This window comes from Trinickia diaoshuihuensis (assembly GCF_003390925.1).
In the GTDB taxonomy this organism is placed as follows: Bacteria; Pseudomonadota; Gammaproteobacteria; order Burkholderiales; family Burkholderiaceae; genus Trinickia; species Trinickia diaoshuihuensis.
In genome coordinates, this window is the sequence record NZ_QUBS01000088.1 from 114,821 (window position 1) to 172,491 (window position 57,671).

Below are 57,671 nucleotides of genomic sequence, written 5' to 3' on the forward strand. Positions count from 1 at the left end.
GTCTACCAGGGCTGCGCTTCGACTGTGCGCTCGTTCCCGGCGAGTTCGCGTTCGGCCTGGCGGGCGGTTGAGCCGCTTGTGGCGAGGCGCCCTCCCGGGACGATGCGGGCTTTTTCCTCGAGGGCTCCTTAGCTGTGGCGGCCTTTTTCGTCGTGGCTTTGGCCGTCGGCGTCTTCGTCGCCCTGTGCTTTTGTGTAGCTGCCATGTTTGATTAAATGAAGGTTTGAGTAAATCAAGTCCCGAGTGCACATCGTACGTGCACTCGGGACCGCGAGGCAAGGGAAGCTTCCACCTATTGAAAGACGTTCTCCCTTGCGACTAAAGGCGATACCTCACTCAAAACCGTAAATCAAGCTGACAGAACAGGGGATGCAAAAGACGCCCCGGCCTGGGGCGACGTTAACAAAGGTTAAGAATTTACGCGTGAATGACGGTATCGATGAGCGCGCGAATCACTTCGGAAACGGATAGACCGTTCTCCACCGCGTACATCTTGAGCTTGCGATGTCGAACATGATCGATATCCAGGTTGAGCCTGATTGGCTTCGGGGGGCGTTGGCTTTGCGATTGCTCGAGCGTCGTGGCAGTCACAAAGTCCATTGCGGTGTTTTGCGCAACCGGTTGCTTCTCATCGGCAGGAAGACGGGACGTCAAATGAAACTTGCTCATTGGAAATATCTCTATACACAAACATTTGTAACTCAATTGAGTGACGAATCCGACACTCAAGCCATGCCGCAAGCCACCTATCCCCTGAATACCTAGCACGCAAAGCCACCGACCCTCCAGCAGCTTAGGGACACTGAACACAGCGAGCGGCGGTCGCTGGTGTGCCTCTTTACTCAAAACTACGGTGCAACCGATGCACTATCGGCGTGCAACGCCGTATTCTCGATTGACGTGCTCGGCATGACGGCACTTTCACATCGATCTCCAAGACCGATCATATCCCGTTCTCGCGACGGATGATATTCATACTCAATGCGTCACTTGAGTAAAGTATCAATTGAACGCGACGAAAGCGTCAAGGCAACCATAGACGCAGGAACCGCAACAGTTGTCTCGGACGAACGAAACGATCTTCGCGATAGCACAACGTTGCTCGCGTCAACGCAGCCCCTTCAACACACCAGCGCCGAAAGCCGACACGACGTGTTGGAGCAGAGCCCCCCACACACCTCGTCTGACAACCGACACCAGCCAGACGGTCTGAACGCTGGCGGCAATCGACGTTGCGAAGTTTTCGTTAGACAAAATGGGGGCGACACTTTGTGCGCAAAATTGACAATCTTTAACAGTTAAACACCTTGTTTTCCTGGGGTCTTAGCCTGACCAGGATCATAAACTCAACTGAGTGGCTTGAGTAATTTGTCGTAAAAAATTTGTGGTTGTCCGTAGTCGTATGACAACACGTTGCCAGCAGCGCCCCGCGCTGCGCCGTCCGGCACCTACACACTTGCCGTGGGCGCGGATGGCGCGTTCCGGCGCTAGCGACCTCCCTACCCATGCTTGCGCAAACCAAAAGGGCTGCGAAACTCAAGCGGGCGATTTAACCTTCACAATCATTAACATTCCGTTGCGTCGAACATACGTCATATCAAAAAAATCGTTAACTCGACTGGCAATCGAACATTCGGCTCTGCGCCAGTTGCCGCAACTCCCTCCCAACGCCTCGCCCGCCGCGCTCCGCCTCCAACAGAAGTTTTCTGGCACTTCCACAGGAGTGGGCGCGCGATTTCAATCAACAACGGATTAGTCTCATATTTTACTCACTTACACATTAAATCAACTTATAAACTCATTCACTCAACTACTTGAAATCTAGTTTTTGCGATAGGATCAACTCAAATGGTCCCATCAACAAGCAGGAACTTCCGGTATGTATCGTACTAGCCGTCGCCGGAGAGAGAACTTGGCACGCTGTTCTTCCCGGAAGAAGAACAGACGACTCACCCAGAAACACGGAACGCTTGGCAAGCCTCTTCTTCGGATGAAACCGCTACGCATCGTCTGCGCGACACAACATAAACAGCGCGACTTTCTCACGCACACGCCGTTGGGCCAGTCGCTTGTGACCCACCAATTTCTCAATCCTCTGAGCACTGCCATCTGCTCGGACCACAAACTAACGCGGGCAATGGCATACAACCGCGCGATTGAGGCGGCCCGCACTGATCCGGCCATTCTCGTATTCGTCCATGACGATGTTCACCTGCTCGATTTCAATTGGCAGGACAAGATTCGCGAAGGCGTCCACGCATACGACGTGATGGGCGTGGTCGGCAATGTGCGCGTTCCGCCACGTCATACGGGTTGGTCGTTCGTGGACGAGCAGTTCATGCAGGACGACCCGCAGAACCTAAGCGGGATCGTCGGGCACGGACGGGGGTTTCCCTGCGCGGTTACGCGCTACGGCGCTCCAGGCAAGCGCGTCAAACTTCTTGACGGCTTCTTGATTGCAGTCGACAGCGAGACGCTGATTGAAAGCGATCTGCGCTTCGATGAACGGCTACGGACCCACTTCTACGATCTCGACTTCTGCCTTCAGGCCGACGCACGCGGACTAGCCCTGGGCACGTGGCCGCTTTCTGTCGTGCAGGAGAGCCCCGGCGCATTCGATTCCACCGCGTGGCGGGAAGACTTCGACCGCTACCGCAGCAAATACGCACGCCGCCCTATCAAGACACACCAGCTCCATCAGCAGTAGAGCTACGCAGTCACCAAATCGCAATTCAGGGAAACACAAATGAAAGACATGCGGCAAGCTGTGACCAAACGTCTGCCCATCATCCTCGCAATCGCCGCGGCAGCTATCGCAGCCACCTCCGATGCGACTAGCACTGCCGGTGCGAATACCTCGGACACCATAAGCTCAGGCAATCCCTCAAGCACGGCCATCGCGACGGACTAAAGCCACTTAAACATTCTTAACCATCTGTAGCGAGAAATACACAGTCACATATTTTTGGAATTCGAAAAACCCGTATCGACGCCGGAATTTTCGTCTTTACCTCCAGCTAATGATTTCGTAGCAACACGCCGCACCGCCTCGACGCGTAAGGACGACGCGAATTTCATTCATGTATAGCACCTGACTTCAAACTTCAATTTAAGTAACTCAAATCAATTCCTGATTAACTCATTTACTCTCTCACTCATATACGTTTTTTATGCAGTTTACGCTAGGATCATTTCGGAGATTTTGAGTAACCAGGAGTGAATCGAATTACACGCACAAACCTCCCTGTGCGTGAACGCGGTGGCTGTCGCGGGAGAGAACGGGGCGCATTGCTGTAGGCGCGCAAACCTTCGTCAACAGGAATCAGAGAATGAATAAGAACTATCGATCCATATGGAACGATGCTCTCGGCGCGTGGGTCGCTGTCTCCGAACTGGATACAGCGCGCGGCAAAAGCGCCAGCAGTGTCGTCACCAGTTCACCGGGTACGGGTGCCAACGTCATAGGCGGCATCGTGGATGGCTTGATGGACGGCATGCCTGCACTTAGTGTGCTGACTGTCGCAGCAGTCGCGGTTGCGGCTGGTTTGACCGCGCCGGATCGGGCATACGCACAGAATGCCGTTTATCAGGGCACGGGGTGCACGGCTGCAAACACATCGTTCGGCGCGAACCTGAATGATGTTGCACTCGGCTGTAACGTCACAGCTTCGGGTACCAATGCGAGCGCCGTAGGTTTTAGTAGCCTCGCCTCGGGCGGCGGATCAATTGCGGTCGGTGCTGGCTCTACCGCATCAGGCATTAATTCTGCCGCAATGCTGGGAACTGCATCGGGCGGAAATACCGTGGCGGTCGGTATCGCGTCCGTAGCGACAGGCTCTTCTGGTTCCGCTGCCTTCGGTGCGCATGCTAGCTCCACTGCTGCAAACGCGGTTGCGATCGGCATCTATTCCACTGCCGCAGGCGGCGCAGCATCCGTCGTTGGTGCGGGTGCATCAGCAAGCGCCGACTACGCGACCGCCGTAGGTGCAAATGCGTACGGTAACGGTTTAAGGAGTACATCGGTAGGCCGACTTGCGAACACGCTCGGCGATGACTCAACCGCCGTAGGCGGACAGGCTACCGCTTCGGGCAGCGCTTCTATGGCTGTCGGTTTTGGTGCAGTCAGCAACAGCTTGAATTCGCTCGCCGTGGGCAGTAGCTCACTTGCGGGGGCGCAGAACGCAACCGTGCTCGGCATGAATTCGACAGCCGGGGCCGTGAACGCCGTGGCAGTAGGCGTGTCGGCGCGCGCGGCAGGTCTGCGGTCCCTTGCGGAAGGTTCGGGCACCCAAGCCTATGGTAGCGACTCTTTCGCGGGCGGCACGAACGCCGTTGCCGGTGTAGCCGGTAGCACTACGATTGTTGATGACGTTGCACTCGGTCACGGCACGACGGCTATCGGCGGCAGTTCGACGGCTCTCGGTTCTGGCGCAACGGCCACTGGGTTCTCGAGTATTGCCCTCGGCGATTCGATAGCTTCCGGCCAAAATGCGTCAGCCTTTGCAAACGGTGCTACTGCGTCGAATTCTAATACGACAGCTATCGGTTCATTTTCCAAGGCGACCGGCGATGGCGCGATGGCAATCGGCAGTTCGGCAGTTGCTAGCAACACTAGCTCGCTTGCCCTTGGTAATGGCTCGAATTCATCGGGGGTCAACTCTGTCGTTGTCGGTACGTACGGTAGCGCGGCAGGCGACTTCAGTACGGCAATCGGTAACGGTTCCAAAGCGCTTGGCGATAAATCGCTCACGACGGGCCTGAATTCGACAGCCTACGGCACAGGTGACTATGCAGCCGGTCGCGGTTCCGTTGCTGGCGTCAGCGGTAGTACGACGATTGCGGACGACATTGTGATCGGTAGTCTTGCGTCCAGCGTCGGCGGACAGTCCGTCGCGATTGGTATGCAATCTACTAGCAGCGGCGCGAATGCGATTGCAGTCGGCACGACTTCCACGGCATCGCAGGCCGATTCGGTTGCAATGGGAAATACTGCCGCAGCAACGGGAGTCGGAAGCATGGCGCTGGGCGCCACTGCGGGAGCAACAGGAGCAAACGCAATTGGAATTGGAACTACAGCGATTGCTTCAGGAAATCGGGCCGTTGCCCTCGGTTATGGCTCGACAGCATCAGGCGTCAATTCGTTCGCGTTTCTCGGAAATGCATCGGGCACGGGTGCAATTGCTATGGGCAACACGTCTTTAGCATCGGGGGCAAACGCATCTTTGGCAGTAGGTAACTTCTCGACCTCTTCCAATACGAACGCATCCGCTTTTGGTGTGTTCGCGACTGCATCAGGTGCAGCGGCAACCGTCGTCGGATCAGGTGCCAATGCAACCGGCGATTTTTCGACCTCGATGGGCGCAAATGCAGCAGCGGGCGGCGCAAATAGTACAGCGGTAGGCAAAAAGGCAACAACTACGGGAGCGGATTCAACGGCGCTGGGCGAAAACGCTACTGCTTCAGGCGCTGGTTCAATGGCGTCGGGTTTCGGCGCGTTGGCGAACGGTGCGAATTCTTTTGCTGGCGGTACGAATGCCGTCGCAGGTGCGGCTGGCAGCGCCTCAACCATCAACGACGTTGCACTCGGAAATGGCGCATCGGCGGTCGGCGGGAATTCCGTTTCGGTTGGTACCGGCGCTATCGCGTCAGCCGCAAATGCGATGGCGTTCGGTCAAGGTGCCACGGCAGCGAACGCTGGCAGCGTCGCGATCGGAAATGGTTCGATTACGGGCGCTGCCAATCCGACGCCGAACGGTGTAATCGGCGGCAAGACGTACACGTATGCTGGGGGCGCGCCGACGAGTGTGGTGAGCGTGGGCAAACCCGGCGCAGAGCGTCAGATCACGAATGTCGCCGCAGGTCGCGTCACCGGCACGAGCACCGACGCGATCAACGGCTCGCAGCTCTTCGCAACGAATACGGCCATCGAGACGCTTTCGACCTCGACTTCGACTGCGGTATCAAGTTTGAGTACGGGCCTGTCCACGACGAATAGCAATCTCGATTCGCTGAGCACGTCTGCTTCGACCGGAATTTCCAGCCTTTCCACATCGGCATCGTCCCTTTCGACCGGCCTTTCCACGACAAACAGCAATCTCGATTCGCTGTCCACTTCTGCATCGACGGGAATTTCGAGCTTGAGCACGGGCATCAGCTCCCTTTCGACTGGCGTGTCGTCGCTTTCGACGGGCCTTTCGACCACGAACAGCAACGTCGCTTCGCTGTCCACTTCGGCATCGACTGCTGTTAGCTCACTCTCGACGGGCGTTTCCAGTTTGTCCACGGGCGTTAGCTCGCTTTCGACGGGCGTGTCGTCCCTCAGCACCGGCGTGTCCAGCCTGAGCACCGGCCTTTCGACTGTCGCGAGCGGTGTAAATTCCCTGAGCACAGGCGTGTCGTCTCTTTCGACCGGTCTGTCCACGACGAATAGCAATGTGTCGTCGCTCAGCACGCTCGTTTCCACGATTGCCCCGCATTACGTGAGCATCAACGACAACGGCACGCAGCAAGGCAACTACGACAACAAGGGTGCGACGGGCGTAAATGCGATTGCCGTCGGTACGAACGCGACTTCGGCAGGCGCAAGCGCTGTTGCTCTCGGTGACGGTGCAACGGGCGCAGCAGCAAACTCAGTTGCAATCGGGCAGAACGCAGCAACGACGAATGCAGGCGATGTGGCTTTGGGCTCTGGTTCCGTTACGGCAGCAGCAAACCCGACTTCGGGCGCAACCATCGGCGGCAACGCATACACGTTCGCAGGCGCGAAACCGGCAAGCGTTGTCAGCGTCGGTGCGAAAGGCACGGAACGGCAAATTACCAACGTCGCGGCCGGTCAACTGAACGCGAACAGCACGGACGCTGTGAACGGTTCGCAGCTTAATGCGACGAACCTGGCCGTCGATTCGCTCTCGACTTCGACCAGCACCGGCATTTCTTCGCTGTCCACGGGCGTATCGTCACTTTCGACTGGCGTTTCTTCCCTGTCCACGGTTGCCAGCTCCTTGAGCACGGGTGTGTCGTCACTCTCTACCGGTGTGTCGTCCCTCAGCACTTCCACTTCCACGGCGGTATCGAGCCTGAGCACAGGTGTTTCGTCGCTCAGTACTGGTGTGTCGTCGCTTTCGACAGTTGCCAGCTCGTTGAGCACGGGTGTTTCGAGCCTGAGCACAGGTGTGTCGTCACTCAGTACCGGTTTGTCGTCGTTGAGTACTTCCGCATCCACCGGAATTTCGTCGCTCAGCACCGGAATTTCGGGCGTGACGAGTGCAATCGGGTCGCTCTCGACTTCCGCTTCAACCGGCACCAGCAGCCTGTCCACGGGCCTGTCCACGACGAACAGCAACGTGGCTTCCCTTTCGACCGTCGTTGATGCGAGCAAGACGCACTACTACGACGTAAATGACAACGGCACTCACGGCGGCAACTACAACAACGATGGTGCAACCGGTGTCAACGCAATTGCGGCAGGCGTAGGCGCATCAGCAGGCGGCGCGAGTGCGGCAGCTGTCGGCTACAGTTCGCAAGCGCTGGCAGCTTCCAGCGTGGCTGTAGGCGACAGCAACACGGTTGCCGCAACGGCAGGCCCCGGCTCGGTCGCGATCGGTTCGAAATCGGCGGTGCTCAGCGGCAGCGCCGTTGCAATTGGCAATCAGCAAACCGCCAGCGGTAACGGCGCGGTCGCAATTGGTGATCCGGGCGTAGCAACGGGTACGGGTGCGGTGCAGATCGGCGCGAACAACACGGCAAACGGTGACGGTGCAGTCGCATTGGGCAATTCGAACACCGCCACGGGCACGGGTTCGATCGCGCTAGGCAGCGCATCGACCGCAGCAGCAAACGGCGGTGTCGCCTTCGGTTCGGCTGCTGTCGCGACGAACGCTGGTGACGTTGCACTCGGTAGCGGTTCGGTGACGGCAGCTCCGAATCCGACGCCGAATGCAACGATTGGTGGCACGCAATACGCATTTGCCGGTGCGAACCCGCAAAGTGTCGTGAGCGTCGGCGCGAGGGGTTCCGAACGGCAAATCACGAACGTTGCAGCCGGCCAGCTCAGCACGGATAGCACCGACGCGGTAAATGGTTCGCAACTGAACGCAACCAACCTCGCCGTTGATTCGCTGAGCACGTCCACGAGCACGGGAATTTCCAGCCTGAGCACGGGTGTTTCATCGCTCAGCACGGGCGTTTCTTCCCTTTCGACTGGCGTTAGCTCGCTCTCGACCGGTTTGTCGTCGTTGTCCACTTCCGCAAGCACGGCAGTGTCGTCGCTTAGCACGGGTGCGTCGCAATTGTCGGGCTCGATTTCGACCGTCGCAAGCGGCCTGAATTCGCTGAGCACTTCGACTTCCACGACGGCAAGCTCGCTTTCGACCGGTGTGTCGTCCCTTAGCACTGGCGTGTCGTCGTTGAGCACGGGTGTTTCTTCGCTCTCGACTTCGACCAGTACGGCAATTTCGAGCCTCAGCACGTCCACATCGACTACCGCAAGTTCGCTTTCGACGGGCGTAAGTTCCCTGAGTACCGGCGTTTCGTCGCTGTCCACGGTCGCAAGTTCTCTCAGCACGGGCGTTAGCAGTTTGAGCACGGGCCTTTCGTCGCTGTCCACCAGCACGAGCACGACGGCCAGCTCGTTGTCTACGGGTCTGTCGGGCGCAATCAGCAACATTTCGTCGCTGTCTACGACCGCAAGCACGGGCATCAGTTCGCTCAGCACTGGTGTTTCGTCGTTGAGCACTTCGACTTCCACGATTGCAAGCTCGCTTTCAACAGCAATTTCCGCCAGCAAGACGCACTACTACTCCGTGAACGACAATGGCGTTCAAGGCGGAAACTACAACAACGACGGTGCGACGGGCGTAAATGCCCTTGCGGCTGGCGTCGGCGCAACGGCAGCGGGAGCGAGCGCAACGGCAATCGGTAATTCCGCGAATGCAGCCGGACAAAGCGGCGTCGCGGTTGGTGATAGCGCGCAGGCAACAGCAACGAATGCCGTCGCAATTGGTCAGGGCGCAACTGCATCGATCGCAAATTCCGTTGCGCTCGGCAATGGCTCCGTGACATCTGCGGCTGTTCCGACTTCGAGCGGCACGGTCGGCGGCAAAACGTACCAATACGCAGGCACGAACCCCACGGGCGTCGTCAGCGTTGGGGCTAACGGTTCAGAACGCCAGATCACGAACGTTGCAGCGGGCCAAGTCACGCAAAACAGCACGGACGCTATCAACGGTTCGCAGCTTTTTGCCACGAACAGCGCAATCGACACGCTTTCGACTTCCACGAGCACCGGAATTTCGAGCCTGAGTACGGGCGTTTCGTCGCTGTCCACCAGCACAAGCACGGCGGTTTCGAGCTTGAGCACTGGCGTGTCTTCGCTGTCTACCGGTGTTTCCTCGCTCAGCACTGGCTTGTCGTCGCTTTCCACGTCGGCATCGACGGGCATTTCTTCGTTGAGCACGGGCGTGTCTTCGCTCAGCACGTCGGCGTCCACGGGTATTTCTTCGTTGAGCGCTTCGACCAGTACCGGCCTGTCCACCGTCACGAGCGGGATTAATTCGCTTTCGACGGGTCTTTCGACAACCGACAGCAACGTCGCATCGCTGTCCACGTCGGCAAGCACCGGGCTTTCTTCGTTGAGCACGTCCGCATCGACTGGAATTTCGAGCCTCAGCACGGGCGTTTCGAGCCTGAGCACTTCGACTTCCACGGCGGTTTCTAGCCTCAGCACTGGCGTGTCGTCGCTTTCGACGGGTGTTTCCAGCCTGAGCACTGGCGTGTCTTCGCTGTCTACCGGCTTGTCGTCGCTCTCGACTTCGGCATCGACTGGTATTTCGTCGTTGAGCACTTCGACCAGCACTGCCCTTTCGACGGTCACGAGCAATATCGGTTCTCTGTCCACGGGCGTGTCCTCGTTGAGCACTGGTGTTTCGTCGTTGTCTACCGGCGTATCGTCGCTGAGCACGGGGATTTCTTCGCTTTCGACGGGTGTGTCTTCACTCAGCACCGCAACGTCGGCCAGCCTGTCCACGATCGCAAGCGGCATCAGCTCGGTTTCGTCTTCGACTTCCACGGGTCTTTCTACCGTGACGAGCGGAATCGGTTCGTTGAGCACGGGCCTGTCCAGCGCAACGAGTTCGCTGTCTACCGCGATTTCGGCCAGCAAGACGCATTACTACTCGGTCAACGACAACAACGTCCAAGGCGCGAATTACAACAACGACGGTGCGACCGGGCTTAATGCAATCGCTGCTGGTGTCGGTGCAACGGCGGCAGGCGCGGCAGGTGTTGCAGTTGGCAATAATGCGAACGCCACGGGTGGAAATTCGGTTGCTGTCGGTTCGGGTGCTGTCGCCACGAATGCCGGCGATGTGGCCTTGGGTTCGGGCTCCATTACCGCTGCTCCGAATCCGACTGCGGGTGCCACGATCGGCGGAAATGCCTACACGTTCGCGGGTGCGAATCCGCAAAGCGTTGTGAGCGTGGGTGCGCCGGGTGCAGAGCGCCAGATTACCAACGTCGCCGCAGGCCAGATCACGAAGGACAGCACCGACGCGATCAACGGCTCGCAACTGTACGCGACCAACACGGCAATCGAAACGCTGTCCACGAGCACGAGCACGGGAATTTCCTCGCTCTCGACCGGCATTTCGTCCCTTTCGACTTCCACGAGCACCGGACTGTCGACGGTAACAAGCGGTATCGGCTCACTCAGCACGGGTATTTCTTCGCTGAGCACGTCCACTTCGACGGGGCTGTCCACGGTCACAAGCGGAATTAATTCGCTCTCGACTTCGACTTCCATGGCGGTGTCGTCGTTGAGCACCGGCATTTCCGGCGTTACCAGTGCAATCGGCTCGCTGTCCACGTCGGCAAGCACCGGCATTTCCTCGTTGAGCACGGGCGTGTCGTCGCTCTCGACTTCGGCTTCGACCGGAATTTCGAGCGTCAGCGCAAGCGTCTCCACGGTCGCGAGCAGCGTTAATTCGCTGTCCACGTCCACGAGCACCGGTATGTCGTCGCTGTCTACCGGCGTTTCGAGCCTGAGCACGGGTATTTCGTCGCTTTCGACCTCGACTTCGACGGGTATTTCCTCGCTCAGCACGGGCGTGTCGTCACTCAGTACCGGAATTTCGTCGTTGAGCACTTCCGCATCGACGGGTATTTCTTCGCTGAGCACTTCGACTTCCACGGTCGCGAGTTCTCTGAGCACGGGCATTTCGTCGCTCAGCACTAGCGCATCGACTGGAATTTCGTCGCTGTCCACGAGCACGAGCACGGCCCTTTCCGCGGTCACGAGCGGGATCGATTCGCTTTCGACCGGTGTGTCGTCGCTCAGCACTGGCGTTAGCTCGCTCTCGACTTCGACCAGCACCGGCATTTCTTCGTTGTCCACGGCCATTTCTGCAAGCAAGACGCATTATTACAGCGTCAACGATAACGGCGTGCAGCAAGGCAACTACAACAACGACGGCGCGACGGGTCTGAACGCGTTGGCAGCAGGTACCAACGCCACGGCAAGCGGTGCGGGCGCAGTTGCGATCGGCGACGGTGCAAACGCGAAGGATGACAATTCCGTCGCGCTGGGTGCCAACTCGATCACGGACGTAGCACATCCGACGCCGAGCGCAGTTATCGGCGGCACGACGTATCAATTCGCGGGTGCTAATCCGGTCGGCGTGGCGAGCGTCGGCGCACCGGGATCGGAACGCCAGATCACGAACGTGGCGGCAGGTCAGATTTCGAAGGACAGCACGGACGCGATTAATGGTTCGCAGCTTTATGCAACGAACACGGCAATCGAAACGCTGTCCACCAGCACCAGCACGGGCATCAGCTCGCTTTCGACTTCGACTTCCACTGCTGTTTCGAGCCTGAGCACGGGTGTTTCTTCGCTGTCCACTTCGACTTCGACGGGCATTTCCAGCCTCAGCACCGGCCTGTCAACGGTCACTAGCAGCGTGGATTCGCTCAGCACTTCGACTTCGACTGCGGTCAGCTCGCTTTCGACTTCGACCAGCACCGGAATTTCGTCGCTCTCGACAAGCATTTCGTCGCTGTCCACGGGTGTTAGTTCGCTTTCGACCGGGCTGTCGTCGTTGAGCACCAGCACGAGCACGGGCATTTCTTCTCTCAGCACGGGCGTGTCGTCGTTGAGCACTTCGACTTCGACCGGCATCAGCAGCTTGAGCACCGGTATGTCGTCGCTTTCGACTTCCACGAGCACAGCGGTTTCTTCGCTGAGTACGGGTGTTAGCTCGCTTTCGACGGGTCTTTCCACGGTCACGAGCAGCGTCGATTCGTTGAGCACTTCGACTTCCACCGCTGTTTCGAGCCTCAGCACTGGCGTGTCGTCGCTGAGCACTTCGACCAGCACCGGCATTTCGTCGTTGTCCACGGGCATGTCTTCGCTGTCTACGTCCACATCGACGGCAGTTTCCAGCCTGAGCACCGGCCTTTCGACTGTGACGAGCAACGTCGATTCGCTTTCGACTTCGACCAGCACGGCGGTGTCTTCGCTGAGCACGGGTGTGTCGTCATTGTCCACGGGCGTAAGCAGCCTGAGCACCGGCCTGTCTTCCCTCTCGACGTCGACTTCCACGGGCATTTCGTCGCTCAGTACCGGTATGTCGTCGCTTTCGACTTCGACCTCGACGGCGGTATCGAGCCTGAGCACCGGCCTGTCCACCGTCACGAGTTCGGTTGATTCGTTGAGCACTTCGACTTCGACGGGTATTTCGTCGCTTTCGACCGGTGTTTCTTCGCTGTCTACCGGCTTGTCGTCGCTGAGCACGTCCACGTCCACCGCTGTTTCGAGCCTCAGCACGGGTATTTCGTCGCTTTCGACTTCGACCAGCACGGCCGTTTCGTCGCTCAGCACTGGTGTGTCGTCGCTTTCGACGGGCATTTCTTCGTTGAGCACTTCGACCAGCACAGCGGTGTCCAGCTTGAGCACGGGTGTTTCGTCGCTGTCCACGAGCACGAGCACCGGTATTTCCAGCTTGAGCACCGGCATTTCGTCGCTGAGCACGTCGGTCAGCACGGGCCTGTCTACGGTGACGAGTTCGGTCGATTCGCTGTCCACGTCCACGAGCACGGGTATTTCTTCGCTCTCGACGGGTATTGGTTCGCTTTCCACCGGGCTTTCGACGGTGACGAGTGGAATCGATTCGCTCTCGACTTCGACCAGCACGGGTATTTCGTCACTCAGCACTGGTATGTCGTCGTTGTCCACGGGCGTTAGCTCGCTCAGCACGGGTGTTTCGAGCCTGAGCACCGGGATTTCGTCGCTCTCGACTTCGACTTCGACCAGCGTTTCCAGCCTGAGCACCGGGATTTCTTCGCTGTCCACTTCGACCAGCACCGGAATTTCCTCGCTCAGCACCGGTATGTCGTCGTTGAGCACGGGCGTGTCGTCGCTGTCCACCGGCCTTTCGACCGTGACGAGTTCGGTCACGTCGTTGAGCACTTCGACTTCGACGGCGATCGGCTCGCTTTCGACTTCGACTTCGACGGCGGTATCGAGCCTGAGCACTGGCGTTTCGTCGCTCAGCACGAGCACGAGCACCGGACTGTCCACGGTGACGAGCGGTATCGGTTCGCTTTCGACGGGGCTGTCCACCGTCACGAGCGGCCTTGACTCGCTCAGCACGAGCACGAGCACCGGTATCACGTCGTTGTCCACGGCGATTTCCACGATCGGCGTGGGTGCCAAGCCGCACTACATCAGCACCAACGACAACGGTGTGCAGGGCGGCAACTACAACAACGACGGTGCGACGGGTGTAGACGCTATTGCGGTCGGTGTGAATACGACGGCTGGCGGCGTCAATGCTGCGGCGTTTGGCAACAAGGCAAACGCCGCAGGAAATGCCGCAACGGCGATCGGTTACAACGCCAATGCAACCGGCGTGAATTCGAGCGCGATGGGTGTGGGTTCGACTGCATCGGGCGACAACGCAACGGCACTCGGTTCGGGCGCTATTGCGAGCGGTCGCAATTCCGTTTCGCTTGGTAAGGATTCGGTCGCCGATCAGGACAACACCGTTTCGATCGGTTCGGCCGGCAACGAGCGTCGTTTGACCAACGTTGCGCCGGGTATCAACGCAACTGATGGCGTGAACATGTCGCAACTGCAAAACGTGCAGAACGACCTGAATAACTCCATCAATTCGGTTGCTCGGAAGGCATACGGCGGTGTCGCTGCCGCTACTGCCCTGACGATGATCCCCGACGTTGACCAAGGCAAGACGATTTCAGTCGGCATCGGCGGCGCGAGCTTCCAGGGTTACGGCGCGACGGCCATTGGCTTCACCGCGCGCATCACCAATAACCTGAAAGTTCGCGGCGGTGTCGGTATCAGTAGCGGCGGGCAGTCCTACGGCGTCGGTGCGTCCTACCAGTGGTAAGCGTGCATCGCAACGCAAGGCCGTAATTCGATGACGCTGTAACTCGCGCAGCGGGCGCTAAGACAGGCCCGCCGCGCAACCGAATATCCGACTAAGCAGACCAACAAGGAAATCAAAAATGTCAGCGAAATCCATCCTGGCTCTCGGAGCGACCATACTGCTGGCGGCGTGTGCTTCCCAAGGCCCAACGTGGAACGCGTATCGCGTCAGCATGCCGAACGGGCAACAGGCTTACCGCGTCGATTGCCATGGGCTCTTCGAAGGACAGGAAGCGTGCTTCTCCCAAGCGGTAGAAATTTGCGGCAACAAGCAGGTACGGCCGCTCGAAGCGGTCGCCCCATTGGGTGACGAACAAAACCCGCGAGACGTTCGCATCCTCACCTTCCAATGCGCAACGCCGGCACAGCCCGCACCGCCCGTTGCGGCAAAACCCGCCCCGGCCCCTTTGGTGGTCCCGGCTGCGCCACCAAAGCGCATCACGCTCGACAGCGATGCGAATTTCGACACCGACAAATCGACGCTCAAAGCCGATGCTCTCGACAAGCTCGATGTGTTGATCGAAGCGGCCCACGGTACGACCTTTAAAGCGGTGACGATTAGCGGCTACACCGACTCGACAGGAACCGCTGAACACAACCGGCAATTGTCGGAACGACGTGCACAGGCCGTTGCGCAATACCTGCGTGAGCATGGCCTGAATGCGCAGAAATTCGAGGTGCGCGGCTACGGTGAAAGCAATCCCATAGCAAGCAACGTCACTGCCGCTGGACGCGCGAGGAATCGCCGAGTCGATATTGCACTCGAATAATGACTCGATTAATGAGTGCTTGATTAACTCAAACTCATGAGTTGAGTATTTAAGTGTATGACCTAGCTCAATAAATTTTCATATTCTGCCATTTAGCCAATCTGTATAATTAGTGCTGTTGAGTTGTTGAGTAACCGCAACAAAAGAAACCCTGAGAACTAAAACATGAAAATTGGAATTTCTGTACTCACGCACGAGGGGCAATCCATATGGGAAAACGGGCTAGGTCAGAACATCTTCTACTTTGTGCAACTGCTGCGCGAGTTGCCTTTCGTGACAGGCATCGTTCTTCTGAACTGCGGCGATCAGCCATCTTTGCCGCCGGAAGCCGTCACGCTGGCCGGCGACGTTCCGCTCGTCGCCCCGCGTGATCTCCCGGAACCGCCCGATGTAATTTTCGAAATGGGCGGCGGGCTCGATGTGGAATGGCTCGACTATGCACGAGCACAAGGCAAAAAAGTCGTCTTCTTCTGCTGCGGTCAACCCTACGTCGGTTTGATCGAACCAAGCGTGTTTCAACGCAGCGGCTATTTCTCGCGCGCAACGCGTTGCGATGAAATCTGGATGCTCGGCAAGGATCGCGCGCTGATGCCGATGCTGCGCACGCTGCACCGCTGCCCCGTATATGAGGTCCCGTTTCTGTGGGACAACACATTTATCGAACAACGCGTTCAAGCCGTCGAACAGGCCGGCTTGCGCTTCGGGTATGAACCCCGCTCAGCTCGCGGTGAAACCGGTCCGCGCGGGCTTCGTTTCGCCGTATTCGAGCCTAATATCTCCGTCGTGAAATGCTGCGTGGTCCCGATGCTGATCGGCGAGGCGGCGTTTCGCGCGGACAAGCACGCGGTTCGAGGATTGCACGTGCTGAACAGCGTTCAGATGCGCGAGCATCCATCTTTCTCGTTCCTGCTCAATTCGATGGATTTGAACCGGGCCGAGCGTGTACGGCTAGACGGCCGGCACGATTTCGCAGGGTTTATGAGCCAGAACGCGGACGCGGTGATCGCGCATCAGTGGCAGAACGACCAGAACATCCTGTACCTCGATGCGCTGTACGGCGGCTATCCGCTCATCCACAATTCGCCGTGGCTGTCTAACCTCGGATACTTCTATCCTGGGAGCGATATGGAAGCAGGCGCGGCGCAACTGCTTCGCGCCGTCCAAAATCACGACACCGAGCACAAGTACTACACGCAACGTGCGCGCAGCTTCCTGCTGTCGCTGGCCCCCCGCGCAAGCGAGAACTGCTCGATCTATTCTCGCCGCTTGTTGGCGCTGACGGCCAAGAACGCGGGGGTCGTCGCATGAAAGCCCAAAAGCTTCACGTCGGCGTGACGATCTACCTGCGTAACGGGCAGCAGTCGATCTGGGAGAACGGCATCTTCCAGAACTGCTATTTCCTCGCGATGCTGCTCAAGAACGCGCCGAACATTGAATCCGTCTACCTTGTGAACGGGGGCGACGGTGACCCCGCATCCGCTGCTCAATTTCTCGAATTCGCCCCTGTTCCGGTCATCGACCTTGACACAGCACGGCAAAAGCTCGACGTGGTTGTCGAACTTAGTGCGCAGCTCAACCCCGAATGGGCGCGCGCCTTCCGCGAGAAAGGCGGCCGTGTGATCGGCATGCGCGTCGCGAACGATTACGTCATCGACATCGAGCGCATGATGTTCGCGCTGCCTCACGGCATGCTTGTGTCAGGCACGCCGTACAGTGCCATCTGGACGTTGCCGGCGTTCGAGAAGACGTGCGCCGACTATTACGAAACGGCCTTGCGCGCACCCGTGACGGCGATGCAGCATCTTTGGAGCCCCGCCCTCGTTGAGCGCGCCGCAAACGGCGCCTTCGGCTATCAGCCGGGCCGGCTCCGCTGGCGCGTCGCCGTGCTGGAGCCGAATATCTGCATGGTCAAAACGTCGCACATCCCGATGCTGCTGGCAGATCTCGCGCACCGTCAACAGCCGACCCTGATCGAATACCTGCGCGTCTTCAACACGATCCAACTAAAAAACGACGCGCAGTTCGTCGGTTTTGCGCGCAGTCTCGATCTCGTCATGCAGGGTCGCGCGACGTTCGAACCACGTTTGCCAGTCCACGAAATTCTTACGCAACAAGCCGACGCAATCGTGTCTCACACGTGGGAGAACGCTCAGAACTACGTCTACTACGAAGCGCTGTACGGCGGCTATCCGCTCATCCACAACTCCGAATTCTTGGGCGGCTGCGGTTACCGGTACGCGGATTTCGATTGCGAACGCGGTGCGCTCGCGTTGCGCGAAGCGTTCGCGGTACACGATGCAAGCCTGAGCGACTACAAGGCGAAGGCCCGCGAATTTCTGGCGACGCTCGATCCGCATTCGCCCGCCAATGTCGAGCGGTACAGCGCCGCGATTGCGGCGGTGGTCAGTGGTTAGGTGCTTGACCGGTTCATCAGAAAAATCGACGGAGGGTAATGATGAAGTTTCCATGCGGTTTGCGCATCGGCATCACGATCGGGCTTCGGCACGCGGACGAAAGCCTGTGGGTCAACGGCATCAAACAGAATGCGCTGTATCTCGCGAAGCTCTTCCAGAATTCACCGCTCGGTCACGACGTTGTACTCGTGAATACGACGGACGTTCCCGTCACATCGGCCCTGCCATGGGATTTGGAGCAGTTTCCGACCGCCACGTTCGAGCATGAGAAGGACAGGCTCGATGTCCTAATCGAATTGGGCGGTCAGATCAGCAACGAACAGACCGCGTACCTCAAATCGCTGGACACGAAGATCGTCAGTTATTGCTGCGGGCCGGAATACGTTCAGATGACCGAAGCGATGATCTTCGGCCGGCGTTTGACCGATCACGTATTTATCAATCAGAACTATGACCAAGTTTGGGTCATCCCGCAGGTGATGGAAACGACGGCGGGCTTTCTGGGCGTGCTACGCCGTCAAAAGGTCGTGCCGGTCCCTTTCGTCTGGGACCCGATGTGCCTCGATATGCGCACCAAAGATTTGCCGTTCAAGGGTGAATATCGCCCGGGGCGAGCCGCAGCGATGCGCGTCTCGATCATGGAGCCGAATATCGACGTACTCAAATTCTGCCTCAACCCGATGCTGATCGCCGAGCAGGCATACCGGGAAGCCGGGGACAAGCTCGGTTTTGTACACGTGACGAACGCCGAGCATCTGGCTCGCTCGTGCCCCGAGTTTATCGGCATCGCACGTTACCTCGACCTCGTGCGCGACAGCAAGGTTAGCTTCGTTGGCCGGCACGATACGCCGCAATTTCTCGCCGACCACACCGATATCGTCGTATCGCATCAGTGGGGGCTGGCGCTCAACTACTTCTATTTCGATGTGGCGTGGAATGGCTACGCGCTCGTGCACAACGCGCATCTGTGTAGAGGCATCGGCTACTACTATCCGGAAAGCGATATCGAAGCCGGCGCAAGGCAGCTCGTGCGCGCGCTTAGGCACCACGATGACGATTTCGATACATATCGCGAGCAGCAGCGCTCAGCCATTGCTCCCTTCCTTGCGACGCACGCACCGCTCATTGCACGCTACGACGAACTGCTCGGCCAGCTCGTGATGAGCGGTCGCACCTCGATTGCAGCTTGACTCAAGCAAATCAGATGGAGAACACACACATGCCAAGCGTTCCAACTTCGCGCCGGATATCCAATCCATGCACGCCGCTCGTGCTGGGCTGCATGATTGTCGCGATGGTCGCCACACTGCGCGCACCGGCCGTGCTGGCAGCGTCCGGCGACGTTGTAGCGACCGTGAATGGGATCGAACTGCACCGCGAGGAACTGGCCGAAGCGATGATCGGTCGGCCCGAATCGGCCCGCGGTGAGGTTTTGCAGGGGCTCATCGCGCGCGAACTGCTTCGTCAGGCGGCGGAGCGCGACGGGCTTGGAAATTCTCAGCCGGTGCGTGCGGCGATAAAGAAGGCGAAGGTCGATGCGGAGAACCGCCTGTACGTCGCCAAGCATCTGTCAATGCAATCGGTCACCGACGCGGAAGTGCGCCAACGCTACGACGAAATCGTGAAAGAGCTAGGGCCGTATCAATACCACGTCAGTCACATGTCGTTCGCTGACGAGCCGACCGCGCGCTTTGCGCTGGCGCTGCTCGGCAATGGCGAATCGTTCGCGAATGTCGCTGCGCGCACTCAGGCACTCGATGCGCAAACCGATTGGATCAGCTTCAAAACCCCGGTCACGGAAGGACAGACGCAAGGCTTACCCGTACCGCTTGCGCAGGCAGTCACGATGATGAAACCGGGGCAAGTCACGGACGTTCCAATGCGAGCCGGCGATCGATTCATCGTTGCCCGTCTGGACGACCGGCGCGATACGGTCATTCCTTCCTTCGCGGATACGCAAGGCTCGATGCGTAAGGCCATGGAGAGTAAAAAGAATGCTGACGCTTTCGCTGCCTTCGTCGATCAACTCGCCCGGAAGGCCGTAATCCGGCCCGAGCAAATCCTACGGAGCGCATCACAATGAAATGGCTCGCTGATGTCGAAACCAAGATCACGCGCAGCGATTTGATCGGCGCATCGCGCCTGCTCGATACCGACCGCGCGATCAAATCAGGCAAGCCCCGTGCACTCGTTGCATGCAGCCGTCTGATGCTGCTACGCGGGCGGCTCCACGAAGCGCAAGATATGCTCGATCGCGCGCTCGATATCGAACCGGGCAACGTCGATGCACTCATCGAACGCGGACGTCTTTCCGTACGCATGGGGAACGACGAGCAAGCATGCGAGTGGTTTCTTCGCATCGGCTTCACGGGAACCCACGGCGATAGCTGGCTGATCGACTGGTTCGATGCTTCGCTGCGCCGCGGCCGTTTGGACGACGCGATCAATATCGCTGTCGTGCTGTGCCAACATTTCGCCGCGGATGCGCATAATTGGTTCAGGCTCGGGCTCGCGCAGCAAGCGGCGCGCCGCCACGCTCAGGCTCTCTCCGCCTACGAGAAAGCGGCCGATATGAATCCGCGGTTGCCGATGCTGCGTAACAATTGGGGTGCGGCTTACCTCGAGTTGGGCCGGCACGACGAGGCGCGCAAGCTGCTCGAAACCACGATCGCGGAAGACCCCGACCATGCATTTGCGTGGACCAATCTCGCATCGGTGCTGCTCAAAACCGGACATATCGACGACAGCCTTGTCGCGGCCGAGCGGGCCTGCGCGCTCGCCCCGAACTATGTCACGGCGTTGCAGACGTATTCCTACGTGCTGCGTGAACGCGGCGAGTTCGGCGCGGCGCTCGCAATCGCTCAGCGCGCGCTGAGCCTCGAGCCGAAAAACGCGTCCGTCGTCTGGACGGTCGCGATGCTGCAATTGCTGGCTGGCGATTACGAGAACGGTTGGCGAAATCACGAGGCGCGCTGGGCGGGCTCCCCCGAACTGCGCGACGTCAACCCGAACATCCCGGCTCCGCGCTGGAACGGCGAGCCGCTGGCGGGCAAAACCCTCTTCGTCTGGGGCGAACAAGGCCACGGCGACGCACTGCAATTCGTGCGCTTCGTGCCGGCCGCCGCCGAATTCGTGAAGCAGCAAGGCGGCAAGCTCGTGTACTGCTGCTTCGACGCGCTGCATGCGCTATTTGTGCGCAGTCTCGGGAACGCTGTCGAAACAATCATCCCGCACGATCATCGCCCGTTGCCGGCGTTCGATTATCACCTGCCGATCGGCAGCCTGCCCTTCGTGCTGGGTGTTCGTCTCGCGAATCTACCGGGCACGCCGTATCTGAAAGCCGATCCGTCGAAAGCCGCGCGGTGGGGCGCAGCCCTTTCCGGTGAACGCAAATTGCGTGTCGGTATCGCGTGGAGCGGTAGCAAGACGCATCAACGCAATCCGCTGCGCTCAGTCAACCCGTTGAATTACGTCGAAGCGCTGGCTGGTATCGGGAATCTGACGTTCGTGAATTTGCAGATGGATGCGCCGGGTGATGTGCTGCGCTTGCAGAACGCCGGCATGCCGCTTCTCGATGCCACGCCTGATGTGTCCTCATTCGATGACACGGCAGCGGTCATTGCGAATCTCGATTTGGTCGTTACCGTCTGTACGTCGATTGCGCATCTTGCGGGCGGGCTCGGCGTGCCCACATGGGTACTGCTCGATGTGAACCCGCACTGGATTTGGATGACCGAACGCAAGGATAGTCCGTGGTATCCGAATACGCGCCTGTATCGGCAACCGGCCTATGGCGATTGGGCGCCTGTATTTGAAGCGCTGGCACGCGATCTGGCGGTGCTGGCGTTCGAGCGCGAGACGCAGCAACAGACCACAAACACTGGGAGCCTCCATTGAAAAGGATCGATCTTTCGGTCGCACTGAACGCATGCGCCGACGATATCGTTCGCCAAAAGCTCGCGCACAAGGTCGGGCTGTCGCCGCAGGCCATCGAACAGATACTGGCGTTCTCCGGTTCGATCGTGATTGCTGCGCTGGCGGCGCGCGCAGCGGAAGGTCGTGACGAAACTATCGCGGTATTCGGCGCGCTTATGTCACGCGACATCAATCCGCGTATTCGCGACGAGTGCGCCACGTCGGTCGCTTCAACCAGCAAATTGAAGCAGCTTGAACACGCCGGGTTCACGCTCGTGGCACACGCGACCGGCAACGATGCAACGGAATTGAGCGATCACGTTGCGGCGCGTATCGCGGTTCCGGCGCAAGCCACGTGCGCTCTCACCTGCATCTGTGCGGCGATCGTCGGTGGACTTATCAAGCATCACATGCTGATCGAGCAAGCGGACGTATCCGAATTGCCGGGATTGTTAGCCGGGCAGCTCGCCATGGTCGCCGATCACCTGAACGCAGGTTCGATAGACGTGCTCGGCTACCTGCAAGCCGATGTGAACGCGTTCGTTGACCAAATATCGGTGCGCCTCGCGTCGGTCGCGGCCGATTTCGAACCGGTGCGCCCTCGCATGGGGGATGTGGCCAAGCCGGCGCAGGAACCGATGGAGCCGCAGCGACAAATCCCGGCGCACAGCCGCTACGAAATCGGCAAGGTGTTCGTCAACGACGTGCGATTCACGAGCGCGATGCGGCCGTCGCAACTCGGGCCGACCGGCCCTGTGACAAAGCGCGAAAAGCCACGTTCTCGCCGCACGTGGAAAGTGTTCTCGCTGACAACGGCGACGGTTCTGATCGCGGTTTTCGCGTGGGCGAAAATCTATCACTGGCCGGAGTTGCAGTCGGCGTTTGCGCAGGCGGCGGGATCGCATAACAGATCGACCAGCTTCGTATCGGGTGTTATTTCCAAGCCCGACATGAAGACGGCCAGCACCAAGTAATTCCCACGTATTTTTATTGTCCCGCTTCACTCAATTGAGTGTTGCCATTATGTCCCGGCATTCTCTTCAAGGCCGGGGCATTTCAGCCGGCGAGGGTACCCCTGCCTCGCCGGTTCTTTTTTCTCGTTGTCACGGAAGGATATTTATCGTGCGCAGAGTCGGCAACGTGATCTGGTTTCTGTTTCTAGGCGGGTTCTGGGCATGGGCATCGTGGCTCGCCGTCTCGCTGCTGTGCTTCGTCTCGATCATCGGCTCCCCATGGGGTCACGCGTGTTTGGACGTCGCCGAATTCTCGGCGTCTCCCTTTGGGCGCGAGGCAATCGACAGACAGCGGCTCGCGCCGCGCGCGGACATCGGCACATTTGAGTTCGGCGCACTGGGACACACTCTTTGGTTCCTGTTACTCGGTTTGTGGCTCGCGTTGGCTCACCTCGCGGCCGGCCTTGTATGCTGCGCCACATTCATCGGTATCCCCTTTGGATACCAGCATTTCAAGCTGGCGCTCCTGGCGATTTGCCCCATCGGCAAAACCATCGTGCCGTACGAGATTGGCGATCAAGTGCGCAGGCGCGAATACAGCGCGGCGCTCAACCGATTCCGCGCAAATCATTTGCTCGAGGTTAAGTAGTTAAACGCTTTCAGCGAGCCACCGCGCCGATAAAGTGCAGGTTCATGTTGCCGCGGCAAGTAGTGCCAGCCGGTTGACGGCCGGCCCCGTCGTCAATGCGACGCAATATACGACTTCACCGCCGCGAGCCCATCCTTGCCGTCGAACGTCGTCACACCCGCGAGCCACTTCTCGAGCACCTGCGGATTGCTCTTCAACCAAGCGGCCGCCGCCTTGTTCGGGTCTTGCTTGTCCATGATCGGCACCATCACGTGGTTTTCGATATCCGTCGTGAAGTGCAGGTTCGACACGAGCTTGGCCGCGTTCGGACAACGCGTCGCATAGTCGGGCGGCGTGGCGGTAAAGACCTTCGCCTCGCCGTAGTTCGGCCCGAATACCGCATCGCCGCCGTTCAGATAGTCGATCTTCATCTGTACGTTCATCGGATGCGGCTCCCAACCGAGGAACACGATCCATTGCTTCTCGCGAATCGCTTTATTCACTTGCACGAGCATGCCCGCCTCGCTCGACTCCACGAGCTTGAACTTGCCCAGCCCAAACTGATTGCCGTCGATCATCTTCTTGATCAGCGCATTGCCGTCGTTGCCGGGCTCGATACCGTAAATGCGCCCGCCGAGCTTATCGGCGTACTTCTGAATATCGGCGAACGACTTGAGGCCGCCGTTATAGACGTAATCGGGCACGGCTAGCGTGTATTTGGCGCCGGTCAGGTTCGGCGCGCTCAACACTTCGATCTGCTTGGATTTGACGAACGGCTCGATCATCGGATCCATCGTCGGCGACCAGTAACCGAGAAACACGTCGATCTGTTTGCTCTTGATGCCCGCGAACGTGATCGGCACCGAGGCGATCGTCTTCGTCGGGATATAGCCGAGCCCTTCGAAAACCGCGGAAGCCAATCCCGTCGTGGCCGCGATATCGGTCCAGCCCACGTCCGCGAAGCGGACATTGCGGCACACGGCCGAATCCGCGGCATACGCGCTCGTCGAGACGATGGCGGCCGCAGCCAGGGCCCAGCCGGCTTTCATGAAGCGTTGGTTCATTAGACTCTCCTCAATCGCACAATTATGTCGGCTCATCGCCGCTTTCAAAAACACTTCGACGGATTGAAATAACGCCCTAACACCGGCGCCTCATCAATTCACTTGCCGCCGTTCCCGGCTCGGTGCATAGCCGAATTGCGCCCGGTATGCTTTGCTGAAGTGACAGGCCGATTGGAACCCGCATACCGTGGTCACCCGAGCGATCGATGCGTCGGTCGTGCGCAGCAAATCGCGCGCGCGCCGCAGGCGCAGCGATAGGTAGTAATGCGTCGGCGAAACGTCGAGGTACACCTTGAACATGCGCTGCAAGTGCCGCTGCGAAAGCCTCACGAGCCGCGCGAGTTCCTCCAGCGAAAGCGGCTCTTCGATGTTCGCCTCCATGAGCCGGACGACTTCGATGAGCTCCGCGCGCGAGAAGCCGATGCGGGCATCGACGGGAATCGGTTGATGATCGTTGGCGCTGCGAATGCGCTCCAGGATGAATTGCGCCGATACCTGCGCCGCAAGGTCACGGCCCAGCCGCTCGCCCACGAGATGCAACATCAAATCGAGCGGCGCCGTGCCGCCCGTGCAGGTCAAGCGGTCGCGATCGATGACGAATAGCTCGTCGCGGAACTTCACGCGAGGAAACTCGTTGTGCAGCGAGGACATATCCTCCCAATGCACGGTGCAACGATAGTCGTCGAGCAAGCCCGCGCTCATCAGCGCATAGGCCCCCGTGCAAATCGCGCCCAGCGGCACGCCGCGCGCCCCCAAATCGGCCAACAGCGCTTTCACGCGCGTATCCACCGCGCTGCGGATCTGCGTGCCGCCGCAGACGATCAGCACGTCGGGAATACCGGCCTCCTCGAGCGTGCGCGTCGGCGTGACGGTGACGCCGTTGCTGGCGCGCACCGGCACGCCGTCGGCCGAAACCACCGACCACCGGTAGTGCGTGCCGCGCGAGACGTAGTTCGTCATCCGCAACACCTCGACGGCGCTCGTGAACGCGATCATCGAAAAATTTGGCAGCGTCAGAAACCCGAAATGCACGGGCATCGACTCCACGGGTTCAGGCTGCATCACGGTGGCCGGCGTCATGCTTGCCCCTCCCCCTCAGCTTTGCGTGATCGGTTGCTGTGCACCCGCGCGCAATCGCATCACGCTGCGCAGACCTTTGAAGCGCGGTGCGGCCGCGGTGCCGGGCATGCGGCCGAAGCTCTCCGTGATACGGTCCAAGATGATCGCCAGCAGCACGACCGACAGTCCGCTTTCGAAACCGAGGCCGATATCGAGGCGCTGAATACTCGCAAGCACGTCGTTGCCGAGTCCGCCCGCACCGACCATCGACGCGATGATCACCATCGAAAGCGCCATCATGATCGTTTGATTCACGCCCTGCATGATCGAGGGCAACGCGTTCGGAAACTGAACCTTGTAAAGCAACTGCCAGGGCGTACAACCGAATGCCTGCCCCGCCTCGACGATTTCTCGGTTGACATGGCGAATGCCGAGACTCGTCAGGCGCACCGCGGGCGGCATCGCGAATATGACCGTCGACAGGATCCCCGGCACGCGTCCCAGCCCGAACAGCATGGCGGCCGGAATCAGATAAACGAAGGCCGGCATCGTCTGCATCAAATCGAGGATCGGCCGCACGACCATGGCCACGTGCTTATCCTTGGCCGTCCAAATGCCCAGCGGAATGCCGAAGACGAGGCTAATCAGCGTCGAGGAGAACGTGAGCCCCAACGTGATCACGGTCTGATCCCAGAAACCGGTGGCATAGATCAGGAGCAGCGAGAGCGTCGTGAACAGCGCGAATCGCCAGCCGATGCGCCATAGGCCGATGCCGACGAACAACGCCATCAGGGCCCACATCGGGATGGCTTGCAAGCCGTGTTCGACGAGGCCGGCGATAGTGTCGATCGCACGCCCGATCATGTCGAACGTATGGCTGTCGTGATCGAGCAGGTAGTGGACGGATTGATCGACCCAACTGCCGAGCGGAATGAGTTCAGACATGGGAGCCTCTCGTACGCGTGATGGCTTTCAGAACGACGGCGCGATCGACCGAGCCGCAATAACAACCGTCGTCGTCGACGACCGGAAGCGCGCGCGTGTGCGCGACGACGCGCGAGACGACATGCTCGAGCGTCGCGCTGCGCGCGATGCATTCGACTTGCGCGACCGGCGGCGATGGCTGGCCCAGTGCGTCACGTGTGACGAAACCGCGAATCTTGCGCTCGCCGTCGAGCACGAATGCATAGTCGGCACTGCCGTTCAGCGATGCGGCTACGCCCGCCGCATCGAGCTGGCGCACGAGCGGCACGGCATCGGTCTGCATGAGATCCCCGGCCGTCAGATACCGGCTCGTATCGACGCCTTCGAAAAACGCTCGGACGTAATCGTTCGACGGGCGGCTGATGATCTCTTGCGGCGTGCCGAGCTGGACGAGGCACCCACCTTCCATGATCGCGATGCGGTTGCCGATCCGCAGCGCTTCTTCCAGATCGTGCGAGACGAACATGATCGTGCGGCGCTGCTCCTTTTGCAGTTGCAGCAACACGTTTTGCATCTCCTTGCGCTTGAGCGGATCGAGCGCGGAGAACGCTTCGTCCATGATCATCAGCGAAGGGTTCACGGCCAGCGCCCGTGCCAGGCCGACGCGCTGCTGCATGCCGCCCGACAGTTCCGCGGGCAGCTTGTGCGCGAACGGCGCCAAGCCCACCTGCTCGAGTACCGTCATGGCGCGGGCCTCTCGCGCCTTGCGGGCGACGCCGGCCACCTCGAGGCCGAAGGCGGCGTTCGAAAGAACGCTGCGCTGCGGCATCAGCGCGAACGATTGGAATACCATGCTCATATCGGTCCGCCGCAGCGCGGTCAGATCGCTGCGGCGCGCCGCGACGATGTCGCGCCCGTCGATCAGCACTTTGCCGGCCGTCGGATCGACGAGCCGATTGATCAGGCGAATCAACGTCGATTTGCCGGAGCCCGAAAGCCCCATCAAGACGAATATTTCGCCTTCCTGAACATCGAACGACACGTCGTGCACGCCGACGACCTGCCCTGTACGAGCGAAGATCTCGTCTTTCGTCGCGCCGGCCGCCAACATGTCGAGCGCTTGCTTGGGGTTGGTGCCGAACACCTTGCACAGCCCCTGCACCATCACCTTCGGTGAACTCATCTCTTCCGTCTCCTTGCGGCAGGCCGACGCCTGCACAGTCTGCCTACATGGTTGCCAGAAAAATCCCGGTGCAGCCGACGAATTCCGACGCACGCTTGCGAAAAAGCGACACGGGCACCGCCGCCTCCCGGCGCGCGATGCGCGCCGAGCGCCGTAGGATAAGGCCGGGCGCCTCCAATGCAATCCCCGCATGCGTGACGCATGTCGGGAAACGACAGATTCGCGTCCGAAAACGCGTGCGCACCGCGCATATCGGCTGGCAATACTCAGCCCAACCGGATCCACACCCGATTGGAATCCGGGCCGGCACGACAGACCGATTACAACGACGACGGAGCGCACCATGAGTCAACGCAAGACCCAGTCACGCCTATCGTCCGCCGCACTCGGCGGCGCGGCGCTTTTGCTCGGATCGCTGCATGCGAGCGCCGCGTTCGCGCAGACGGCGGACACCGGCGGCGCGAGTGCAAGCGCGGCCACGGCCGCGAGCGCCGATCCGGCATCGCCCGCAAGCGCCGCCGCGCCGGCCGCGGCACCGGCCGCCGCCTCGCCGTTCACGGCCAACGTCACGCTCGCCTCACAGTACGTGTCGCGCGGTTTTAGGCAAACCTGGGGTAAGCCCGCGATTCAAGGCGGCTTCGATTACACGAATCCGAATGGCCTGTTCGCGGGCACGTGGCTCTCGACCGTCAGCAGCAAGTTCATCGAAGGGGGCAGCGTCGAATGGGATCTGTACGGCGGCTACGGCGGGGCACTCGGCGACCTGTCGTACACGGGCACGGTCTACTACTACGTCTATCCGGGAGCGCGCATGTCCGCCAGCGCGACGAACTACAACTACGGCGAATTCGTCGCGGCGCTGACGTACAAGTGGTTCACCGCCAAATATTGGCTGACGTATACGCCGAATTACTTCGGTTACGACAGCCAGTCGCTCGGCGTCGGCAACGGCAAGAACAGTCGCGGCTCGGGTTACCTCGACTTGAACACGAACATCGACCTCACGCACGGTTTCTCGCTGCTGCTGCATTACGGCTGGGAACGCGTCCAGAACTTCTCTGCCTATAACTGGCAAGACGCGAAGCTGGCCGTCTCCAAGACGTTCGACGGCGGCTGGACGTTGACCGGCGCGGTGACCAAAGCTTGGGGGGCGACCAACGTCTATGACCGGTATACGACGGGCGCGCCCGATTCGTCGGGCAACATCGCGGTCTCGAACCCGTTGCAGACGACGTTCTTCGCGACGATCACAAAGGTGTTCTGAGCGTGGTTGAAGCGTCCTTGAAGCAATAAACGCCGCCGACCGCGGCGTTTGAACAGCGGACGGCCATTGCGCGGATCAATGCCGTCCGTTTTCGTTTCGTGCCAGAATTGCCGCGTTTCGAGTTCGCCGATCCGCGACAAACCATGCCCCTGCCGCTGCGACCGCCCCGCCGTTCGTTTGTCCTCGCCGCTTGCGCCGCGCTCGTCGCGGCCGGCTGTTCGGTCCTCGCGGCCGCCGACCCCAACGCGCTCTGGCAAATCGTCAATTTCGACTGCGTGCCGGCCGCGCGCACGACGGGGAAAACCGGCCTGTGCGCCACCGTCGATTTACCGGGACGCTACGCGCTGCTCAAGGATCGATCCGGCGTGGCGCAGCACCTGCTCATTCCGACCGACCGGATCTCGGGCATCGAAAGTCCGTTGGTGTTGGCGCCGAACGCGCCGAATTATTGGGCCGACGCGTGGGATGCGCGCCGTTATGTCGAAGCCGCTTTGAAGCGTGCGCAACGCGCGCCGCTGCCCGACGACCAGATCGGCCTCGAAATCAACTCGGCGATGCGCCGCTCGCAAGAGCAGTTGCATATCCATATCGACTGTATGCACCCCGATGCCACCGCCGCGCTCGCACGGCATCGCAACGATCCGCCGCGCGCATGGACCTGGGACACGATCGGCGGCACCCGCTATCGCATCATGCACGTACCGGGTCCGGATTTCGATTTCAATCCGTTCGACCTCGCCGCCGGACCTCGAACGAGTCCCGACCTCATGGCCGGACAAACGATCCTCGTGACGGGCGCCGGTCCCTCGGCCACCGAGGCGGGATGGCTCGTTCTCGACAGCAGCCTCGATACCGACGGCGGCACGGGCTCGGCCGAAACGCTGCTCGATCATCAATGCACGGCCGCCGCGCCGCTCTAATCGAAATCGAATGGCTCGCATTTGCAATTTTTTGCACTTTTCGAGTGTCATTATTAAATCCGATGTTGCAAAATGCCGCGGCGACACAGGCGCGGCGCGGCTCGCCGCCGATTCGACCGGAACATCGGCTCGACGGCGTGCTTCGTGCTACGCGAAAGCCAAAGCGAAAAAAGTAAGAACCCAAAGGCAGGCAACATGCAATTCACCATGCACCGGTTCGCGATCGCCGCGCTGGCCGCCGCGGCCATAGCCAATTTGAGCGGATGCAGTTCGCTCTACGGCGAGAGCGCCTCGGCGGGTGCCGGTATCGCCGGCGCCGCGTTGGCAGCTAAAGTCACGCGCAACGCGGCGGTCGCGACCGGCATCGGCCTGGGCGCCGTGGCCGCCGCCAAGGCGGGCGTGCAATATACCGAGCGCGTGATCCATCGAAATACGCAAACCACGATCGCGAGCGCCGCGGGACCGCTTGCGGTCGGCGCGATCGCGCCGTGGGACGTGAAGCACACGGTTGCCATCGAACCCGACGAACACGGCCGGGTGACCGTGAGCCGCACGATCAGCACGGGCGCGCTCGACTGCAAGGAAATCGTGTTTTCCGTCGACCAGGACGCGACGAAGAACGAACCCGCCTCGAGCGCATTCTTCGTCGCGTCGATCTGCCGCGACGGCAACGCGTGGAAGTGGGCCTCGGCCGAACCCGCGACCGAACGCTGGGGTGCGCTGCAATGAACGCGCGCCTATTGCTGGCCGCACTCGTCTGCGCGGGCACCGGCGCGACGCTCGCCGGGTGCGCGTCGATCGGCGCCGCGAGCGGTGCCGCCGCCGGCGTGGCAACTGGTGTCGTCACGTCGAACCCGGCGGTCGGAATCGGTGTGGGCATCGCGGTGCAGGCAGCCACCGACGAGGCGGTCAATCGCTATATGCTCGTCATGCATCGCGATCAGCAAGACGCGATTGCCATACTCGTCGGGGAGATGCCGGTCGGCGCCGTTCAACCGTGGCGCGTGAGCCATACGCTGCCGATCGAAAACGGCCACGGCGAGGTGCGTGTGGTCCGCGCCTTCAATACCGCGTTGGCCAATTGCAAGGAATTCGCGTTCTCGGTCGTCGATGGGGACAAGCCCGATGCGAAGGTCGATTGGTTTACCGCGAACGCCTGTCAGCAAGGCGGAAGATGGAAGTGGGCGTCGGCCGAACCCGCGGTCGATCGCTGGGGCACGTTGCAATGACGCTTCGGGCGGGGGCGAACGCGCCCCCGCATGCGCCTTACTGCGCCTCCATGACCAGCAATTGAGCGCCGTCGGCGACTTGATCGCCCACGCCGTAGAGCACTTCGGCGACTTTGCCCGATGCGGGCGCACCGATCGTATGCTCCATCTTCATCGCTTCCATGACGATGAGCGGCGCGCCCTTCTCGACGACGGCACCGGGCTCGACGAGCACCGCGATGACCTTGCCCGGCATCGGCGCCGTGAGCCGCCCTTCGCCGTGTTCCGCGTCGGCCGCGTGCGCCAATAGGTTTTGCCATTCAAACGTGAGCGCCGAGCCTTGGCAGAACACATGAAACAGATCGCCGTCGATAAAGACGCGTCCCGTGACGCGCGCATCGCCTAGGCGCACCCCGAACGTATGGGCGTCGGCGCCGCGCCACCATTCGAACGGCTCGGCCACGCCGTCGTATTCGAGCGTGCGCGCCTCGCCCTCGCGCGCATAGAACACCTTGAACGGATGCTCGGCGTCTGTGTCGCGCCACTCGATCGTCTGCCGGTAGCTGCCATTCAAACGCCAGTGCGAGAGCGCATCCCACGGCGATGCGCCATGCGCGACTCCGCCCTCGCGCGTCAGCAACGCGCCGCACGCGAGCGCCAACGCCTCCTTGAACGGCTTATCGGCCGGGGCGAACAATTCGCCGTGGTGACGCTCGATAAGGCCGGTATCCAGATCGGCGGTCGCGAACGGCTTGCTTTGCACGATGCGCTGCAAAAATGCGACGTTCGTCTGCGGGCCGACCGCTTCGCACGCTTGCAGCGCGCGGCTCAAGCGCGCAAGCGCCTCCTCGCGATTGGCGCCGTGCACGATCAGCTTGGCAATCATCGGATCGTAAAATGGCGTGATCGTATCGCCTTCGCGCACGCCGCTATCGATACGAACAGGCGCTCGCGTGGGCGAGCCGATCGAAAACTCGACGCCTTCGGGCATGCGCAGATACTTGAGCGTGCCCGTCGACGGCAGGAACCCGCGCGCCGGATTCTCGGCATACACGCGCGCCTCGATCGCGTGACCGTCGATACGCAATTGCTCTTGCCGCAGCGGCAACGGCTCGCCCGCGGCCACGCGCAATTGCCATTCGACGAGGTCTTGCCCCGTGATCATTTCGGTCACCGGATGCTCGACCTGCAACCGCGTGTTCATCTCCATGAAGTAGAACGCGCTGTCGGTCATGATGAATTCGACCGTCCCCGCGCCCACGTAAGACACAGCGCGCGCCGCGGCCACGGCCGCCTCGCCCATCGCGCGGCGCACCTCGTCGGCGAGCCCCGGCGCCGGTGCTTCCTCGAGCACCTTTTGATGGCGGCGCTGAACCGAGCAGTCGCGATCGAACAAATAGACGGCGCCGCCGTGCCGATCGGCAAATACCTGCACCTCGACGTGGCGCGGACGCGTCAAATATTTTTCGATGAGCACCCGGTCGTTGCCGAAGCTGCTGGCCGCCTCGCGCTTGCACGACGCGAGCGCTTGCGCGAAGTCCTCGCTCTTTTCGACGACCCGCATGCCTTTACCGCCGCCGCCGGCGCTAGCCTTGAGCAACACGGGATAGCCGATCGCGTCGGCCTCGCGCTGCAGCAGTTCGGCGTCTTGCTCGTCGCCGTGATAACCGGGCACGAGCGGCACGGCCGCCGCGTGCATCAGCGCCTTGGCCGCGGCCTTCGATCCCATCGCGGCGATGGCGGAAACGGGCGGGCCGATGAACACGAGCCCCGCGGCCTCGCAAGCTTGCGCGAAATCCTCGTTTTCCGACAGGAACCCATAACCCGGATGGACCGCTTGCGCGCCCGTGCGCAGCGCGGCGTCGATGATGCGCTCGATGCGCAGGTAGCTCTCGCTCGCCGCCGCGCCGCCGATGTGCACCGCCTCATCGCAAGCCGCGACGTGCTTGGCATTCGCATCGGCATCGGAATACACCGCGACGCTCGCGATCCCGAGCCGCTTGCAGGTCGCCGCCACGCGGCACGCTATTTCGCCGCGGTTTGCAATCAAAATCTTGTTGAACATGGAATGTCTCGCAATGAAGCGGCAGTCGGTTGCGGTCAATCGCGCCAGGCCGGCGCGCGTTTTTCGAGGAACGACGCGACGCCTTCGCGCCCTTCCTCGCTCGCGCGGATCCGTGCGATGCGGCGGGCGGTATCGTCGATCAAGGCTTCGTCGAGCACGTGATCGGCGACGTCCTGCACGAGACGCTTCGATTCGCGCACGGCTTGCGGACCGTTCACGCAAAGCGCAGCCGTAATCTTTTGCACCGCGCTGTCGAGCGTATCGGCCGCGGCCATTTCGTGCACGAGCCCAAGGCGCAGCGCGGTGGCGCAGTCGAACGGCTCGGCCGTCGTGAAGTAGCGGCGCGAAGCGCGCGCGCCGAGCGCCCGTACGACATACGGGGCGATCGTCGCGGCGATGAGGCCGAGCCGCGCTTCCGAGAGGCAAAACCGCGCGGTATCGACCGCGACGACAATATCGCAGGCCGCGACGAGGCCCACGCCGCCCGCGAAGGCATCGCCCGAGACGCGGGCCACGACGGGCTTGGAGACGTGATAGATGGCCGCCAGCATATCGGCGAGGCGCCGCGCATCGACGCGGTTCTCCTCGTCGGAGAACGTCGCCATCTTCTTCATCCAATTCAAATCGGCGCCCGCGCAAAATGCGGGGCCGTTGGCGGCCAACACGATCGCGCGCACGTCTTCGCGCGCATCGAGCTTGGCGAATACGTCGATCAGCTCGGCGATCGTCGTTTCGTTGAAAGCGTTGCGCACGTCCGGGCGGTTGAGCGTGACCGTCGCCACGTGCCCCGCGAACGCCAGTTGCAGCATGCTGTATTGCATTGACATTGATCGTCTCCGTGGGAAGGACGATGCCTTACATTCTGAACACGCCGAAGCGCGTCTCTTCGATCGGCGCATTCATCGCCGCCGAAAGTCCGAGGCCCAGCACGTCGCGCGTCTGCGCGGGATCGATCACGCCGTCGTCCCAGAGCCGCGCGCTTGCATAGTACGGGTGCCCTTGATGCTCGTACTGATCGCGCACGGGCTGTTTGAACGCCTCTTCTTCCTCGGCGCTCCAGGTGCCGCCCTTCGCCTCGATACCGTCGCGCTTGACCGTTGCCAGCACCGATGCGGCCTGCTCGCCGCCCATTACCGAGATCCGGGCGTTCGGCCACATCCAGAGAAAGCGCGGCGAATAGGCGCGGCCGCACATGCCGTAGTTGCCGGCGCCGAACGAGCCGCCGATGATGACGGTGAACTTGGGCACCTTCGCGGTGGCCACGGCCGTCACCATCTTCGCGCCGTTGCGCGCGATGCCTTCGTTTTCGTACTTGCGGCCCACCATGAAGCCCGTGATGTTCTGCAAGAACACGAGCGGAATCTTGCGCTGGCAGCACAGCTCGATGAAATGCGCGCCCTTCACGGCCGATTCGGAGAACAGAATGCCGTTGTTCGCGACGATGCCGACCGGGTGGCCCCAGATATGGGCGAAGCCCGTGACGAGCGTCGTGCCGAAGCGCGCCTTGAATTCGTCGAATTCCGAATCGTCGACGATCCGCGCGATGACCTCGCGCACGTCGAACGGCTTGCGCGTATCGACGGGAATCACGCCATAGACGCTCGCCGGGTCATAACGCGGCGGCTTCGGCTCACGCATGACGACGCTCGGCTGCTTCGTGCGATTGAGCTTGCCGACGATGCCGCGGGCCAATGCGAGCGCATGCGCATCGTTTTGCGCGAGGTGATCGGCCACGCCCGACAACCGCGTGTGCACGTCGCCGCCGCCGAGATCCTCGGCGCTGACTTCCTCGCCCGTCGCGGCCTTCACGAGCGGCGGGCCGCCCAGGAAAATCGTGCCTTGATTCTTGACGATGATCGACTCGTCGCTCATGGCGGGCACATACGCCCCGCCCGCCGTGCACGATCCCATGACGACGGCGATTTGCGCGATGCCCGCAGCCGACAGGTTCGCTTGATTGAAGAAGATGCGGCCGAAATGGTCGCGGTCGGGAAAGACCTCGTCTTGATTGGGCAGATTGGCGCCGCCCGAATCGACGAGGTAGACGCAAGGCAGCCGGTTTTCCGCGGCGATTTCTTGCGCTCGCACGTGCTTCTTGACCGTCATCGGGTAGTACGTGCCGCCCTTGACCGTCGCGTCGTTGCAGACGATTACGCACTCTTGTCCGGCGATGCGGCCGATGCCCGTAATGATGCCGGCGCCCGGGGCGGCGTCGTGATACATCGAGAACGCGGCCAGTTGCGAGAATTCGAGGAACGGCGTGCCCGGATCGAGTAATTGAGCGATCCGATCGCGCGGCAGCAGTTTGCCGCGTGAAACGTGCTTATCGCGCGCGGCCTGTCCGCCGCCTTGCGCGAGATGGGCCACCTTCGCGCGCAAATCGGCGACGACCGCCTCCAGCGCGCTAGCATTGGCTCGAAACTCGTCCGAGCGCGGGTTCAGCTTACTTTCGATGATCGGCATGGGGCTCGATGCTCCGTCGCGATGGTCGTACTAGAGGTGGAATCGGCATCAAAGCGTTTCGGCGAACAGCTCGCGGCCGATGAGCATCCGGCGCACTTCGCTCGTGCCCGCGCCGATCTCGTAGAGCTTGGCGTCGCGCCAGAGGCGGCCGACCGGGTACTCGTTGATATAACCGTTGCCGCCGAGGATCTGAATCGCTTCGCCCGCCATCCACGTGGCTTTCTCCGCCGTGTACAAAATCACGCCCGCGCAGTCCTTGCGCACTTGACGCACGTGTTCCTTGCCCAGCGTATCGAGCTGGCGCCCGACGGCGTACAAATAGGCGCGGCAAGCCTGCAGCGTCGTGTACATATCGGCGACCTTGCCTTGGATCAATTGGAATTCGCCGATCGCCTGGCCGAATTGCTTGCGGTCGTGGATATAGGGAACGACGGCGTCCATGCAAGCGAGCATGATGCCGGTCGGGCCGCCGGCCAACACCGCGCGCTCGTAGTCGAGCCCGCTCATCAACACCTTCACGCCGCCGTTCAATTGACCGAGGATGTTTTCCTCCGGCACCTCGACGTCTTCGAACACGAGTTCGCCCGTGTGCGAGCCGCGCATGCCGAGCTTGTCGAGCTTTTGCGCAACGGAGAAGCCTTTCATCCCCTTCTCGACGATGAAGGCCGTGATGCCGCGCGCACCGGCCTCGATATCCGTTTTCGCATAGACGACGAGCGTGTCGCAGTCGGGGCCGTTCGTAATCCACATTTTCGTGCCGTTCAGCACGTAACGATCGCCGCGCTTGTCGGCGCGCAGCTTCATGCTGACGACGTCGGAACCGGCGTTCGGCTCGCTCATCGCCAAGGCGCCGACGTGCTCGCCCGAGACGAGCTTGGGCAGGTACTTGCTCTTTTGCGCCGGCGTGCCGTTGCGGTGAATTTGATTGACGCACAGGTTCGAATGCGCGCCGTAGGACAGACCGACCGAGGCCGACGCCCGCGAAATCTCTTCCATCGCGACCATATGCGCCGTGTAGCCCATGTTCGCGCCGCCGTATTCCTCGGACACCGTCATGCCCAGCACGCCGAGCTCGCCGAACTTGCGCCACAGATCCATCGGGAATTGATCGTCGCGGTCGATCTCGCCCGCGCGCGGCGCGATTTCCTTGGCGGCGAAATTGGCCACCGCATCGCGCAGCATGTCGATGTCTTCGCCGAGCGCGAACTGCAAACCGGGCACATTGCTCATGAACGTCTCCTCGAATTCGAATTGGGGGCCTGATGGACCCTAACGAGCGGCACGCGCGCCCGATCACCGCGCATTTCACGCCACATTTCCGTATGCGTCAATAGTTTTCTTGAGTAAAGCTCATATTTTTGCGACGCCGCGTGAGCACTGGTTTGCGGTGCTAATATCCGGTCCAGCAATGGAGCGGGCGCGACGAACTTGAACACGACTCAGACCGGGGAAGAAGCAAAGGCCGATGCGGGCGGCGCCAGGCGTCAGCCGGCGGGGCGAAAATCGCAGCAACGCGTGAAGGACATCCTGCGCGCCGGGCGCGAGGTGTTTTCCGAAAAAGGCTACGAGCGCGCGACGACGGCCGAGATCGCGCAGCGGCTCGGCGTGTCGGAGGCAACGGTGTTCAGTTACTTCCGCGGCAAACGCGAACTGTGCGCGAGAGTGATCGCCGACTGGTACGACGAGATCATCGAGGCGATCGAAACGGGCCTGCCTCGCGAGGGCACCGCGCGTCAGCAGTTCGCCTTTATCGTGCGCACCCATTTGCGGCTGATGCTGGTCCACGGCACGGGCATGTGTTCGCTCGTGTTGTCGGAGGGCCGGGCGAAACATCATGAACTGAGCGCGGAATTGACCTCGCTGCAGCGCCGTTACACGGCGCCGCTCATGCGCGTGCTGGCCCAAGCTCAGCAAGCGGGCCAGATCCGCACCGACTTACCGCTGCGCCTGATGCGCTCGATGGTGTTCGGGCCGATGGAGCATGTACTGTGGGACGCCGCGCTCGGTCACCGGAGCGCCGACATCGACGCCACGGCCGACCGCCTGGTCGATATCTTATGGACGGCTTTGCAACCGCCGGCACCCGCGCTGGCGGCGCTGGTGCGGTTGAAAGACGACCTGGGCGAAGCGGTGCGGCGCTATGAAGCGAGCACGCAAGCGCCCGGTGGCGGGGAGGCCGGCGCGGGCGCGGGCGCCCCGGCAACGGGCAAACGCAAGCATAAGCGGGATTGAGCCGACGATTGAACCGACGATCGAACCGACGATTGGCCGCTTGACCGCGCGCGGCGGCCCGATGCGCGCCGTCGCATCGGCGCACTTGCCCAATGCGGGCAGCGCGACTATCGTGTCGGTTCCTTACCCTTGCCCCTTTCGATGACTACCCGTCTCACGCCTGCGCTCGCTTCGCAGTTCGCCGCCTTGGCGTTACCTCATCTGACCCGCGAATATCCGAACAAGCTTACGCATGCGCTGGCCGGCCCCCAAGACGTGCGCTCGCCGCGCGAGCTGCATCCGATTTTTTACGGCAGCTACGATTGGCACTCGTGCGTGCACGGCTATTGGCTCGTCGTGCGGCTGCTCGACCGTTACCCGGAATTGCCGCAGGCGCAGCAGATCCGCGACGTCGTCAACGCGCATTTCACGGAGGCGAAAGTCGCGGGTGAAGTCGCTTATTTGAGCCTTCCTCACAATCGCGGTTTCGAGCGGCCGTACGGATGGGCGTGGCTGCTCGCCTTGGCCGGCCAATTGGACGGGATGCGCTCGCCCGAGGCAGCCCGATGGAGCTCGGCGCTGGCCCCGCTCGCCGATACCATCGTCGACCGCTTCACGGAATTTCTGCCCAAAGCCACCTATCCCCTGCGCGTCGGGACGCACTTCAACACGGCGTTCGCGCTGTCGTTGGCCCTGGACTTCGCGCAAACGACGGAGCGAGCCAAACTGGAGTCGCTCATCGAGGAAACGGCTTGGCGCTGGTACAAGCGCGATATGGATTGCCAAGCATGGGAACCCGGCGGCGATGAGTTTCTGTCGCCGGCGCTGATGGAGGCCGAGCTGATGCGCCGCGTGCTGCCGCACGACGCGTTCAGTATCTGGTTCGAGCGCTTCCTGCCTCGCCTGGCGCAGCAGGAGCCGGCCACGCTGTTCACGCCCGCCGAGGTGACCGATCGCACCGACGGCAAGATCGCTCACCTCGACGGACTCAATCTAAGCCGAGCCTGGTGCCAGCGCTCGCTCGCGGGCGCGTTGGCCGACGGCGACGTGCGCAAGGCATTGCTCGAGGACGCCGCCGAAGCGCACCTTCAAGCGGCCCTGCCCCATGTGGCAGGCGACTATATGGGCGAACATTGGCTCGCGACGTTTGCGGTATTGGCGCTCGAAGCGTGAATGTAGGCGGACCGCCGAGCGCGCCGGTTCTTTCTCGCTTCTTCCCATAGGCTGTCCCGCTTCCCGACAAGAGGAGACGGCATCACGCCTGCCGCGCTTCGCGCAGCGCCTCTTGCATCACCACGCCGGCCGCTTCGATATGCGCCTTTGTCAGGCGCTTCGCCGCGCGCCGGTCGCGGGCCACCACCGCCTCCAAAATCGCCTCGTGCTCCGCGAGCGAGACGCCTTGATAACGCTCTAGCTGCCACACCAAACGCAGATAACGGTCGGTCTTGCGCCATATCCCCTCCAGCGTCTCCAGCAGATGCTGCTTGCCGCTCGCCCGATAGATCGCTCGATGGAACGCCCAGTTGTCGATCGACCAATGCTCGACGTCTTGCGCCTTGGCGTCGCGCGCCAGAATCTCGCGGGCCGCGGCTTCGTCGTCTCCGCTAAATGCCTCGATGGCGGCCTCCAGCGCCAGCAATTCAAGCGCGACGCGCATCTGCGTCAATTCGTCGGCCTCGAAGCGAGTCATCGCCGATACGAACGCCCCCCGGTTCGGCACGATCGTGACGAAGCCGCCCGCCTGCAACTGAGCGAACGCCTCGCGCACCGGAATATGGCTGGTGCCGAATTCCTTCGCGATCAGATCCTGCCGCAACTGCGTGCCGGGCGCCCAGGTGCCGTTCGCAATACGTTCGCGCAAGCGTTCGGCCAGAAGCGTCGACGAGGACTTGCTATTCGCTAAATTCTTCACTTTAATATATTAAAACGACCAAGGAGAAAGACGTGACGGTATCTCGCCTGCGCAATATTCCCGGCATCGGCGTCGATCGCATCGGCGACGCCGCCGATTCGCTGCACGACGCCGACATTCTAAGGCTCGAGAATCTGGACACAGACCTTCGTCCGCCGGCCGAGGCGCTGACCGCGACGCATGCGGCCGTCGACGACGACGCGGCGAACAGCTACCTTCCGTTTACCGGTCAACGCGCGCTGCGCGAAGCGGCGGCGGCGCGGGTGGGCCGCAGCGCCGGCACGACCTACGATGCCGCCGGCGAGTGCATCGTATCGGCGGGTGGCCTCGCGGGAATTCTCAATGTCTTGCTGGCGATCCTCGAACCGGGCGACGAAGTCGTGCTGACCGACCCGACCTACGCCGGCCTGATCAACCGCGTGCATCTGGCGGCAGGCGTGCCGGCATTCGCGCGCCTCACGCCTAGCGCCGACGGCTGGCGGCTCGACCTCGATAGCCTCGCCGCCGCGATCGGACCGCGCACGAAGGCGCTGCTCGTCATGTCGCCTTCCATGCCGAGCGGCTTCGTTGTATCGCGGGACGAATGGCTCGCCATCGCCCGGCATTGCGAGCGCCACGGGCTTTGGCTCATCTACGATGCCGCGATGGAACGTATCGTCTTCGACGGACGCGAAGTCGTTCACCCCGCCGCTCTTCCCGGTATGCGCGAACGCACGATCACCGTGGGCGCCGTATCGAAGGAGTATCGGATGATCGGCTGGCGAGTCGGCTGGATCGTCGGCCCCTCGTCGATCATGGACGAGGTGCGGCTCGTGAGCCTATCGAACGTGGTATGCCAGGTTGGGATTGCGATGCCGGGCGCCGCCGCCGCGCTGACGGCACAAGACGACGGGGTGGCGGCGGCCGTCGCCGAATGGGAGCGCCGGCGCGACTTCCTCATGGATGCGCTCGTCGATCTTCCGGTGATCCGGCCGCACGGCGGCTGGTCGATGCTCGTCGATACCGCAAGCCTGGGTCTGGCGCCGCCGGAGGCATCGAGGCGGCTGCTCGAACACGGCAAAATCGCGGCGACGCCGATGACGCACTGGGGGCCGAATGCGGATCGCTATCTGCGCTTGGTCTTTTCGAACGAAGCAGTTCCGCGGCTGCGCGACATCCGCGAACGGATCCGCCGGTCATGGCAAACGTAGTCCCATACTAGGGAAAACGCTTAAGCCATTTTTAAGCATCGCCGCCTACATTTCGATGCGCACCGGCGCAGCGACGGGCCATGGGAGAACGGCACGCGCCGCGCCCGCCGCCGCACGGCGGCAACCGTTCTTTCCTTCACGACGATGAGGTCCTGCCATGTCTCATCTACTGATCGCATCGCTCGGCGTCGCCGGCTTGGTCGGCGCCTTCCCGCTTACCGCTCATGCGGCCCAAGACACCGCGCCGTTCGAGCAAGCACCGCTCGCATCGCCCCCGTTCGCCCAGGACGGTTTCCAGATACTGCGCGTGGGCGACGGCGCCGCGCATTCCGGCGCCTCGATGCCGCCGGCTATCTCCGGGCCCGACTTCATTCCGAAATGGCAAGAAAAGGCGCTGACGCGTGGGCAACCGGCCCCCACGCTCGACGGTGACCGTTTTAGATTCCGCTGAACGCCGAACGGCGCCGCTCGCGGCGCGTGCACGGTCGTCTAGAGCATCGCCACGACGCGCACGTTGCCGCCGTCGGCGGACGGGACGACCTTCTCGCCGACGCGCCGGAACGTGATCGAGACCGTTTCGTCTCCGACATGCAGGTTGCGCACTTCGAGCCAATCGATCCCTTCGGGCAAGGCGGGCTGATCGATGCGCACTTCGCCGCGCTCGGCATCGACGGTCACGCCCAGACACGCTTCGAGCATCATGAACGGCGCGCCCGCCGCCCATGCCTGCGGCAAGCATGCGACGGGATACGCCGTGGGCGGTTCGCCGCGGCGGCGGCCCAAGCCGCAGAATAGCTCGGGCAGCCGCATGTCGAAGCTGACCGCCGCTTCGAATAATGCTTGCAGCAAGTGCACGGCGGCTTGCTTGTTGCCGTAGCGCGCAAGCCCGCGCGCGCAGAGCGCGTTGTCGTGCGGCCAAACCGATCCGTTGTGGTAGGCCATGGGGTTGTAGCGCGCTTGGCCGGCCGCCAAGGTGCGCACCCCCCAACCCGTATGGAAAAGCGTCGATTGCAGATGCCGTGCGACGGCCTCGCCGCGTGCCCGCGTAGGCAGTCCGAATGCGAGCAAATGGCCCGCGTTCGAGGCCAGCACACGGCATAGTTCGCCGTGCCCGTCGAGCGCGATGCCGTAGAAATCGGCCTCGGGCATCCAAAACAACGCTTCGACGCGCTCCCTCAGTGCGGTCGAACGCGCCGCATAGCGCGCCGCGTCTTCCGTCAAACCGCGTTGCGCGGCGAACTGCGCCATCGTGTCGAATGCGGCACAGGCATAGGCCTGGACTTCCACGAGCGCGATCGGGCCTTCCGGGAAGCGGCCGTCCGCGTGAAACACCGAGTCGTGGCTGTCCTTCCAGCCTTGGTTCGCCAATCCGCGGTCCGACTCGCAACGGTAATCCACGAGCCCGTGCCGGTTCTTGTCGCACACGGTCGCCACCCACCGCGCCGCCCGCTCGAGGGCAGGCCACAGCTCGGCGATCAGCCCATCGTCGCCCGTGCGCGCCGCATAGGCGCCGGCTAGGACGATGAACAGCGGCGTGGTATCGACGCCGCCGTAGTAAAGCGCGAACGGCACCTCGCCCGTCGCCGCCATCTCGCTCTTGCGCATCTCGTGCATGATCTTGCCCGTGGCGGCATCACGGAACTTCGAGTCCTCGCGCGCTTGATGTTCGGCAAGAAAACGCAGCACGCCGCGCGCAAGCCAAGGCTGCAGCCAGAGCGTCTGCAGCGAGGTGATCACGGCATCGCGGCCGAACGGCGTGGAGAACCAAGGAATCCCCGCGTACGGGTAAGGTCCGGTTGGCTGATCGGTCGTGAGCAGGCTCAGATCGGCGAACGATCGATCGAGCCACGCGTTGAACAGCGGATTGCTCGAGCGAAGCCGCGCCGTGGCGTGCCGGCGTTCGCGCATGGACAAGTGCGCGTTGGCCAGGGCCGCGCGAACCGCAGCGCGTCCCACGCGCGGCGGCGCCGCATCGATCTGCGTGAAATGCGCGGGACGCGAGCTATGCGGCGGCTGCGCGACTTGCGCGCCGGGCGGCTCGATCCCGTCCGCGCCGGCCACCGTTTGCGTGCGGGTGGCCACCGACAAATAGATCGACACGCAAGCGTGCGCCGACAATTGCACCGTGTAATCGGCGCGATCCTCGAACAATTGATCGGGCGCGGGGGCAAAGGCGATATCGACGGTCCGGCGCACCTGGTCCAGCCCGAGATAGGCCAGCTTCACTTCGTCGCTCCCGACTTGCGCCGGTTCGATCGTGCCGTGGCGCGTTCGCTTCAGGCCGCGAACTTCGAACATGTCCTTGAAATCGCCGCCGAACGAAATCGACAAGGGGACGACCGCGTCGCTGAAGCCGTAATTCGTCAAGGTGATCGCCTCGTACAGCACCGTGCCGGACAGCACGCGCAAGCGCTCGACGTGAATGACGCCCTCGGGCGTGCCCTCGCCGCCGAGCGGCGGCAGCGGACGGTTCGTCAGATGCGCGGTGAACGACGTGTTGTCGCTGCTGACGTTGCCCGAGAGCAAGGAAGGCGCGCGTCCGCCGAACGTCAAGCGCAACTGCGAAAGCATTCGCGTGTCGTTGACGAACAGGCCGTCGTCGACGCCGTTGATATCACCCAGCGGATCGTTGACGACGAACGTATCGCCCGACTTCAGCACGTACTGGCTCGTCCGAGCGATATAGGGATGCTCGGGCGCAATGAATGCGCCGTCGGGTTCCACATGCAACGGAGCACCCGTCTGAGTGGGAACATCGGTCGCGGCGTCGGTATCGAGCATCGTCTTTTCTCCGGTCGGTTGGAGTGGGCGCTTCGCCACTTTACCGCTTCGGCCCCCTCGGTGCTCCGATGAGCGCCATGCCGTGCGGTGCATCGATTGTACGAAGCCCTGCGTCATGCGAACAACCGGCGCGCAAGCTGGGGCTTCGCCCCCGCACCGGCGCAAGCGCGGTGCCCGCATCGTGGGCCTACTCGCCGTCGCGAATGAATTCGTCGATATGACGGTTGAACGCGCTCGGATGCGCGAGGTTCATCCCATGAGAAGCCCCGCGTATGGTATGGCGTCGGACATCGGGCAGCCATCCCTCGAGCATGCTCACGTTGCGCCGAAACAGATCCGGGCTCTTTTCTCCGTCGATCAACATCGTGCGGCATCGCAGGCTCCATGCGGCCTCTCGCGTATAAGCGGGCAGTGGATCCTTGAATTGCAGCGGCAAGGTCAGCGCATTGTCGAGCGCCATGGCGCGAAAGGCCGGCGGACTCTTCGCCCAGGACCCGACCCGGCTCACCGAATCGACGAAGAGCTGCAACCCCGCCTCGAGCTCGCCTTGCTCCACGAGTTGCGCCGCCCGCGCGCGAAGCGGGTTCACGGTGTCGGGAAGCACCCCTGTGGATGGGCCGGGCGCCCAAAGCGGGCCGCCCGGATCGGCCAGCGTCAACGTGCGCAAATGCTGGGGGTGACGCACGGCGAATTGGAATGCGACGGCGCCGCCGCGTGAATGCGCCACGACATGCGCCGGACCGCCGTCGAGCCGCTCCAAAAATTGAGCCAACTCGTCGGCATGGCTGCTCCAACTGAACGGCACCCAGCTCGGCAGCGCGGCGGCGGGCCAGTAGTGCGTGAGACTCACGGCCACGCAGCGGTATCGCGCGGCAAGCCCCGCGAGCTGGGGCTGCCAGTACCGGTAATCGCACAGCGAGCCGTGCACGAACAACACGAGCGGCCCTTCGCCTCGCTCGACGTAAGGCATCCGTAACCCGTCGCTCAACTCGATGAAGCGAACTTCGTCATCGGGCACGATCGCGGCCCGGCCGATGGCGGACGGCCGAGCGCTCGCCGATCCGTCGCGGCTCATGCTTCGAACCGCAATTCGACCTCGACCGGCTGCCCGACGGCCAGCTTCTGCCCGGCACCGGCCAGGACAATCGCGTTTTGGCCGAACGTCAACGCCCCGTCCAAGCGGCTGTCGGCTCGATAGGTGCTCATCGTATCGGTCGGCTCGTTGGGCCAACGCGGGTCGGGCGCGCCGCGCAACTGATCGATCGTCGGAATCGGGCAACGCGAGCATGGCTTGACCACGCGCAATAGCACGTCGCCGCCCGGCGTTCCGATGCCGAACGTGTCGGCGTAATCTTCCTCGTAAGCCTCGATGCCGGTCAGCACGAGATTGGGTCTGAACCGGTTCATGGGAATCGGATCGACGCCTTTGCCGCTCAAGCGTGCGTTCAAATCCGCCAGCGATGCTTCGCCGATCACGAGCAGCGGATAACCGTCGGCGAAATGGACGTTGGCCGTGACATCGCCCGTCCACTTGCGGCTCGCGGTGCGCGCAACGCCGGGATCGAATCGCACCAAACGCAGCGGGGTGTCCAGGAAATCCGAGAACCAACGCGCGGCCGCGTCGCCCGCATCGAGCGCCGTGAGCGTATCGCCCCACACCGTCACGGGCAGCGAAGGCGCGCCGGCCAGCGTGACCGCATCCAGGCCGAGCGTCAGCGTCGCCATGCCGGCCGCGCGCACTTCGAGCCGGTCGCCGCTCAGCGCCGGCTGCACGAGCGCCATGCGCGGATGCGTGCGCTGGGTGACGAACCGGCCCCGCGCGTCCACCACCATCCAGTCGCGGTCATGCTCGAGGCCGTGCGGCGTCAAGCGGACGGTATCGCGCGAGATACCCGCGCACGACTTGATCGGATAAACGTTGAGTTGACTGATGGAGGACATGGCGAGGCCGGCGCTCACTGGCACGAATAAGCAAACGCCGATGGTAACACCGTGCCGGGACGGGCGTTTCCCGCTCCGGACGGCTCACGCCGCCCGAGTCGAAGCCTATTGAAGAAACGACGCCGAATCGACGCAATCGGCGGCCGCGCCGGCGCCGCGCACGGCGCAGGTCAACGGCTCGTTGGCGACGCGCACCGTCAGCCCCGTCACTTCGGCGAGCCGCTGATCGAGATTGGCCAGCAACGCCCCGCCGCCGGTCAACACGACGCCCGTGTCGGCAATATCGGTGACGAGTTCGGGCGGCGCATTCTCGAGCGCGTTTTTGACGGCGCCGATGACGGCCTTCAGCGGCACGGCCAGCGCCTCGGCAACGTCATGATTGGAGAGCTCGATGGTGCGCGGCAGACCGTCGGTGAGGCTGCGCCCGACCGCGCGCATGCACTGGCGCGGGACGTTCGCCGTTGCGGTGCCGATGGTTTTCTTGACGAGTTCGGCGGTTTGATCGCCGATGATGACGCCGTAGATGCTGCGTACGTGTCCGATGATGGCCGAGTCGAATTGATCGCCGCCTACGCGAACCGACGTCTGATAGGCAATGCCGCCCAGCGAGACGACGCCGACCTCGGTCGTGCCGCCGCCGATGTCGACCACCATCGAGCCGCGCGCTTCGGAGACGGGCAGCCCGGCGCCGACGGCCGCCGCGAGCGATTCGCCGATCAGGGTCACCTTCGATGCGCCGGCGGCGATCGCGGCCTCGCGGATCGCGCGGCGCTCCACGGCCGTCGCGTGCGACGGCACGCAGATCGTGAATTCGGCGCGGCGTCCGAATAGCGAGCGCAGCCGGGCCATATCGACGAATTCCCGGAACATGTGCTCGGCGGCGGAAAAATTGGCGATGACGCCGTGCCGCATCGGCCGCACGGTCTCGACATTGCCCGGGGAGCGTCCGATGAGCTGTTTCGCTTGGTCGCCCACGGCCGTGACCTTGGCCCTGCCCGCCTCGGCCGACTTTTGGAAGCAGACCACCGATGGCTGGTTGAGCAAGATGCCCTTGCCGCGTGTGTAAATGAGGGTGTTCGCCGTGCCGAGATCGACCGCCACGGTTTGCGGGAACAGTCGATTGAAAAATGCAGGATGCGACATCGTTGACTCTCTCATGGATGACAACAACGGCATGCGTCCCGTCGCAACGGGCGAGGCGCTTGTGTGCTCGTTGCGGGTAGCGCGGTCGGGCCGATGTCCCCTTTACGGCAATTTCGCGTCTAACTTTAGGGGTCGGTTGGCTTTTTCTTGTTGTGCGCCGCCGCACCGGGAACGCGCCGGCAGCCCGATCGCCGGCGCCGGCGCGCGCGGCGCCCGCCGACGTGGCATTCTTCTCGCTCGCAACCGTTATTCCTTTCGTCCACCCTTCGCCCATGCGCACTACGTTTCGACGACTGGTTCTACTCGCTTGCATGCTGCGCTACGGCGCGAAACTGCTGTGGTCCGCGGCGCCGCGCGGCGGCAGGCTGCACTGGTTCGCGCACCTTGCCTCGCGTCTGCACGCGGCTCGCAGCTCGCCGCGCATGCTGCACACGGCGCTGCCGAGCTTGGGACCGCTCGCCGGCGCCTTGGCGGCTCAAGCGCTCGCGCATCCCGAAACCGTCGAACGCTCGATTCACGACGCGCTAGCGCGGCTTGCGGACTTCGAGACGGCGCTCGCGCGCCCGCTTCCCCCCGGTGAAGTCCTGCTCGCGCTGACCCAAGCCCTCGGCCGCGAGCCGAATTCGGCCTTCGCCTCGATCGATTCGATGGCGTTCGAAAGCGGGATCGCCGAGCAAGTTCATGCGGCGCAACTAAACCGGCGCGAAAGCGCGGAGCGGCCGGACGGCGGCTTCGAGAAGGCGGCGATCAAACTGCTGCGCGTCAAGGAAGTGGAGCGCCTGGGTGACGATATCGCCGTGCTCGGATGGGCCGCGCGCTGGCTGGAGCGTCTCTCGCCGCGCGCACGCGAGCTACGGTTGCACGCGCTCGCGCAATCGTTCGCCGCCGAAATGCAGCGCCGTTTCGACTTGCGCGCGGAAGCAGCCAATCTGTCCCAGACCGGACGCCATTTCAGCGCGGACGCGCGCGTGGTCGTGCCCGAGGTCGTTTGGGCGCTGAGCACCGACGAGGTCCTCGTCATCGAACGGATCGAGTCGGTCGCGGTCACGGATCTTCAAACGCTGCGCTCGCGCGGCGTCGACCTCGAAGCATTGGCCGAACGCATCGTGCAAGTCGTCGTCGAGCAGGCCTTCGCGCACGGCTTCTTTCACGCGGCGCTCGATGCGCAGCGGCTGCGCGTGAGCGTCGAGCCGGCGACGTTCGGCAGGCTCGTGTTCGGCGAGGGCAAGGTCATGGCCACGCTGACCGAGCCCGAACGCGAATTCTTCATTCACGGCGCAAGCGCCATGTTCGAGCAGGACTATGGCCGGCTCGCCGCGATGCATCGCGAGGCCGGCCACGTCGCGCGGGACACGCGCGACGAATTGCTCAGCGCTGAACTGCGCACGCGCGCCGAGCCGCACTTCGCGGCGCGCGGCGCCGATCGTTCACCGGCGGCCATGCTGACGCATCTCCTAGCCGCCGTCGAACCGTTCGACGGCGGCGTCTCGCCCGCGCTCGAATTGGCTCATCAAGCGCTTGCTCGCGCCGAATCGCTCGCTCGCACGCTGGCCCCGGAATTCGATATATGGCGCGTCGTGAAAGGCACGCTCAAAGGGCTCGCCCGTGAGGATATCGGGCACCGCGGCTGGATCAAACGGCTCGCGCGCGAGTTACCCCATCTGTCCGCCATGCCGCGCTTGCCCAACCTCGTCGTGCATCGGCTGCAACGGCTTTTCGGCGATCAACAGCGGCACGATACGGCGATCTTGTTCGCGCAATTGCGCCACGAGCAGCGCCTGACCCGGCGCTTGCTTTGGGCGTGCGCCATGGCAGGCGCCCTGCTCGGCGTGGGTGCCGTATGGTTCGCGCGGTAAACGCCGCGCGCCGCGGTCCTTACTCCCCTTAGCCGTCGGCGTCAGTCCGCCGTATCGGCATTCTCGGGCACGCGCGCCCTGAGCTCCGGCCGAGGTTGCGGCGACCACGACGGCCGCGTGGCCGCGCCCGAATCGACGACGACCAAGTAACGGCCCGCCCAGGGCGTCACCGCGCGGTCCGGGTGCAGCACCCATAGGGAAAGACCGGCGTCGGCCATCGCTTGATAATCGGCGTCGAGTATGCCGAAATGATCGAGAAAGCGGTCGAGCGAGCCTGGGATCCGCACACAACCCTTCGAATGACGAATACCGAGCAGCGGCTCGAGTCTGTCGGGATCGGTCGCATGCATTTGGAAGCGCATCGAGGACACGCCGCCCTTACCCCATCCTCGCTCGGCATCGTTCCACCCGAAATCGAAGATTCGCATGTCGCGCGCGCCGTACCCGCGAATTCCATTTTCGTTGAGCGTGCCTTCGGCGCGGAAGTCCATGTTCTGCGGCGTGTGCTCGAAGACGCCGACCGGCGTCACGAAATGATCGTATTGGCCGGGCCACCCGGTAGAAACGGGCGATGCGCCGATGAGCGACCAAGCCGCGCCCGGATCGCCTCGAAAAAAGATAAACAACGCTTGGACGTTCGGATTGCGGTCGACGAGCACCACGTATTGGCGCGATAACGCGCCGAGTCCTTTTGCGGCCAAGGCGGCCTGCAAGCGGCGTCCATAGGCGAGTTGATCGGCCGGGGGTAGGGCCAATCGCCGCGTGACGAAACTTTCGAATTGACTGCTGAGCTTGAGCGCATCGCGCGGATCGAGGCGCGCGGCGAGATCAGCCGCTTGGCGTGCGGCGCTCGCGACCGCCGCGGAAGCGGCCGATGCGGCGGCGGCGGCCGATGCAGCCGATGCAGCCGATGCCGCGGACGCAGCCTGCGCGGGCTTCACGGCCGGGTTCGAAGCGGCGCCCGATGCCGATGCCGATGCCGATGCCGATGCCGATGCCGATGCCGATGCCGATGCCGATGCCGATGCCGCGCAGGCGACGATACAGCCGGCGAGCGCCGCCTTGGTCCAAATTACGCCCATTGTCAGGCTCGGTTGCGGGTGATGAGGGGATCCTCGATGGTTATTCCGTATATCGCCGAACCGGTGCGCGATGCGCCGGCCGGAAAGCTTTGCTTCTGTCATCAATCAGACCGTGGAAAGTGCTTACTCGACACCGAGCCAAGCAACTTCCGTGCTTGCGGTCTGCCGCGCGTCGATCGCCCCCCGCCGGTCCGTCAATGCTTGACCGCTCCGGCGGCCGAATCGTCGGCCTCCGGCGCCTCCACGACCGCGAGCGGCAACGTCACGGTCAGCGAGAACCCTTCTCCCGGCGCGGTCGCGACGTCCAGCTCGCCGCCAAGCCGCGCGGCCCGTTCGCGCATGCCGATCAAGCCGAACGACTTACGCTTGCGCCGCGCATCGGGCAGCGCGCCGCGACCGTTATCGCGAATCTTGACGACGCAAAACGGCTCCTCGCGTGCAATCTCGATCTCGGCCTCACTGGCGCCCGAATGGCGGGCAATATTCGTCAGCGCTTCCTGCACCATCCGAAACACCTCGGTGCCGCTATCGCGGTTGAATGCCACCTCGTTGATATCGAGCTGCGCGTTGACCGTGATCCCATGTCTCGCCGAGAATTCATGAATGAACCAATCGATGGCCGGGATGGGGCCGAGATCGTCGAGCATGACCGGACGCAAATCGGCGGCGATACGGCGCACCGACGCCACAAGCTGATCGATGAGCCCATAGATGCTGCGCAACGCCTGGCTTGCCGATTCGTCGATCTTGCTTTCGATGGTCCGCTCGAAGCGTCCCATGTCGATCTTCATCGCCGTCAGTAATTGTCCGAGATCGTCGTGCAACTCGCGCGCGATTCGCGTCTTCTCTTCTTCCCGTATATGTTCGATGTTCGCGGACAGACGCTGCAGTTCCTCGCGCGATGCGCGCAGCGCCTCCTCGGCACGGCGCCGGTCGGTCACATCCAAGATCCAGCCGACCATCCGGTACGCCTTGCCCGACGCATCCCATAGCGCTTGCGCACGCGACTGAATCCAGCGGTAATCCCCGGCCCGCGTCCGGACCCGATACTCGATATCGTACGGATGCCTGTTTTCCGTATGCGCATTGAGTGCGAGCATGACCCGCTCTAGATCGTCGGGGTGGATGATCGCGTAATGCGCGCGCATCTCGTTCGGCAACTCATCCTCGTCATGCCCGACGATCTCGCGGAAATGCGGCGACAAGTACATTTCGCCGGTCCGCAGGTTCCAGTCCCAAAGTCCCGCGCTCGCGCCGCTGACCGCGAGTTGAAAGCGCTCCTCGCTGGCGGCGAGCGCGGTCAGCGCGCGATTGCGTTCGATCGCATAGCGTATCGCGCGGCTGAGCAGCGCGGCCTCGATCTCGCGCTTGAGCACATAGTCTTGCGCGCCCTCTTGGATCGCCACGAGGCCGACGGAGATATCGGCGAGCCCGGTCAGCACGAGCACGGGCGCATCCGGCGCCACCTGACGAAAACGCCGGAAAGTATCGATGCCGTTCCCGTCCGGCAGGCCGAGATCGAGCAATACCACGTCGAAATGCGTGCCTTGGGCTAGCGTAAGCGCCTCCCGCAGCGATTCCGCACGGGCCAGTGTGTGCTCGAACTCGCTGATGTCGACAAGCGCTTCGCCAATGATCAACGCATCGGTCGGACTGTCTTCAACGAGCAGAACCTTGACGGATGACGGGGTATTCAAGAGCGCACGGGCGGCAAAGTCACGACGCCGAACCAAAAGTCGCTGATGCTGCGCACGACGTCGATAAATTTAGAGAAGTCCACAGGCTTGGTGATGTAGCAATTGGCGTGCAGACAGTACGACTTGACCACATCTTCTTCCGACTTCGACGTAGTGAGGACCACGACCGGAATGTTGCGCAATTCCGGATCTTGCTTGAGTTCGTACAGGACCTCGCGGCCGCTCATGCGCGGCAGGTTCAGGTCGAGGATGATAAGCCCGGGGCGCGCGGGCTCGCGCCCCGCGTACTTGCCGCGGCCATTGAGATAGTCCATCGCGTCGACGCCGTCTTCCACGATGTCGAGCGGATTGAGGACCTTGTATTGCTCCATCGCTTCTCGCGTCAGCATCACGTCGGTGGGACTGTCTTCGACGAGAAGGATATGGACGAGCTTACCGCCATCATCGCGTAGCATGAGCAATACTCCTAAAAACGATGCATTAACCTGCCGCCGTCCCCGCCGCGCGAGGCATCGTGAAGAAGAACGTCGTCCCCTCATCGGGCTTCGATTCGAGCCAAATACGGCCGCCGTGGTGCTCGACGATGCGCTTGCACAACGCGAGGCCCAGTCCCGTCCCGGGATAGTCCCGGCGCGTGTGCAGCCGCTGGAAAATCACGAAAATGCGCTCGAAATATTGCTCGGCGATGCCAATGCCGTTATCCGCGACCGAGATCTGCCATCCATCGCTGGCGGGCTGCGCGCCGATATGAATGCGCACCGGACGGTCCTTTTTGCGGAACTTGATGCCGTTGCCGATCAGGTTTTGGAACAACAGCGTCAACTGCGTCGGGATCGCCTGCACCGTGGGGAGCGCATCGTGCGTCACCTGCGCCTGCGTTTCTTGAATGACGACCGCGAGGTTTTTGAGCGCGAGTTCGAGGGCGTGCGCCACCTCCACGGTCTGCTTCGGATCTTCCAAGCGTCCTACCCGCGAATAGCTCAGCAAATCGTCGATGAGCGTCTGCATGCGCGTTGCGCCATCCACCGCGTGCCCGATGAACTCGTCGGCGCGCGCATCGAGTTTGCCCTCGTAGCGCCGCTGCAAAAGTTGCAACGGGCCGGCCACCGCGCGCAGCGGTTCTTGCAAATCGTGCGACGCCACATAGGCGAACTGCTCGAGATCGCGGTTCGAACGCGCGAGTTCCTCGGTGCGCTGGCGCAGTTGCCGCTCGGCACGCTTGCGCTCGGTAATGTCCGCGATGGAGCTGAGCACGAACGTGCCCTCGGACGTTTCGATCGGATTCAACCCGATCTCGATCGGAAATTCAGCGCCGTCCCGGCGCAGCCCAAAGAGGTCACGCCCCGAGCCCATCGGCCGTGCAGACGGATTGGCGTAGAACGCCGCCCGAAAATCCAGATGTCCACTGCGGAAGCGTTCGGGAACGAGTATCTCGATCGGCTGCCCGAGCAACTCGGCGCGCGTGTAGCCGAACAGCCGCTCGGTTTGGGTGTTCACGAGCGTCATCTTGCCCTCGTGATCGGCCATGATCATTGCATTGGGCGCCGCCTCCACGGCCACACGAAAGCGCTCTTCGGCGCGTTCCCGTTCGGTGACGTCGTGCAACACCAGGACCGATCCGACGAGCCGTCCCTCGGAGTCGAAGGTCGGAGCCCCGTTGGCGTTGACGGGCGTGCGGTGTCCATCGCGTCCAATCAGCAAAATGCCGCTCGAATGATCGACCGTACGGCGCTCGCGCATGGCGACGATACCGGGATTGTCGGCACGGCTTTTATCGCTGCCGCGCTCGAATCTCACGATTTCGTCGACGGGGCGTCTCATCACCTCGTCGGCACACCAGCCCGTCAGCGCCTGCGCCACACGATTGAAAAACGCGATTCGCCCGTGCACGTCCGTCGCGATGACGCCGTCGCCGATGCTCGATAGCGTCACCTCGAGCAATTCCTTCTGCTGGAACAGTGAATCCGCGGAGGCGGCCGCATCGCGGAACATACGCCGGGCGAAATACCCGAACGACAAACAGAGAAACACGGTCAAGGCGCCCGAGGCGAGCCCCACTACGACGGCCAGGTCACGCGTGCGCCGCGCGGCTGCTCGCTGGACCGCCAGTCGCGCTTGCGCCGCTTGCTCCATGTCGAACACGATCGCGCGCGCGCGGTCCATGAACCGCTTGCCCGTATCGTTTAAAACGATCGCCTGCGCGGGCCCGAACCCTTGCGCGCGCCTGACTTCGATGACCGAGCGCAACTCGCGGCGCTTGTCGCCGAGCAAGGCGCTGAGCTCAGCCAGCCGCTGCTCCTGAAACGCATCGCCTTTGATGAGCGCTTGTACGCGATCGAGCTGCGCGCTGATCTTCGGGTCGGCATCGAGATACGGTTGGAGGTATTCGTCGCGGCCCGTGATGACGTAGCCGCGCTGCCCGGATTCCGCGTCGCGAGCCAGCGATAGGAGTTCTTCGAGGTCCCGATAGACCTCACGCCAATGTCCGACCTGGACTTCGCTGTCATACAGAGTCACGGTGCCGGCGGCGCCGATCGCGGCCGTCACCAGCATCAGCAAGCCGATGAAAGGCCAGCCCCATCCCATCCACCGCCACGCCCTCTCCCCGGCCTGTTTCACAGCGTTGTTCATTTCCTCGCGCCTCGAACGTGCATTTTCGGTGCTTCGTTACAGGATAGTAGGAAATTCAGCAGACGAATCGCAAACCCAAAACGCAGCCAATCGCGTGCCGGCTCGCCGACTGGCGATTTCGTCTTGGCCGGCGCTAATTTCCGCCCGTGCCCGCCGGACGATAATCGGTCGGTCGAGCCCCGGTCCATTTGCGAAACGCTCGATGAAACGCGCTCGGTTCGGCGAACCCGACGGCAACCGCGATGTCGGCGATCGTTCCGTCCCCGCTTTGCAGAGCCGCAATCGCAATGTCGCGGCGCAGCGCGTCCTTGATCGACTGGTACGTTTCGCCCTCGCGCTTGAGCTTGCGTCGCATCGTCGCCTGCGCGATGCGCAATTCTTCGGCCAGGGCTTCGGCGTCCGGCCAGTCCGCTATCGGGCGCGCACGCAGCGCCTGCCGCACGCGGGCCGCGAGCGCATCGGGGTTGCGGTACTTGACGATGAAGCTTGCCGGGGCATTGCGTAGAAAGGTTTTCAACGACTTAGGCGTTTGCACGACGGGCAACGCCAAGAACGCCGGAGCAAGGTCGACGAACGATTCGCGCTGGCCGAACAAAAGGTCGTCGCAAAACATCGAGCGGTACTCGTGTCCCGCGGCAGGTTCGGCGCAACTGAACCGGGCGCAGCGCACCGGAATGCGGCGCCCGACTAGCCAGCATACGAGGCCATAGACCAAGATGAAATGCGTGGCGTAAGCGAACATCGCCTTTTCGCCCGCGCCTTCGCGCACTCGATAGACCAAGCGCACGCGCTCGCTCGTGACATCGGGTTGCATGGCCATGTCGTCGAGCACGAGCCGCATGAATCCCGTGGCGCGGGCGAGCGCTTGCGCCCCGTCACGTGCCGTCAGCGCGGCCTGGCACATCGCGATGAAGCTGCCGCTGCGCATCGGGTGGGAATCTTGACCGAAGAACTCGTCGTCGAGGCCACGCCCGATCGCATTCCATAGCGCGCCATACTGCGCCGACGAAACGCGCGCCTGCGGAGAAGCTAGGAGCTGCGGGGAGATACCCGCCGCTTCGAGCATGGGCGAGGGATCGACGCCGCGGCGCCGGACGCAGCGGACGGCTTCCTCGACGAGACTGACGGCGATCGTCCCTTTTTCTTTATCCATGAATCGTTTCCAACGCGCTCCCAAGACGTGCCGGCCGGTCGCGTGGCAAATCCGCTCACGCCGATTGAGCGGCCTGAGCATCGAAAGCCGCGAGTAGGCTGCCTACACTTCGACGCGTATGCCGGTTGCCCGGCGAGCATGCCCATGCACCGTGGCCGAGCCCTGCGCGAAACGCGACAGTGTAAAGCCGGCCCGGCGCCGCGCCAAGCGGGCGCGGTCACGGCGCCGGCCGCCGCGGCCCGGTTCGTTTTCGACCTCTTCGCACGTTCGCACTGCCATGGATGAGTTCTATACCGAAGAACAACGAATGATCCGCGATACCGCGCGGCAATTCGCGACCGAATGCCTCGCGCCGCATGCGGCGCGGTGGGACCGCGAGGGCGCCTTGCCGGCGCATATCGTCCGGCAGATGGGCGAACTCGGCTTGCTCGGCATGATCGTGCCCGCGGAGTTGGGCGGCACCTATACCGATTACATCGCCTACGCGCTTGCGCTCGAGGAGATCGCGGCGGGCTGCGCGGCATGCGCGACGATGATGAGCGTGCATAACTCGGTCGGCTGCGGGCCGATCCTGAAGTTCGGTACCGCGGCGCAGCAAGAACGCTGGCTAGGCGATCTCGCGCTTGGCAAGACGATCGGCGCGTTTTGCCTCACCGAGCCGCATGCCGGTTCGGAAGCGAACAACTTGAAAACGCGCGCCGTCCTCGAAGACGGGCGCTGGGTCATCAACGGCAGCAAGCAATTCGTGACGAACGGTTCACGCGCCGGCGTCGCCATCGTGTTCGCCGTGACGGACCCCGAACGCGGCAAGCGCGGATTGTCCGCCTTCATCGTGCCGACCGATACGCCCGGCTTCATCGTCGGCCGGCCCGAGAACAAGCTCGGGATTCGCGCCTCGGATACCTGCCCGATCACGCTCGAATCGTGCGCCGTGCCGGAGGAAAACCTGCTGGGCGAGCGCGGAGAAGGTCTGAAAATCGCGCTGTCGAATCTGGAAGGCGGGCGCATCGGCATTGCCGCCCAGGCCGTGGGCATTGCCCGAGCCGCGTTCGACGCCGCCCGGGCCTATGCTGGCGAGCGCGTCCAATTCGGCAAAGTCATCAAAGAGCATCAATCGATTGCGAACATGCTCGCCGACATGACCACGCGCCTGAACGCCGCGCGGCTGCTCGTGCACCATGCCGCCCGGCTGCGCAGCGCGGGAATGCCTTGTCTATCCGAGGCCTCGCAGGCCAAGCTATACGCCTCGGAGGTCGCCGAAGACGTCTGCTCGAAGGCGATCCAAATCCACGGCGGCTATGGCTATCTGGCGGATTATCCCGTCGAGCGCCATTACCGCGACGCACGGATCACGCAAATCTACGAAGGGACGAGCGAGGTGCAGCGCATGGTGATCGCGCGCCATCTGTAGGCGCCCGGTACCGCCGCACCCGTTATGCTTCGTCGACATGAGGCATCGGCAACCGCCGAATAAAGCGCTTGCCGATGCGTTGAACTCAGGGCTCGAGCTGCCAACGCAGGACCGGATGGTTATAGCCGGCAGGCATCGACCACGCTCCGGTGTCCGTGAAATTCCAGCCGGAGAAGCTCGCCGGATTGGACATCTGGGCCGTGGTCAGGCCGTTCGAGGCCGAAATCGCCGTGCCGGAGCCCACACCGATGCCGGTGCCGGTCGTATCTTTGTTCCAGTACACGTCGTTCGCGATCGAGCCGATATCATTGATGGCCGCGATGCCGTAATTCTGCGGGCCGATCGGCAGGCCTTCGTTATCGACCGATTGTCCGCCTGTCACCGCCCCGGTCGCGAACGATTGGCTAATCGTGCCGTTGTTGGCGTACACGAGCCCCGCGGCGGCGCATGCGGTATACCAACACGCCGTCGATACGGTATCGGTTGCATACGACTGCGTAATCGTTCCGTTGTTGGTGCCCACGAGCCCGCCGGGGCTAGCAATCGAAGATGGACCGCCTGAGCCGACGTGCTCCGTCGCACTGATCGCCCCGGACGCGAACGATTGGGAAATCAGGCCGTCGTTCTCGCCAACGAGGCCGCCTATCATTCCGCCCACATATTCGACAACGTTGCTCGACGAACGCAAGATCGTTCCGTGATTGACGCCTACGAGCCCGCCTTCCGTCGCTTCATCGCCCGCATCGAGCATGGGATTCGTACTGATCGTGCCGGACGTATCGACGCGCACTATCTTCCCGTAGTTGTAGGCGGCCAATATCCCCGGGACACCGTAGACGTTGTAAGTGGTGATGTCCGCGTTGATCGACGCGTTGCCGTTCACGTTCAGGTCGCGCACTATAGCGGCTGCGCCCAGCGTTCCGAACAGCGCCACATTGCCGGTGTTTGCCTGCATCGTCAATGCCGCGATCGTATGGCCCCGTCCGTCGAATTGGCCCGTGAACGCGCCGTTGGCGGCCAGTTGAACGTATGAGCCATTGGCCGTGGCACTGGCATCGATGTCCCTACCGAGCGCATAGTTGCCGGCCAGATCGGCATTGACGTTTTCCAAATCGGCCAACGAATTGACGAGCGCGTAGCCGGTAATTTGCGTCAACAGGCCACTATAGGTCGGCGCGGTCCACGATGGGTTGGCGAGCAGGGTGCCGGGATGATAGGTACCGTTCATGTCGTGGAACAGGCTCACGATGCCTAGGCTCGTCGACCAATCCAACGCCCCGTTGTCGACGATGCTGCCGCCGTTGTCGATCGCTTGTGAGTCGGCGCGCAGCACCAAATTGCCGCTGCCCTGATTCTTCAACTTCGCGGCTGCTTCAATCGTCAGCGAATGATA

Annotated in this window: 40 protein-coding genes and 3 pseudogenes (2 of these 43 running past the window's edge); 23 read left to right on the plus strand and 20 right to left on the minus strand. The window is 62.3% G+C overall.

What is annotated here, in order from left to right; genetic code table 11:
• On the plus strand, positions 1-71 hold the 3' portion of the coding sequence (locus tag DXT59_RS30820; RefSeq protein ID WP_162878256.1) for a hypothetical protein. 73 nt of this gene lie to the left of the window's left edge; 71 of the gene's 144 nt are visible here — the last part of the coding sequence; its start codon lies off the left edge, out of view; it ends in the stop codon at positions 69-71.
• A gap of 346 nt (positions 72-417) precedes the next feature.
• Here DXT59_RS30820 and DXT59_RS26720 read toward each other — a convergent pair whose 3' ends face one another.
• Positions 418-669: a hypothetical protein gene (locus tag DXT59_RS26720; RefSeq protein WP_116140967.1), complete on the minus strand. Its 252-nt coding sequence runs from the start codon at positions 667-669 to the stop codon at positions 418-420.
• 1,468 nt (positions 670-2,137) lie between these two features.
• Between DXT59_RS26720 and DXT59_RS26725 the strand changes: the two genes are divergently transcribed.
• The 12 genes and pseudogenes from DXT59_RS26725 (at position 2,138) to DXT59_RS26820 (ending at position 23,141) form a co-directional block, all read left to right on the plus strand.
• Positions 2,138-2,707, plus strand: a complete 570-nt coding sequence (locus tag DXT59_RS26725; protein ID WP_240324690.1) for a glycosyltransferase — start codon at positions 2,138-2,140, stop codon at positions 2,705-2,707.
• A 622-nt stretch (positions 2,708-3,329) separates the two neighbouring features.
• Positions 3,330-8,093: pseudogene (locus DXT59_RS31670) on the plus strand (beta strand repeat-containing protein); the annotation flags it as partial.
• 690 nt (positions 8,094-8,783) lie between these two features.
• Positions 8,784-12,074, plus strand: a pseudogene (locus DXT59_RS31675) (YadA family autotransporter adhesin); the annotation flags it as partial.
• Positions 12,075-13,670: 1,596 nt separating this feature from the next.
• Positions 13,671-14,402, plus strand: a complete 732-nt coding sequence (locus DXT59_RS31345; protein WP_240324697.1) for a YadA family autotransporter adhesin — start codon at positions 13,671-13,673, stop codon at positions 14,400-14,402.
• Positions 14,403-14,520: 118 nt separating this feature from the next.
• Positions 14,521-15,210: an OmpA family protein gene (locus tag DXT59_RS26785; RefSeq protein ID WP_116140977.1), complete on the plus strand. Its 690-nt coding sequence runs from the start codon at positions 14,521-14,523 to the stop codon at positions 15,208-15,210.
• Between the two features lie 165 nt (positions 15,211-15,375).
• A complete protein-coding gene (locus DXT59_RS26790; RefSeq protein WP_116140980.1) occupies positions 15,376-16,518 on the plus strand; it encodes a DUF2827 family protein in 1,143 nt (380 codons plus the stop codon).
• Entirely contained in the window at positions 16,515-17,624 is a 1,110-nt protein-coding gene (locus tag DXT59_RS26795) for a DUF2827 domain-containing protein (RefSeq protein WP_116140982.1), read from the plus strand. The genes DXT59_RS26790 and DXT59_RS26795 overlap by 4 nt, the downstream gene beginning before the upstream one ends.
• Positions 17,625-17,665: 41 nt before the next feature.
• Complete coding sequence (locus DXT59_RS26800) at positions 17,666-18,814, plus strand: DUF2827 domain-containing protein (protein ID WP_116141165.1); 1,149 nt, start codon at positions 17,666-17,668, stop codon at positions 18,812-18,814.
• A gap of 29 nt (positions 18,815-18,843) precedes the next feature.
• Positions 18,844-19,707, plus strand: coding sequence for a peptidylprolyl isomerase (locus tag DXT59_RS26805; protein WP_240324698.1), 864 nt, complete (start codon positions 18,844-18,846; stop codon positions 19,705-19,707).
• Entirely contained in the window at positions 19,704-21,521 is a 1,818-nt protein-coding gene (locus DXT59_RS26810; RefSeq protein WP_116140984.1) for a tetratricopeptide repeat protein, read from the plus strand. Before DXT59_RS26805 ends, DXT59_RS26810 begins: the two co-directional genes overlap by 4 nt.
• Positions 21,518-22,513: a hypothetical protein gene (locus DXT59_RS26815; RefSeq protein WP_116140986.1), complete on the plus strand. Its 996-nt coding sequence runs from the start codon at positions 21,518-21,520 to the stop codon at positions 22,511-22,513. The genes DXT59_RS26810 and DXT59_RS26815 overlap by 4 nt, the downstream gene beginning before the upstream one ends.
• Positions 22,514-22,529: 16 nt before the next feature.
• Positions 22,530-23,141, plus strand: a complete 612-nt coding sequence (locus tag DXT59_RS26820; protein WP_205417484.1) for a YccF domain-containing protein — start codon at positions 22,530-22,532, stop codon at positions 23,139-23,141.
• Positions 23,142-23,233: 92 nt separating this feature from the next.
• Here DXT59_RS26820 and DXT59_RS26825 read toward each other — a convergent pair whose 3' ends face one another.
• From DXT59_RS26825 to DXT59_RS26840, 4 genes and pseudogenes are all read right to left on the minus strand, one after another.
• A complete protein-coding gene (locus tag DXT59_RS26825) occupies positions 23,234-24,169 on the minus strand; it encodes a choline ABC transporter substrate-binding protein (RefSeq protein WP_162878260.1) in 936 nt (311 codons plus the stop codon).
• A 108-nt stretch (positions 24,170-24,277) separates the two neighbouring features.
• Positions 24,278-25,264, minus strand: a complete 987-nt coding sequence (locus DXT59_RS26830; protein WP_116140992.1) for a GlxA family transcriptional regulator — start codon at positions 25,262-25,264, stop codon at positions 24,278-24,280.
• A gap of 15 nt (positions 25,265-25,279) precedes the next feature.
• A complete protein-coding gene (gene choW / locus DXT59_RS26835) occupies positions 25,280-26,188 on the minus strand; it encodes a choline ABC transporter permease subunit (RefSeq protein WP_116140994.1) in 909 nt (302 codons plus the stop codon).
• Positions 26,181-27,464: pseudogene (locus DXT59_RS26840) on the minus strand (quaternary amine ABC transporter ATP-binding protein); the annotation flags it as partial. The pseudogene DXT59_RS26840 and the gene choW, both read right to left, overlap by 8 nt.
• Positions 27,465-27,693: 229 nt before the next feature.
• Between DXT59_RS26840 and DXT59_RS26845 the strand changes: the two are divergent.
• From DXT59_RS26845 to DXT59_RS26860, 4 genes are all read left to right on the plus strand, one after another.
• Complete coding sequence (locus tag DXT59_RS26845; RefSeq protein ID WP_116140998.1) at positions 27,694-28,614, plus strand: TorF family putative porin; 921 nt, start codon at positions 27,694-27,696, stop codon at positions 28,612-28,614.
• A gap of 143 nt (positions 28,615-28,757) precedes the next feature.
• Positions 28,758-29,534: a CDP-diacylglycerol diphosphatase gene (locus DXT59_RS26850; RefSeq protein ID WP_116141169.1), complete on the plus strand. Its 777-nt coding sequence runs from the start codon at positions 28,758-28,760 to the stop codon at positions 29,532-29,534.
• A gap of 195 nt (positions 29,535-29,729) precedes the next feature.
• A complete protein-coding gene (locus tag DXT59_RS26855) occupies positions 29,730-30,263 on the plus strand; it encodes a hypothetical protein (protein ID WP_116141171.1) in 534 nt (177 codons plus the stop codon).
• Positions 30,260-30,763 (plus strand): hypothetical protein, encoded by a 504-nt coding sequence (locus tag DXT59_RS26860; RefSeq protein WP_240324699.1) that lies wholly within the window; start codon positions 30,260-30,262, stop codon positions 30,761-30,763. Before DXT59_RS26855 ends, DXT59_RS26860 begins: the two co-directional genes overlap by 4 nt.
• Positions 30,764-30,800: 37 nt before the next feature.
• Here DXT59_RS26860 and DXT59_RS26865 read toward each other — a convergent pair whose 3' ends face one another.
• The 4 genes from DXT59_RS26865 to DXT59_RS26880 are packed head-to-tail and all read right to left on the minus strand — an operon-like array spanning position 30,801 to position 36,500.
• Positions 30,801-32,807, minus strand: a complete 2,007-nt coding sequence (locus tag DXT59_RS26865) for an acetyl/propionyl/methylcrotonyl-CoA carboxylase subunit alpha (protein WP_116141002.1) — start codon at positions 32,805-32,807, stop codon at positions 30,801-30,803.
• Positions 32,808-32,842: 35 nt separating this feature from the next.
• On the minus strand, positions 32,843-33,628 hold the full coding sequence (locus tag DXT59_RS26870; protein ID WP_116141004.1) for an enoyl-CoA hydratase/isomerase family protein: 786 nt from the start codon (positions 33,626-33,628) through the stop codon (positions 32,843-32,845).
• A 34-nt stretch (positions 33,629-33,662) separates the two neighbouring features.
• The gene (locus DXT59_RS26875; RefSeq protein ID WP_116141007.1) at positions 33,663-35,270 is read right to left on the minus strand and encodes a carboxyl transferase domain-containing protein; all 1,608 of its coding nucleotides are present in this window, start codon (positions 35,268-35,270) and stop codon (positions 33,663-33,665) included.
• 48 nt (positions 35,271-35,318) lie between these two features.
• Positions 35,319-36,500 (minus strand): isovaleryl-CoA dehydrogenase, encoded by a 1,182-nt coding sequence (locus DXT59_RS26880; RefSeq protein WP_116141009.1) that lies wholly within the window; start codon positions 36,498-36,500, stop codon positions 35,319-35,321.
• 198 nt (positions 36,501-36,698) lie between these two features.
• Here DXT59_RS26880 and DXT59_RS26885 point away from each other — a divergent pair, with 198 nt between their 5' ends.
• Together DXT59_RS26885 and DXT59_RS26890 are read left to right on the plus strand one after the other, a co-directional pair.
• Positions 36,699-37,502 (plus strand): TetR/AcrR family transcriptional regulator, encoded by an 804-nt coding sequence (locus DXT59_RS26885; RefSeq protein ID WP_116141011.1) that lies wholly within the window; start codon positions 36,699-36,701, stop codon positions 37,500-37,502.
• A 141-nt stretch (positions 37,503-37,643) separates the two neighbouring features.
• On the plus strand, positions 37,644-38,654 hold the full coding sequence (locus DXT59_RS26890) for a DUF2891 domain-containing protein (RefSeq protein WP_116141013.1): 1,011 nt from the start codon (positions 37,644-37,646) through the stop codon (positions 38,652-38,654).
• An 82-nt stretch (positions 38,655-38,736) separates the two neighbouring features.
• On the opposite strand, the gene DXT59_RS26895 is transcribed toward DXT59_RS26890, so the two are convergent.
• Positions 38,737-39,342 (minus strand): GntR family transcriptional regulator, encoded by a 606-nt coding sequence (locus tag DXT59_RS26895; RefSeq protein ID WP_162878257.1) that lies wholly within the window; start codon positions 39,340-39,342, stop codon positions 38,737-38,739.
• Positions 39,343-39,425: 83 nt separating this feature from the next.
• Between DXT59_RS26895 and DXT59_RS26900 the strand changes: the two genes are divergently transcribed.
• On the plus strand, positions 39,426-40,583 hold the full coding sequence (locus DXT59_RS26900; protein WP_116141017.1) for a pyridoxal phosphate-dependent aminotransferase: 1,158 nt from the start codon (positions 39,426-39,428) through the stop codon (positions 40,581-40,583).
• Positions 40,584-40,740: 157 nt separating this feature from the next.
• Positions 40,741-41,034, plus strand: coding sequence for a hypothetical protein (locus DXT59_RS26905; RefSeq protein WP_116141019.1), 294 nt, complete (start codon positions 40,741-40,743; stop codon positions 41,032-41,034).
• A gap of 38 nt (positions 41,035-41,072) precedes the next feature.
• Here the strand turns inward: DXT59_RS26905 and DXT59_RS26910 are convergent, their stop codons facing one another.
• From DXT59_RS26910 to mreB, 4 genes are all read right to left on the minus strand, one after another.
• Positions 41,073-43,364 carry an amylo-alpha-1,6-glucosidase gene (locus tag DXT59_RS26910; RefSeq protein WP_116141173.1) on the minus strand — a complete coding sequence of 764 codons (2,292 nt, stop codon included), beginning with the start codon at positions 43,362-43,364 and terminating at the stop codon, positions 41,073-41,075.
• Positions 43,365-43,551: 187 nt separating this feature from the next.
• Entirely contained in the window at positions 43,552-44,334 is a 783-nt protein-coding gene (locus DXT59_RS26915; protein WP_116141175.1) for an alpha/beta fold hydrolase, read from the minus strand.
• 101 nt (positions 44,335-44,435) lie between these two features.
• Positions 44,436-45,305, minus strand: a complete 870-nt coding sequence (locus DXT59_RS26920) for an MOSC domain-containing protein (RefSeq protein ID WP_116141021.1) — start codon at positions 45,303-45,305, stop codon at positions 44,436-44,438.
• A gap of 105 nt (positions 45,306-45,410) precedes the next feature.
• The gene (mreB, locus tag DXT59_RS26925) at positions 45,411-46,448 is read right to left on the minus strand and encodes a rod shape-determining protein (RefSeq protein ID WP_116141023.1); all 1,038 of its coding nucleotides are present in this window, start codon (positions 46,446-46,448) and stop codon (positions 45,411-45,413) included.
• Positions 46,449-46,720: 272 nt separating this feature from the next.
• On the opposite strand from mreB, the gene DXT59_RS26930 reads away from it, so the two are divergent.
• Complete coding sequence (locus DXT59_RS26930; protein WP_116141177.1) at positions 46,721-48,304, plus strand: ABC1 kinase family protein; 1,584 nt, start codon at positions 46,721-46,723, stop codon at positions 48,302-48,304.
• Positions 48,305-48,345: 41 nt separating this feature from the next.
• Here DXT59_RS26930 and DXT59_RS26935 read toward each other — a convergent pair whose 3' ends face one another.
• The 5 genes from DXT59_RS26935 to DXT59_RS26955 form a co-directional block, all read right to left on the minus strand.
• Positions 48,346-49,386, minus strand: a complete 1,041-nt coding sequence (locus DXT59_RS26935; RefSeq protein WP_116141025.1) for a hypothetical protein — start codon at positions 49,384-49,386, stop codon at positions 48,346-48,348.
• 194 nt (positions 49,387-49,580) lie between these two features.
• The gene (locus tag DXT59_RS26940) at positions 49,581-51,083 is read right to left on the minus strand and encodes a PAS domain-containing protein (RefSeq protein ID WP_116141027.1); all 1,503 of its coding nucleotides are present in this window, start codon (positions 51,081-51,083) and stop codon (positions 49,581-49,583) included.
• Complete coding sequence (locus DXT59_RS26945; protein WP_116141029.1) at positions 51,080-51,538, minus strand: response regulator; 459 nt, start codon at positions 51,536-51,538, stop codon at positions 51,080-51,082. The genes DXT59_RS26940 and DXT59_RS26945 overlap by 4 nt, the downstream gene beginning before the upstream one ends.
• A gap of 25 nt (positions 51,539-51,563) precedes the next feature.
• On the minus strand, positions 51,564-53,714 hold the full coding sequence (locus DXT59_RS26950; protein WP_116141031.1) for a sensor histidine kinase: 2,151 nt from the start codon (positions 53,712-53,714) through the stop codon (positions 51,564-51,566).
• 133 nt (positions 53,715-53,847) lie between these two features.
• Entirely contained in the window at positions 53,848-54,867 is a 1,020-nt protein-coding gene (locus DXT59_RS26955) for an AraC family transcriptional regulator (protein ID WP_116141033.1), read from the minus strand.
• A gap of 277 nt (positions 54,868-55,144) precedes the next feature.
• Between DXT59_RS26955 and DXT59_RS26960 the strand changes: the two genes are divergently transcribed.
• Positions 55,145-56,278, plus strand: a complete 1,134-nt coding sequence (locus tag DXT59_RS26960; RefSeq protein WP_116141035.1) for an acyl-CoA dehydrogenase family protein — start codon at positions 55,145-55,147, stop codon at positions 56,276-56,278.
• Positions 56,279-56,363: 85 nt separating this feature from the next.
• On the opposite strand, the gene DXT59_RS26965 is transcribed toward DXT59_RS26960, so the two are convergent.
• Positions 56,364-57,671, minus strand: the 3' portion of a protein-coding gene (locus DXT59_RS26965; RefSeq protein WP_240324700.1) for a two-partner secretion domain-containing protein. It continues 1,185 nt past the right edge of the window; 1,308 of the gene's 2,493 nt are visible here — the last part of the coding sequence; the start codon falls outside the window, past its right edge; it ends in the stop codon at positions 56,364-56,366.

Excerpts from the sequence above, each read along its gene's own strand:
- DXT59_RS26890 (WP_116141013.1), top strand. The coding sequence starts at position 37,644 with ATGACTACCCGTCTCACGCCTGCGCTCGCTTCGCAGTTCGCCGCCTTG.
- DXT59_RS26880 (WP_116141009.1), bottom strand. The coding sequence starts at position 36,500 with ATGAGCAATGTGCCCGGTTTGCAGTTCGCGCTCGGCGAAGACATCGAC.
- DXT59_RS26825 (WP_162878260.1), bottom strand. The coding sequence starts at position 24,169 with ATGAAAGCCGGCTGGGCCCTGGCTGCGGCCGCCATCGTCTCGACGAGC.
- DXT59_RS26790 (WP_116140980.1), top strand. The coding sequence starts at position 15,376 with ATGAAAATTGGAATTTCTGTACTCACGCACGAGGGGCAATCCATATGG.
- DXT59_RS26855 (WP_116141171.1), top strand. The coding sequence starts at position 29,730 with ATGCAATTCACCATGCACCGGTTCGCGATCGCCGCGCTGGCCGCCGCG.
- DXT59_RS26875 (WP_116141007.1), bottom strand. The coding sequence starts at position 35,270 with ATGCCGATCATCGAAAGTAAGCTGAACCCGCGCTCGGACGAGTTTCGA.
- choW (WP_116140994.1), bottom strand. The coding sequence starts at position 26,188 with ATGTCTGAACTCATTCCGCTCGGCAGTTGGGTCGATCAATCCGTCCAC.
- DXT59_RS26850 (WP_116141169.1), top strand. The coding sequence starts at position 28,758 with ATGCCCCTGCCGCTGCGACCGCCCCGCCGTTCGTTTGTCCTCGCCGCT.
- DXT59_RS26720 (WP_116140967.1), bottom strand. The coding sequence starts at position 669 with ATGAGCAAGTTTCATTTGACGTCCCGTCTTCCTGCCGATGAGAAGCAA.
- DXT59_RS26920 (WP_116141021.1), bottom strand. The coding sequence starts at position 45,305 with ATGTCCTCCATCAGTCAACTCAACGTTTATCCGATCAAGTCGTGCGCG.
- DXT59_RS26955 (WP_116141033.1), bottom strand. The coding sequence starts at position 54,867 with ATGGATAAAGAAAAAGGGACGATCGCCGTCAGTCTCGTCGAGGAAGCC.
- DXT59_RS26810 (WP_116140984.1), top strand. The coding sequence starts at position 19,704 with ATGAAATGGCTCGCTGATGTCGAAACCAAGATCACGCGCAGCGATTTG.
- DXT59_RS26910 (WP_116141173.1), bottom strand. The coding sequence starts at position 43,364 with ATGCTCGATACCGACGCCGCGACCGATGTTCCCACTCAGACGGGTGCT.
- DXT59_RS26795 (WP_116140982.1), top strand. The coding sequence starts at position 16,515 with ATGAAAGCCCAAAAGCTTCACGTCGGCGTGACGATCTACCTGCGTAAC.
- DXT59_RS26905 (WP_116141019.1), top strand. The coding sequence starts at position 40,741 with ATGTCTCATCTACTGATCGCATCGCTCGGCGTCGCCGGCTTGGTCGGC.
- DXT59_RS26830 (WP_116140992.1), bottom strand. The coding sequence starts at position 25,264 with ATGACGCCGGCCACCGTGATGCAGCCTGAACCCGTGGAGTCGATGCCC.
- DXT59_RS26785 (WP_116140977.1), top strand. The coding sequence starts at position 14,521 with ATGTCAGCGAAATCCATCCTGGCTCTCGGAGCGACCATACTGCTGGCG.
- DXT59_RS26800 (WP_116141165.1), top strand. The coding sequence starts at position 17,666 with ATGAAGTTTCCATGCGGTTTGCGCATCGGCATCACGATCGGGCTTCGG.
- DXT59_RS26960 (WP_116141035.1), top strand. The coding sequence starts at position 55,145 with ATGGATGAGTTCTATACCGAAGAACAACGAATGATCCGCGATACCGCG.
- DXT59_RS26930 (WP_116141177.1), top strand. The coding sequence starts at position 46,721 with ATGCGCACTACGTTTCGACGACTGGTTCTACTCGCTTGCATGCTGCGC.
- DXT59_RS26860 (WP_240324699.1), top strand. The coding sequence starts at position 30,260 with ATGAACGCGCGCCTATTGCTGGCCGCACTCGTCTGCGCGGGCACCGGC.
- DXT59_RS26805 (WP_240324698.1), top strand. The coding sequence starts at position 18,844 with ATGCCAAGCGTTCCAACTTCGCGCCGGATATCCAATCCATGCACGCCG.
- DXT59_RS26725 (WP_240324690.1), top strand. The coding sequence starts at position 2,138 with ATGGCATACAACCGCGCGATTGAGGCGGCCCGCACTGATCCGGCCATT.
- DXT59_RS26845 (WP_116140998.1), top strand. The coding sequence starts at position 27,694 with ATGAGTCAACGCAAGACCCAGTCACGCCTATCGTCCGCCGCACTCGGC.
- DXT59_RS26935 (WP_116141025.1), bottom strand. The coding sequence starts at position 49,386 with ATGGGCGTAATTTGGACCAAGGCGGCGCTCGCCGGCTGTATCGTCGCC.
- DXT59_RS26870 (WP_116141004.1), bottom strand. The coding sequence starts at position 33,628 with ATGCAATACAGCATGCTGCAACTGGCGTTCGCGGGGCACGTGGCGACG.
- DXT59_RS26950 (WP_116141031.1), bottom strand. The coding sequence starts at position 53,714 with ATGAACAACGCTGTGAAACAGGCCGGGGAGAGGGCGTGGCGGTGGATG.
- mreB (WP_116141023.1), bottom strand. The coding sequence starts at position 46,448 with ATGTCGCATCCTGCATTTTTCAATCGACTGTTCCCGCAAACCGTGGCG.
- DXT59_RS26945 (WP_116141029.1), bottom strand. The coding sequence starts at position 51,538 with ATGCTACGCGATGATGGCGGTAAGCTCGTCCATATCCTTCTCGTCGAA.
- DXT59_RS26865 (WP_116141002.1), bottom strand. The coding sequence starts at position 32,807 with ATGTTCAACAAGATTTTGATTGCAAACCGCGGCGAAATAGCGTGCCGC.
- DXT59_RS26915 (WP_116141175.1), bottom strand. The coding sequence starts at position 44,334 with ATGCCTTACGTCGAGCGAGGCGAAGGGCCGCTCGTGTTGTTCGTGCAC.